Below are 53,744 nucleotides of genomic sequence, written 5' to 3'. Positions count from 1 at the left end.
CGTAGCCCGGGCTTCAGCCCGGGAGCTGTTCCTGGGCCCCGGACTGAAGCCCGGGCTACCGACGCCCCGGCGCTGCACCCGCGCAGCCGTGCCGAACGCCGTTGGTGGATGGAAAGAGCGCCATCCACCCAACAACCGGGTTCCCGGACTGAAGTCCGGGCTACCAGTGCCCCGACGCTGTACCCCCGTAGGGTGGATCGCGCTTCATCGATCCACCGTTGGCGCGATGCCGGGCGCAATTGGCAAATGCACGGAACTTCCACCCCGCAGCCCGGGAGCTGCTCGGGTCCCCGGACTGAAGTCCGGGCTACCGGCGCCCCGGCGCTGCACCCTCGATGCGCTGCGGATTACACCGTACAAGCGTCCGAAGCCTCGGCGTGATGCGCTTCGTGGCCTCAGCGCATCCTACGAACCGGTGGCGCCCATCGCGTCCTGGCACATGATGGCCGGCGAGCGCCGGAGGGTGGATCGCGCTTCATCGATCCACCACCGAAGTGGCGCCGAGCGCCATTGGTGGAGGGAAAGAGCGCCATCCAACCTACAACCGGGTCCCCGGACTGAAGTCCGGGCTACCGATGGCCTGGCGCGCACCCCCAGGTGGGGCCATTCCCCTTTTCATCCCGGGCCATGGCCCGTTCGACGACGCTGCCCCGGCAGCCACAAGGAGTAGGCAATGAACGAGAAGGCGTTTTTCTGGCAGGTGCAGAACGGCCAGCTACCGGCCCCCAAGGCCGCCGCGACCCTGGGCATCCGGATTCTTGCGGTGGATGGCGAGGCCGGCACCATCGAGGTTTCGTTCGAGGCCGTGGAGGCCTTCACCAACCCGGTGGGCAACGTACAGGGCGGGTTTCTCGCCGCCATGCTGGACGACACCATGGGCCCGGCCCTGGCCTCGACCCTGGGGGAGGGGGAGTTCGCCCCCACGCTGAACCTCAACGTCAGCTTCCACCGGCCCGCCCGGGTCGGCACGCTGCTCGGCCGGGGGCGTGTGGAGCGGCGCGGCGGCCAGGTGTGCTTCCTCTCCGCCGAGCTGGAGCAGGCCGGCAAGGTGGTGGCCACGGCAACCGCCACGGCGTTGGTGAGCCGGGTATGACGCCGCGTAGCCCGGGCTTCAGCCCGGGAGCTGTTCGTGTCCCCGCACTGAAGTCCGGGCTACCAGTGCCCCGGCGTTGCACCCGCGCAGCCGTGTTGGACGCCGTTGGTGGATGGAAAGAGCGCCATCCACCCTACAACCGGGCTACTGGAGCTGGCATGCCCATGTCGCGGGTATCTGACCGTTGTAACCGTCGTCTTGTTGAGCGGCTCGTTGAGATTTAATGTAGCCAGATCGGCTACGAATGAAGCTAAAAAGGCTACAACATGAACCTTCTGGATACGCTTTTCGGCCTGCAACGCCAGCGCGTGCTGAGCTGGCTGCTGCTGCACCCCGAGCAGGCCCTGCATGTGCGCGAGCTGGCGCGCATCACCGATACCCACCCCGGCTCCCTGCACCGGGAGCTGGCACGTTTGGCTGAGGCAGGCCTTTTGCTGCGTTCACAGCAAGGCAACCAGGTGCTTTACCAGGCCAATCGGCAGTGCCCGGTGTTCGAGGAGTTGGCCGGGCTGTTCCGCAAGACGTCGGGTGTTGTCGATGTACTGCGGGCAGCCTTGGCGCCTCTGTCTGCCTCTATCGAGTACGCCTTCGTGTTCGGCTCCGTGGCCCGAGGCGAGGAGCAGGCCCACAGTGATGTGGATGTGATGGTGATAGGCTCGGCGGGCTTCGTCGACCTGGTGCGGGCGTTGAACCCTTGCCAGGAGCAGCTAGGTCGTGAGGTGAACCCGGTGCTGTACGGGGTGCAGGAGTTCCAGCGCAAGCTGGCCGAAGGTGAGCCCTTCATCCGCGAGCTGGTGAGTCGGCCGCGGCTGTTCATACAGGGAGTAGAAGATGACTTTGGAGAATTTGCTGGCCTTGCAGCGTCTGCAGCAAGTAACCCCTGACAAGGCTGCCATTGCTCGGCTGGTCGCCGCCGCCAGCCGCAATCTGGCCGATGCCCAGTTGCAGGCCCTGAGTGCCGACAACCGTTTCGATGCCGCCTACAAGTGCCTGCTGCAATGCGCCATGGTGGGGTTGCAGGCTAACGGTTACCGCACTTCCACCAGCCAGCCGGGCCATCACCAGACCGCTCTGCAGGCGCTGCCCAAGAGCATGGGCATCGAGCCTGAGCGTTTGATGGTGCTCGACACCTTGCGGCGCAAACGCAATCTCAGTGACTACGACGGTGAGCCGGTCTCCGAGGCGATGCTGGCCACCTGCCTGGAAGAGGCCCACAGCTTGCTAGAGCACACCCTGGGCTGGCTACGCGAACACCATCCCGAGCTGGTCGATTGAGGTCGCGGGGTGTTCTCGCATCAGGCTTTGACTCATTGGTGATGCGGGCCGTGCTGGCACTTTGTATGCTTGCGCGGTTCGTTCCCTCTCTCCCTCGGCCACCCGCTGAATGGGTTGGCGAGTCATCAAGGACGTTGAAATGAAGGCATCGGAAGCGCGTTTTCTCGATCTCCTCAAGCAAGCCCCGCAGTTCGTCATCCCCATCTACCAGCGCACCTACTCCTGGACGGAGAAGGAATGCGAGCAACTGTGGAATGACATCCTGCGGGCCGGGCGTGACGAGGAGGTGAGTGCGCATTTCGTGGGCTCGGTGGTGTACGTGGAGAAGGGCCTGTCGAGCCTGACCAGCGTGGAGCCCTACCTGGTGATCGACGGCCAGCAGCGCCTGACCACGGTGACCCTGCTGCTCACGGCTCTGGCCCACCACCTGGCGGGCCTGGACGAGGCGGAGCAGGAGCCGCTGGACGGCTTCTCCCCCGAAAAGCTGCGGGCCTATTACCTGGAGAACCCGCTGGAGCGCGGCGAGCGGCGCTACAAGCTGGTGCTGTCGCAAACCGACAAGGCCTCGCTGATCGCCCTGGTGGCCGGCAAGGAACAGCCTGCGGAGCATTCCCTGCGGGTGTACGAGAACTACCGCTTCTTCGAGCGCTGCATCGCCGAGCAGCATGAGGACCTGGCCGCCCTGTGCCGGGGGCTGGCCAAGCTGGTGCTGGTGGACATCGCGCTGAATCGCTCGCAGGACAACCCGCAGCTGATCTTCGAAAGCATGAACTCCACCGGCCGCAAGCTGAGCCAGGCCGACCTGATCCGCAACTTCATCCTCATGGGGCTGGAAACCGAGCTGCAGAGCCGTCTGTACGAGGACTACTGGCGGCCGATGGAAGTGGCCTTCGGGCAGGAGGCCTACGGGCTCTATTTCGATGCCTTCATGCGCCACTACCTGACACTCAAGACCGGCGAGATTCCGCGCCAGGACGAGGTCTACGAGGCCTTCCGCAGCCACAGCCGCAAGCCGAAGGTCGCCCAGCTCGGGGTGGAGGCGCAGGTGCGCGAGGTGCGTGACTACGCGCGCTACTTCTGCGCCATGGCGCTGAATGCCGAGCCCGACCCGGAGCTGGCCCAGGCCTTCCATGACCTGCGGGAGCTGAAGGTGGAGGTGGCCTATCCCTTCCTGCTGGAGCTGTACCACGACTACGCCACGGGCCAACTGAGCCATGCGGACCTGCTGGCGGCGGTGCGCCTGGTGGAGTCCTACGTGTTCCGCCGCACGGTCTGCGCCATCCCCACCAACTCGATGAACAAGACCTTCGCCACCTTTGGCCGAGCGCTGAAGAAGGACCGCTACCTGGAGAGCATCCAGGCGCACTTCCTGGGCTTGCCGTCGTACCGCCGCTTCCCCTCGGACGAGGAATTCCGCCGGGCGCTGCCGGAGCGCGACCTGTACAACATCCGGGTGCGCAGCTACTGGTTGCGGCGCTTCGAGAACTTCCAGCGCAAGGAGCGGGTGGTGGTGGACGAGTACACCATCGAGCACATCATGCCGCAGAACCCGGCACTCTCCGCCGAGTGGCGCGAGGCCCTGGGGGCCAACTGGGAGGAGGTGCACGGCTACTGGCTGCACACCCTCGGCAACCTGACCCTGACCGGCTACAACGCCGAGTACAGCGACCACCCGTTCCAGGCCAAGCGCGACATGCCAGGCGGCTTCCGCGAGAGCCCGCTGCGCCTGAACGCTGGCCTGGGCAGCGTGGAGCAGTGGAACGAGGCGGCCATCCAGGCACGCGCGGCGCAACTTGCCGAGCGGGCCTTGCAGGTGTGGACGGCGCCGCACCTGGAGGCGCAGGTGCTGGCGGCCTACCAGGAGCCGTCGGAGGAGACGGGCTACGGGCTCAAGGACCATCCCTACCTTCAGGTGGAGCCGGGTGCGTCGCTGTTCGAGGCCTTCCGCAAGGCGGTCAAGGCGCTCGATCCCTGTGTCAGCGAGCAATTTCTGAAGCTGTACGTGGCTTTCAAGGCCGAGACCAATTTCGTCGACGTGGTGCCCCAGGCCGGGCGCCTGCGCCTGTCGCTGAACATGCCCTTCGCCGACATCAACGACCCGCGCGGGCTGTGCCGCGATGTGACCGGGTTGGGGCGCTGGGGCAATGGCGATGTATCCGTGGGGCTGGAGTCGTTGAATGACCTGCCGTACATCCTCGGGCTGGTGCGTCAGTCCCTGGAGCGGCAACTGGGCAGTGGGACGGACGCATGAGCAACTTCGATTTCCTCAAGGCCGAATGGCCGGCCCTGCACGCCGAGGCGCTGAAAGCCGAGGCAGGGGTACTGGCCGACCCGCGTTCGGCGTGCTTCTACGCGCGGCGCACGCTGGAGCTGATGGTGGCCTGGTTGTTCCAGGCCGACCGCAGCCTGCGCCCGCCGTACAAGAGTGACCTGTCGGCCTTCCTCTTCGAGCCCAGCTTCAAGGCTCTGGTGGGGCCGATGCTCCACGCGAAGATGGAGATCATCCGCAAGCGCGGCAACGATGCGGTGCACAGCACGCGGCAGGTGCGCCAGCAGGATGCCCAGGCAGTGCTGAGCGAGCTGTTCCATGTCACCTACTGGCTGGGCCGCACCTACGCCCGCCATGCCAGCAGCAAGCCGGATGCGGCGCTGCGCTTCGACCCCAACCTGCTGCCGCCACCCCCGGCCCAGGCCGTGGCCCGCAGCCTGGCGCAACTGAAGACGCTGGAGCAGGACGCCGCCCAGCGTGACGCCGAGCTGGCCGTGGCCCGCGAGCAGAATGCGGCGCTGGATGAGGAGGTGCGCCGCCTGCGTGCCGAGGTGGAGGCAGCCAAGGCCGCCAACACCCAGGTGGCGGACACCCACGATTACAACGAGGCGCAGACCCGCGACCTGTTCATCGACCAGTTGCTGCACGAGGCCGGCTGGACGCTGGAGGCCGAGCGCGACCGGGAGTTCCCGGTAGAGGGCATGCCCAACGCCAGTGGCCAGGGCTCGGTGGACTACGTGCTGTGGGGCGACGATGGCCTGCCGCTGGCGCTGATCGAGGCCAAGCGCACCCAGAAAGACCCCTACGACGGCCAACGCCAGGCGGAGCTCTACGCCAACTGCCTGGAGGCGCGTTACGGCCGCCGCCCGCTGATCTACTTCACCAACGGCTACGAGCACTGGCTGTGGGATGACCGCCTCTATCCCGCGCGGCTGGTGCAGGGCTTCCACAAGAAGGCAGAGCTGGAGCTGATGCAGCAGCGCCATGCCAGCCGCCGCCCATTGGGCGAGGCGAGCATCGACCCGGCCATCGTCGAACGTCATTACCAGGTGCGCGCCATCCGCCGCATCGGCGAGACCTTCGAGCGTGACCGCCAGCGCAAGGCCCTGGTGGTGATGGCCACCGGCGCCGGCAAGACCCGCACGGTGATCGCGCTGTGCGACCTGCTGATGCGTTGCAACTGGGCCAAGCGGATTCTCTTCCTCGCCGACCGGGTGGCGCTGGTGAACCAGGCCGCCAATGCATTCAAGACCTTCCTGCCCTCGGCATCGCCGGTGAACCTGGTGACGGAGAAGGGCGGCGAGGGGCGGGTGTACGTGTCCACCTACCCGACGATGATGGGGCTGATCGACGAGAAGCAGGCGGGCCAGCGGCGCTTCGGCGTGGGTCACTTCGACCTGATCGTGATCGACGAGGCGCACCGCTCGGTGTACCAGAAGTACCGGGCGATCTTTTCCTACTTCGATGCTCTGCTGGTGGGGCTGACGGCGACACCCAAGGACGAGATCGACCGCAACACCTACAGCCTGTTCAACCTGGAAAGCGGTGTCCCCACCGATGCCTACACCCTGGAAGACGCCATCGCCGAGGGCTATCTGGTGCGCCCGCGAGCCGTTTCCGTGCCGCTGAAGTTCCAGCGCGAGGGCATTCGCTATGACGACCTCAGCGAAGACGAGAAGGACCAGTGGGATGAGTTGGACTGGGGTGATGAGGACGCGGCGCCCAAGGAGGTAGGCGCCGAGGCGGTGAACCGCTGGCTGTTCAACACCGACACCGTGGACAAGATGCTGGAAACCCTGATGACGCGCGGCCACAAGGTGGCCGGAGGCGAGCGCATCGGCAAGACCATCATCTTCGCCAAGAACGACGATCACGCGACCTTCATCGCCAAGCGCTTCGACGCCAACTACCCGGACAAGGCCGGTCACTTCGCGCGGATGGTGACCTACAAGGCCCCCTATGCGCAGACGCTGATCGATGACTTCTCGATCAAGGACAAGGCGCCGCACATCGCCATCTCCGTGGACATGCTGGACACCGGCATCGACGTGCCGGAAGTGGTCAACCTGGTGTTCTTCAAGGTGGTGCGCTCCAAGGCCAAGTTCTGGCAGATGGTGGGGCGCGGCACGCGGCTGTGCACGGACCTGTTCGGGCCGGGGCAGGACAAGGAAGATTTCTTCATCTTCGATTTCTGCCAGAACTTCGAATTCTTCAACGAGAACCCGGAGCCGGCCGAGGGCTCGCTGACCGAGCCCCTGAGCCAGCGTCTGTTCAAGGCCCGGCTGGCGATGCTGGCCGCGCTGGATCGGCGCCGCGCGCAGGCGGGCGTCCGCGAGCCTGCGGGCGCCTATGAAACGAGCTACAGCGATGATGAGCTGCGCGAGGACATCGCCCTGATGCTGCACGAGCGCGTTGCGGCCATGACGCTGGATAACTTCCTGGTACGGCCCAAGCGGCGCTGGGTGGAAACCTACGCCCAGGTGGGCATCTGGAACGACCTGGGGCCCGCGCAGTTGCAGGAGTTGGCGGAGCACCTCTCCGGGTTGCCTTGCACCCTGGCGGAGGAGGACGAGGAGGCCAAGCGTTTCGACCTGCTGATCCTGCGTTTGCAGCTCTGCATCCTCAACGCCGAGCCGGGTTTCGCCCGTTACTCCGAGGCCGTGCAGGAGCTGGCTCAGGCGCTGCTGGAGAAATGTGCGCAGGTGCCGGCCATCGGCGCCCATGCGTTGCTGATCGAGGCCGTGGCGGGACAGGAATGGTGGGAGGACGTGACCGTTTCCATGCTGGAGCAGGCCCGGCGCAAGCTGCGCGGGCTGATCAGGCTGCTGGAGCCGGGACGTGGCCGCACGGTTTACACGAACTTTGCCGATGAGCTGGGCCGGGTCGAGGAAGTGGCGATGCCGACCATGATCAATCCGGCCAGCTTCGAACGCTTCCGTGAGAAGGTGCGGGCCTTCCTGCGCCAGCACCAGGATCACCTCTCTCTGCAGAAACTGAGGCGCAACCAGCCACTGACCGCCCTCGATCTGCAGGCCCTTGAGCAGATGCTGGTGGACAGCGGTGCGGCGGCAGGCGAGATCAACCTGGCCAAGGAGCACGCTCACGGCCTGGGCCTGTTCGTGCGCTCCCTGGTGGGCCTGGACCGTGAGGCCGCGACCGAGGCGCTGGCGGCCTTCCTCGTCGGCAAGACGCTCAGTGCCAACCAGATCGAGTTCGTCGACCTGGTGGTGCAGCACCTCACCGAGTTCGGGGTGATGGAGCCCTACCGCCTGTACGAGTCGCCCTTCACCGACCTGACCCCGGCAGGGCCGGATGGCTTGTTCAGCACCGAGCAGGTCGATGAGCTGTTGGGCGTGCTGGAGCGGGTGAAGTCCTCAGCGATGGTGGCGTAGCGGCGTGATGCTACGACCGAACCGGTAGAACCGGTGGCACCCGTAGGATGGGCTGAGCTGTGCGAAGCCCATCGCGTTCTGGCACGCGATTGCCGGCGAGCACCGTGGGTGGATCATGCTTCACCGATCCACCATTCGCGGCCATGCCGAGCGTCATTGGTGGATGGAAAAAGCGCCATCCACCCTACGCGGTGACTCCCCTCGATGTGCTCTGGATGACGCCGTGCAAGCGCATGAAGCCCCGGCGTGATGCGCTTCGTGCCTCAGCGCATCCTACGAACCGAACCGGTAGAACCGGTGGCACTCGTAGGATGGGCTGAGCTGTGCGAAGCCCATCGCACCCTGGCACACGATTACCGCCGAGCGCCGTAGGTGGATCGCGCTTCACCGATCCACCATTCGTGGCCATGCCGAACACCATGGGTGGATGGAAAGAGCGCCATACACCCAATGCGATGCTCACCCTCGATACGTTGTGGATGACGCCGTGCAAGTGCCTGAACCCCCGGCGTGATGCGCTTCGTGCCTCAGCGCATCCTACGGACCGGTGGGCCTATCGCGGCCTGGTACGTGATTGACGGCGAGCGCCTCCGCCACCCTGCACTAGCGTTCGCGCATGGCTTCGGAGCGGGCCTTGAGGACGGGTTTGAGGAGGTAGTCGAGCACGCTTTTCTCGCCGGTGATGATGTCCACGGTGGCGACCATGCCGGGGATGATCAGCAGCGGTTTGGCGTCGCTGCCGAGGTGGCTTTTGTCGGTGCGGACCTGGATCAGGTAGAAGCTGTTGCCCTTGTCGTCGGTGATGGTGTCGGCGCCGATCAGTTCCAGCTTGGCCTTGAGCCCGCCGTAGATGGTGTAGTCGTACGCGCTGAACTTCACCATGGCCTTCTGCCCGGGGTGGAGGAAGGCGACGTCCTGCGGGCGGATGCGCGCTTCGATCAGCAGGTTGTCCTCCAGCGGCACCACTTCCACCATGTCGCTGCCCGGCTGGACCACGCCGCCGATGGTGTTGACCTTGAGCTGCTTGACGATGCCGTGCACCGGCGAGAGCACGGTGGTGCGCGAGACGCGGTCGTCGATGGCGCGGCCGGTGGAGGTGATCTTCTGCAGCTCGGTGCGGGCTTCGTTGAGTTCCTTGAAGGCGTCGGAACGGAACGACAGCTGGCTCTCCTCCATCTTCCGTTCGATCTCCTTCACCGCTGCCTCGGCCCGGGGGATGGCCAGGTTGGTGCCGTTCAGCTCGCCGCGCATCTCCACCGCGCTGCGCCGCAGGCGGAGGATCTCCACCTCGGAAATGGCGCCGGTGCCCACCAGCGGCTGGGACATGTTCAGCTCCTGCTGCAGCAGCGCCAGGCTGGAGGCGTACTGCTGGGACTTGGAGCGGAACTCGGCCAGTTCCTGCTCCTTCTGCCGCAGCTGTTCCTTGAGGATGTGCTGCTCGCTTTCCAGCCGCTGCAGGCGCGTGCGGTTCAGCGCGCGTTCGTCCTCGGCCAGCTGCGGCGCGCCCTTGGCGATTTCGTCGGGCACCTCGAAGGGGCGGCCCTCGGCCTCGGCGGCCAGGCGTTCGACCCGCGCCATCAGCGCCAGGCGGTCGGCCTCGGTCTCGCCCTTGTTGGAGAGGAAGCGGGTGTCGTCCAGGCGCAGCAGCACATCGCCCTTGTTCACCACCTGGCCCTCGCGGACGAAGATCTCCGAGACGATGCCGCCCTCCAGGTTCTGGATCACCTGCACCTTGCTGGAGGGGATGGCCTTGCCTTCCCCGGTGGTGACTTCCTCCAGCACGGCGAGCTTGGCCCACACCAGGGCGACGATCAGCAGGCTGCAGGCCACCCACACGGTGATGCGGGTGCCGGTGGGGGAGTCTTCGAGGATGGCGCCGTCCACCTCGGGCATGAACTCGGTGTCGGCACGGGCCGGGGCGCGGCCGCCGAAGTACTGGGCGGGGGTTTGAGCGTTGGCCATGGAGCCCTCCTAGACAGCCGCCGGGCCGACACGGCCCTTGCGCAAGGCATCGATGACGGCCTCTTTCGGCCCGTCGGCGACGATGTGCCCGGCGTCCAGCACCACCAGGCGTTCCACCAGGCTGAGCATGGAGGCGCGGTGGGTGATGAGCACCACCGTCTTGCCCTGGGCCCAGGCGTGCAGGCGGTTGCGCAGCAGGTCTTCGCTGGTGTTGTCCATGGCGCTGGTGGGCTCGTCCAGCAGCAGGATGGGCGGGTCCAGCAGCAGCGCGCGGGCCAGCAGCACGGCCTGGCGCTGGCCGCCGGAAAGCAGCTGGCCGCGCTCGCCCACCGGGCGGTCGAAGCCCTGGGGGTGTTGCCGGGCCAGTTCGGTGACGCCGGTCAGCTCGGCCACCTCCAGCATCCGCGCGTCGTTCACGTAGCGGGCGCCGAGGGTGAGGTTGTCGCGCAGGCTGCCGGAGATCAGCGGCATGTCATGGGTGACGAAGCCGATCTGGTGGCGCAGGTCGGCCACGTCCAGCTGGCGCAGGTCGATGCCGTCCAGCAGCACCTGGCCTTCCTCGGGGCTGTAGAAGTTCATCAGCAGCCGCGCCAGGGTGCTCTTGCCCGAGCCGCTGCGGCCGATGATGCCGACCCGCTCGCCGGCGGCCATGCGCAGGCTGACGTTGTGCAGCGCCGGGGCGTTCTGCTCGGGGTAGCGGAAGCTCACCCCGCGCACGTCGATGGCGCCGCGGATGTGGGTGCGTTCCAGCGGCTGCTGGGTGTTCTCCCGCTCCTGGGGCAGGCCCATCAGCGAGTCGGTGCTCTTCATCGTCAGCTGGGCCTGCTGGTAGCGGGTGATGAGCCCGGCGATCTGCCCGAGCGGCCCGAGCACGCGGCCGTTGAGCATGTAGCTGGCCACCAGGGCGCCGACGCTGAGGTTGCCGCCGATGATGCTGTAGACCCCGGCGACGATCATCGCCAACCCGGCGAACTGCTGCAGGAACAGGGTGCCGTTGGTGACCAGCGCGGAGAGGAAGCGGGCGTGGCTGTCCAGGCGGGTGAGGGCGCCGTGGGTGCGCTCCCAGCGGTGCTGGCGCTCGCTCTCGGCGCCGCAGGCCTTGAGGGTTTCCAGGCCGGAGAGGGTTTCGATCAGCAGTGCCTGGCGTTCCGCGCCCAGGGCCAGGCTGCGCTGCACGGTGTCGCGCAGGCGGGCCTGGATGATCCAGGCGAAGATCGCGGTGATGGGGAAGGCGAGGATCGGGATCACCACCAGCCAGCCGCCGAGCAGCCCGATCACCACCAGCATGAGGACGGAGAAGGGCAGGTCGATGAGGCTGGTGAGGGTGACGGCGGTGAGGAATTCCCGCAGGCCCTGGAAGTCATGGATGCTCTGGGCGAAGCCGCCGATGGTGGCCGGCTTGGCCTTCATCGACATGCCGGTGATGCGCTCGAAGAGGGTGGCCGAGAGCACCACATCGGTCTTCTTCCCGGCGGTGTCCAGCAGGTGCGCCCGCAGCACCCGCAGCAGCAGGTCGAAGCCGGTGCCGATGAGCAGGCCGATGGTCAGCACCCAGAGGGTGGAGGTGGCCTGGTTGGGCACCACGCGGTCGTAGGTCTGCATCACGAACAGCGGCACCAGCATGCCCAACAGGTTGATCAGCAGACTGGCGAGCACCGCGTCGGTGTAGAGCCAGCGCGACAGCCGCAAGGTGTCGCGGAACCAGGACTTGACCCGGGGCATCAGCGGCTTGCGGGTCTCCTCCAGCTCGTGGCGGGGGCGGGCGAACAGCGCCTGGCCGCTGTACTCGGCGGCCAGGGCCTCGCGGTCGATCCATTGCTGACCACCGTCGGACTCGCTGGGCAGGATCAGCGCGCGACCATCCTTGCCCCACTGGTGCAGCACCGCGCTGCGGCCGTTGCGCAGCAGCAGCAGCACCGGCAGGTTGAGCGGCGAGATGGCGTGCAGCTCGCGGCGCAGCAGGCGGCTCTGCAACCCGGCCCGGGCGGCTGCACGGGGCAGCAGCTCCGGGGTCAGGCGCTGTTCGGCCAGCGGCAGGCCGGCGGTGAGGCTGCCCCGGCTGGCGGGGCTCTCGTGCAGCCTGCAGAGGATCAGCAGGCCGTCGAGCAAGGGGTCATCGTGGCTCTGCCGCGGGTCGACTGCGGGGCCCGCCAGTTCCATGGTGGTCATCGACTGCTCCCGATCCGGGTTACTTCAGGTCCGGCAGGTGGGCCTCGCTCTTCACCTCGGTGGCGGCCACGGCTTCGGCCGGTACCACCACCCGCTGGCGCTGCAGCAGGCTGCCCATGGCCGCGAACACGCGGTACATGGCGAACTCCTCGGTGTAGCGGACTTCGACGTAGCGGCGGTTGGCGGTGAACAGCTCGTTGTCGCTGTCCAGCAGGTCCAGCAGGGTGCGCTGGCCGAGGCCGAACTGCTGCTGGTACGCCTCGCGCACGCGCTGGGTGTAGTCGGCGTATTCACGCGCCTTGGGGGTTTGCAGGCGGGCGTTCTCCATGGCGTTCCAGGCCAGGGCGAGGTTCTCGTTGAGGGTGCGCAGGGCGTTGTTGCGGATGTCCATCGACTGGTTGATGGAGTGGGCGGCGGCCTGCAGGCGGGCCTTGTCGCGCATGCCGTTGAACAGGTTGTAGTTCATCACCACGGCGGCGCGCCAACCCTTCACGTGGCCCTCGTCACCCTGCACGTCGTTGTCGGCGTTGGTGGCCAGCTCGCCGTCGAAGCGCGGGTAGAACGGCGACTTGGCCGACTCGTACTGGCTCTCGGCGGCCTGCACGTCGGCCTGGGCGGATTTCAGGTAGGGGTTGTTCTCCATCATGGTCTGGCGGGCCGCCAGCAGGTCGGCAGGCATCTCGCCACGGACGCTGGAGGGGGCTTCCAGTTCGTCCGCCGGGCGGCCGACGGCGCTGAAGAAGTTGGCCTCGGCATCGGCCAGGTTCACTTCCTCGGTGTAGAGGTTGTTCTCGGCCAGGGCCAGGCGGGCGGCGGACTGGTCGGAGTCGGCGGTGCTGCCCACGCCGCGCTGGCTGCGCAGGTTGATCTGGTCACCGACGCGCTGGTGCGACTGCAGGTTGTTGCGGGCCAGGGCCACCATTTCACGGCGCTTGAGCACTTCCAGGTACACCTCGATGGTGCGCAGCGCCAGGCTCTCGGCGGTGGCCAGGGTGTAGTAGGCGCGGGAGTTCACCACCGATTGGGTACGGCCCACCTCGTTGGGGGTGTTGAAGCCGTCGAACAGCATCTGCCGCAGGCGCAGCTCGGCGTTGCTGTAGTTGAGGGTCTCGGTGTTGTGGTTGCCCTGGGCGCGGGTGCTGGGGTTGTCGGTCATCTGCCGGCCGTAGCCGGCGATCAGGTCGACGGTCGGCAGGTAGCCGCCCTTGGCCACCTTCACCTGCTCGTCGGCGACCAGCCGGGCGTTGGAGGCGGCGCGCAGTTCGGGGTGGGTGTCGAGGGTGCTCTGAATCGCATCCGTGAGATTCATCGCCTGGACCTGGGTGCTGGCGAAGGCCAGCAACATGGCGCTCCAGAGTGGGGTGAGTGCTCGCATGAGGGGTGTCTCCTTGTCCGATGCTTCTTGCTGCTTTCTTCTGGGTCGCCATTTTTTTGGCGAAATTGCCTGTTCAACCGTTTCAGGCTTGTAACATCAGAGCTAAGAACAACTTTTGACGGAGCTAAGAAATTTTTTTCACAACGGATATGCCGAAAAAATCTTATGCAGGTGCGGCAAACCGGCACATCTTGTTTTCCTGTCAGCCGCGGAATTCGGGCCTTTCAGGCATTCGCGGTCTGGTTTCAGGTGGTCAGTTGCGCGATTCGAGCCCTGGGGAGACGCGGTTTTTGCTGGAGCAGTTCGACACGGAAAATAAGTGACGTTTTTCTGTCGCGAATTTTTTGACCAAAAAATTGTCGCCCCGCCCCACGCATTTTTTCCCCCTTGAGCACCGCTCCTACGCAGCGCTGGCCCTATTCGAGAAGGGTTGTCGGCAGTGGTCGGCAGATGTGCGCTGGAGGAAGGATTCATGGCTACGGTAATCGGTGTCGTCAGGCAGGTCGTAGGCGAGGTGTTCGCGGTAGCAGGCGATGGAACGCGCCGGCCGTTGGTGGAAGGGGACCGGGTGTTTGCCGGTGAACAACTGGTTACCGGCGCCGAAGGCGCGGTGGCCATCAACCTGGCCAGCGGCGGCGAGCTGACCCTGGGGCGCGACAGCAGCACCACCCTGAGTACCCAGATGCTCAGTGCTGGAGGCGACAACGCGGCGCCGGTCGATCCCACTGCCGACGCCCAGCCGCAGCCCCCGAGCCAGCAGGAGCTGACCGACGTCGAGCAGCTGCAGGCCGCCATCGAGGCCGGCGTGGACCCGACCCTGGCCGCCGAGGCCACCGCAGCCGGCCCGGGCGCTGGCGGTGCCGGTGGCGCGGGCGGTGTGGGCGGCGGCCACTCCTTCGTGCTGCTGTCGGAAACCGGCGGTGCGGTGGACCCGACCATCGGCTTCCCCACCGGGCCGATCGACTTCACCCCGCTGTTCCCCGAGGGCGACATCCCCCCGCTGCCGGCCGATTCCACCCCCTCGCTGACGGTGGTGTTCCTCGACCAGTCCGGCACCGTGGTGACCGGCCCCGGCGTGGTGGATGAAGAGGCCCTCAACGGCGGCGAAGGCGGGGGCGGCAAGGCCGGCAGCAATGCCGGCAGCACTGCCGAGAGCACCTCCGGCAGCCTGGTGATCACCTCGCCAGACGGCATCGACCGCGTCGAGGTGCTGGACGTCAACGGCAACTGGATCAACGTCACCGGCGGCGGCACCGTGCAGGGCGCCTTTGGCGTGCTGGTGTTCGATGGCGCCGGCAATTGGACCTACACCCTCACCGACAACAGCCTCGACCACGGCAACCCCAACGCCACCGGCGCCGACGACCAGATCTTCGACAACTTCAGCGTGCGGGTCTTCGACCTGGACGGCGACGTGTCGCCCACCGTGCCCCTGACCGTGGCCATCAACGACGACGGCCCCACGGCCGGGCTGCAATTCAACCAGGAAGGCGGCTTCGTGGTGCTGGACGAGACCGCCGGCCTGCAGCCGGACAGCCAGGAAGTGCCCGGCCCGCTGGCGGTGTTCGCCTCGGTGGCCAATGCCTCTGCTGACATGCTGGCCTTCGCCCAGGGCAGTGGCCCGGTCGTCGTGGGGGCCTTTGACACGGGGGCTGACGAAGCCGGCTCCTCCGCGGTGTTTTCCCTGGCCCTGGGCGAGGGTGGTGGCGAAGGCGAGGGCGGCAGCGGCCTATTCACCACCGCCGGCAGCCCCATCACCCTGGCCCTGGAGAACGGCCTGGTGGTGGGCCGTGATGGCAGCGGCAATGCGGTGTTCGCCATCGCCATCGACCCGGATTCCGGGCAGCTCAGCGTGGTGCAGTACGAATCCCTGCGCCACCCCGACAGCGGCAGTGATGACGAGGGCCTGAACCTGTCCGGCCTGGTGCGGGCGGTGTTCACCGTCACCGACGGCGACGGCGACAAGGCCACCGCCAGTGCCGACATCGGCAGTGCCATCCGCTTCGAGGACGACGGTCCCACCGCAGTGATCCGCGTGACCGAGGGCGGCAGCGTGACCCTCGATGAAAGCGCCGGCCTGCAGAACGGCACGGCCACGCCCGGTGTCCCCGGCGATGCCGGCAACCAGGACACCAGCGACCCGGCCGTGGCCGCCCTGTTCAGCGGCGTGGCCAATGCCGGCAGCGACCTCGCCAGCCCCGGCTATGCCCAGAGCAACGGCCCGGTGGTGGATGTTTCCGGCAGCAGCACCGGCGAGGACGAGGAGGGCGCCACCACGGTGCTGAGCCTGTCCATCGTCGGCGGTGACGGCGCCGATTCCGGCCTGACCACCACCGACGGGCGCGCCATCGTCCTCAGCCTGGAAGGCGGGCTGGTGGTCGGGCGTATCGTCGGCGGCAGCTTCGACGGCCAGGCCGCGTTCGCCGTGGCCATCGGCCAGGACGGCACCCTCCAGGTCGCCCAGTACGTGTCGCTGTTCCACCCGGACACCAGCAGCGGCGATGACAGCGTCAGCCTCGCCGGCAAGATCAACGCCGTGGTCACCATCACCGATGGCGATGGTGACGTGGCCGTCGACCAGGTCGGCGTCGGCGGAGCCGTGCGCTTCGAGGACGACGCCCCCACCGCCAGTATCCAACTGGTGGAAGGCCGCAGCGTGACCCACGACGAAAGCCCCGAACTGCAGAACGGCACCACCACCCCGACCCCGGCTGGCGATGCCGACGACAACGACGTGGGCGGCAAGGCGGTCGCTTCGCTGTTCGACAGCGTGGCCAACGCCGGCACCGACCTGCTCGGCTTCGCCCAGAGCGAAGGCCCGCTGGTGAGCACCGCCGGCAGCAGCTTCGGCGAGGACCAGGAGGACGCCACCCTGGAACTCAGCCTGGCCATCACCGGTGGCAACGGCACCGATTCGGGCCTGACCACCACCGACGGCCAGGTGATCCGCCTGTACGTGGAGAACGGCCTGATCGTCGGCCGTGTCGAAGGCATCGACGGCCCCGGCCAGGCGGCCTTCGCCATCGTCCTCGGGGCCGATGGCACGGTGAGCGTGGCCCAGTACATGTCCCTGCATCACCCCGACACCGGCAGCGCTGACGAGTCGGTGGACCTGGCCGGCCTGATCAAGGCCGTGGTCACCGTGACCGATGGCGACGGCGACGTGGCCCGGAGCGAAGTGGACATCGGCGGTGCCGTGCGCTTCGAGGACGACGCGCCCAGCGCGGCCATCCAGGTCGTGGAAGGCCGCGTGGTGATCCACGACGAAACCCCCGGCCTGCAGAACGCCAGTGCCACCCCCGGCATCCCCGGCGATGCAGCCAACCATGACACCAGCAACCCGGCCGTCGCGGCGCTGTTCGCCAGCGTGGTCAACGCCGGTACCGGCCTGGCGGCGGGCTATGCCCAGAGCACCGGCGCGGTGGTGGACACCTCATCCAGCAACGTTGGCCAGGACCAGGAAGGCGCCACCACGGTGCTCAGCCTGTCCGTGCAGGACAGCGATTCGGGCCTGAAGGCCCTCGACGGCTCGTCCATCCTGCTCAGCGTCGAGAACGGCCTGGTGGTCGGCCGCGTATCCGGTGGCGCCCTCGATGGGCAAGCCGCGTTCGCCGTGGCCATCGGCCAGGACGGCACCCTCAGCGTGGCCCAGTACCTGCCGCTGCAGCACCTGGACGGCAGCAACGCCGACGACGCCCTGAGTCTCACCGGCAAGATCAACGCCGTGGTCACCGTGACCGATGGTGACGGCGACGTGTCCGTGGCCTCCACCGGCATCGGCGATGCCGTGCGCTTCGAGGATGACGGCCCCACCGCCAGCGACGTGCGTGCCGAAACCGTGCTGGACGACGAAGGCCTGGCCGGTGGCATCAACGGCGGCCCCGGCGATGCTGCCGGCGCCGACACCAGCACCAGCGGCAGCCTCGGCTACGACGGCGGCGCCGACGGCGTGAAGAGCGTGGAACTCACCGGCCCCAGCAGCCTGGGCAGCGAGAGCGTCACCTCCACCTGGGATGCCAGCACCAACACCCTGACCATCAGCTCCGCCCGGGGCGCGCTGATGACCGTGGTGCTCACCGACCCGGCCACCGGCGCCTACACGGTCAACCTGCTGCAACCGTTGATGCACCCGCAGGGCGGCACCGAGGACAACATCACCCTCAACGTCGGCTACAAGGTCACCGACGGTGACGGCGACAGCGCCAACGGCTCCCTCGCCGTGGTGATCAACGACGACTCGCCCAGCGTGCAGGCCAGCGAGCTGGACCTGAATTCCTCGGTGACCTTCCTCGGCACCAATGCCGGCTACTCCAACACCTACGGCTACTACATCAAGGGCGATGACGGCACGCCCCAGGGCGGCAAGATCATCTGGGCCAACGTGCACGACCAGAGCGTGGGCGACCAGGCCAGCCTCGATGGCCTGGACCCGGCCCACACCGGCTTCTTCATCATCCCCGACGGCGCCGCCAACGGCGGCCTGAGCAATGGCGCGGAGGTCACCTTCCAACTGGTGGGTGGCAAGTGGCAGGCCTTCATCGGCAGCACCCCGCTGGTGGGGGCCGACGGCGCCAACGTGCTGTTCAGCGACGCCGCCCTGAACCCCGGCGGTTCCCACCTGCAGGACACCGGCAGCGCCGGCAACCAGAACTGGGAGGACAAGACCGCCACCTCCGACTATGACTACAACGACGTCAGCGCCAACGTCACCTGGGGCTCGGCGATCCAGTTGCAGGTGGACGAATCCAACTTCGCCCAGGACGCCACCGCCAACTTCAGCGGAGTGTTCAACGTGCAACCCGGCGCCGACGGCGTGGGCAGCCAGACCTACAGCCTGAGCGTGCAGAACGCCAACTCCGGCCTGGTGGACACCGCCACCGGCGAGGCGGTGCTGCTGAGCCTCAACGGCTCGGTGATCGAAGGCCGTACCGCCGGCACCGGCGAGCTGGTGTTCACCCTCAGCGTGAACGCGGCCGGCACCGTCACCCTCGACCAGCAGCGCGCCGTGGTGCACCCCACCAGCGACGCCGACGAGGCCAAGTACCTGGGCGCCGGGCGTGTCAGCCTGACCCTCACCGTGGTGGACAAGGACGGCGACAGCGCCAGCGGCGCGGTGGACATCGGCAAGGTCATCAGCTTCAAGGACGATGGCCCGAGCATCAGCGCCGGCCAGGCCGGCGTCGCCAGCCTGGAGGTGGACGAAACCAGCCTCGGCATCGACGCCACCACCGATTTCAGCGGCGCCTTCACCAGCAGCTACGGCGCCGACGGTGCCGGCAGCATTGCCTACAGCCTGGCGGTGAGCGCCAACGGTGCCTCCAGCGGCCTGAAGGACAGCGCCACCGGCAGCGACATCAAGGTCTACCTGGAAGGCAACCAGGTGGTCGGGCGCGTGGGCGGCAGCGGCGGCGCCGTGGCCTTCACCCTGACCGTGGACAGCAGCGGCAAGGTCACCCTCGACCAGAAACTGGCCATCCAGCACAGCCCGGACGCCGGGCCGGACCAGGCCACCGGCCTGTCGGCAGCGGACCTGGTGAAACTGGTGGCCACCATCACCGACAAGGACGGTGACAGCAGCAGCGCCAGCCTCAACCTGGGTAATGCCATCAGCTTCCGCGATGACGCACCGGCTATTCGCGCGGTCTCCATCCCGGCGGACATCCTCCAGGTGGACGAAACCAACCTGGCCGGCGACGCCACCACCGACTTCAGTGGCGCCTTCATCCGCAACTACGGTGCCGACGGCCCCGGCACCACCTCCTACGCCTTGCAGGTCAGCGCCGACGGGGCCAGCAGCGGGCTGAAGGACACCGCCACCGGCAGCGACATCAAGGTCTACCTGGAAAGCGGCCAGGTGATTGGCCGCGTGGGTGGCCCTTCGGGCGCCATCGCCTTCACCGTCAGCGTGGACAGCAGCGGCAAGGTCACCCTCGACCAGCGCATCGCCCTGCAGCACAGCCCGGACAGCGGGCCGGACCAGGAGGTGAGCCTGGGCAGCGTCGACCTGGTGAAACTGGTGGCGACCATCACCGACAAGGACGGCGACTCCAGCAGTGCCAGCCTGAACCTGGGCGACGCCATCAGCTTCAAGGACGACGCGCCCGGCATCCGCGCGGTGGAGATCCCCTCGGACATCCTCCAGGTGGACGAGACCAACCTGGCCGGCGATGCCACCGCTGATTTCAGCGGCGCGTTCATCCGCAACTACGGCGCCGATGGCCCCGGCACCACCACCTATGCCCTGCAGGTCAGTGCCGATGGCGCCTCCAGCGGGCTGAAGGACACCGCCACCGGCAGCGACATCAAGGTCTACCTGGAAGGTGGCGAAGTGGTCGGCCGCGTGGGCGGCCCCTCGGGCGCCATCGCCTTCACCGTCAGTGTGGACAGCAGCGGCAAGGTCACGCTCGATCAGCGCATCGCCCTGCAACACAGCCCGGACAGCGGGCCGGACCAGGAAGTGAGCCTGGGCAGCGTGGACCTGGTGAAACTGGTGGCCACCATCACCGACAAGGACGGCGACAGCAGCAGCGCGACCCTCAACCTGGGCAACGCCATCAGCTTCAAGGACGACGCGCCGACCATCAGCTCCGGCCAGGCCGGCGTCGCCAGCCTGGAGGTGGATGAAACCAACCTGGCCATCGACGCCACCACCGACTACAGCGGCGCCTTCACCGGCAGCTACGGCGCCGACGGCGCGGGCAGCATCGCCTACAGCCTGGCCATCAGCGCCAGCGGCGCCAGCAGCGGGCTGAAGGACACCGCCAGCGGCAGCGACATCAAGCTCTACCTGGAAGGCGGGCAAGTAGTGGGCCGCGTGGGCGGCAGCGGCGGGGCAGTGGCCTTCACCGTAACCGTGGACAGCAGCGGCAAGGTCACCCTCGACCAGAAACTGGCCATCCAGCACAGCCCGGACGCCGGGCCGGACCAGGCCACCGGCCTGTCGGCAGCGGACCTGGTGAAACTGGTGGCCACCATCACCGACAAGGACGGTGACAGCAGCAGCGCCAGCCTCAACCTGGGTAATGCCATCAGCTTCCGCGATGACGCACCGGCTATTCGCGCGGTCTCCATCCCGGCGGACATCCTCCAGGTGGACGAGACCAACCTAGCCGGCGACGCCACCACCGACTTCAGTGGCGCCTTCATCCGCAACTACGGTGCCGACGGCCCCGGTACCACCACCTATGCCCTGCAGGTCAGCGCCGACGGTGCTTCCAGCGGACTGAAGGACACGGCCACCGGCAGCGACATCAAGGTCTACCTGGAGAGCGGCCAGGTGATTGGCCGCGTGGGTGGCCCCTCGGGCGCCATCGCCTTCACCGTCAGTGTCGACAGTACGGGCAAGGTCACCCTCGACCAGCGCATCGCCCTGCAGCACAGCCCGGACAGCGGGCCGGACCAGGAGGTGAGCCTGGGCAGCGTGGACCTGGTGAAACTGGTGGCCACCATCACCGACAAGGATGGCGACAGCAGCAGCGCGAGCCTCAACCTGGGCAACGCCATCAGCTTCAAGGACGACGCGCCGAGCATCAACGCCGGCCAGGCCGTGGCCGACAGCCTGCAGGTGGACGAAACCACCCTGGCCACCGACGCCACCACCGACTTCAGTGGTGCCTTCACCGGCAACTACGGGGCCGATGGCGCCGGCAGCATCGCCTACAGCCTGGCCGTGAGCGCCGAGGGTGCCAGCAGCGGGCTGAAGGACACCGCCAGTGGCAGTGACATCAAGCTTTACCTGGAGGGCGGCCAGGTGGTCGGCCGTGTGGGCGGCAGTGGCGGGGCCGTGGCCTTTACCCTGACCGTGGACAGCAGCGGCAAGGTGACCCTCGACCAGAGGCTGGCGATCCAGCACAGCCCGGACAGCGGCCCGGACCAGGAAGTCAGCCTGGCCGGTGCGGACCTGGTGAAACTGATAGCGACCATCACCGACAAGGACGGTGACAGCAGCAGCGCCAGCCTCAACCTGGGCCATGCCATCAGCTTCAAGGACGACGCGCCGAGCATCAGCGCCGGCCAGGCCGGCACGGGCAGCCTGCAGGTGGATGAAACCAACCTGACCGTCGACGCCACCACCGATTTCAGTGGCGCCTTCAGCGGCAACTACGGTGCCGACGGCGCGGGCAGCATCGCCTACAGCCTGGCCATCAGCGCCAGCGGTGCCAGCAGCGGGCTGAAGGACACCGCCAGCGGGACGGACATCAAGCTCTATTTGGAAGGCGGCCAGGTGGTGGGCCGTGTGGGCGGCAGCGGCGGGGCGGTGGCCTTCACTGTCACCGTCGACAACGCCGGCAAGGTCACCCTGGACCAGCGCATCGCCATCCAGCACAGCCCGGACGCCGGGCCGGACCAGGCCACCGGCCTTTCAGCGGCGGATCTGGTGAAACTGGTGGCGACCATTACCGACAAGGACGGCGACAGCAGCAGCGCCACCCTCAACCTGGGCAACGCCATCAGCTTCAAGGACGATGCGCCCACCATCAGCGCCGGCCAGGCCGGCGTCGCCAGCCTGCAGGTGGATGAAACCAACCTGGCCGTCGACGCCACCACTGATTTCAGTGGCGCCTTCAGCGGCAACTACGGTGCCGACGGCGCGGGCAGCATCGCCTACAGCCTGGCCATCAGCGCCAGCGGTGCCAGCAGCGGGCTGAAGGACACCGCCAGCGGCAGCGACATCAAGCTCTACCTGGAAGGTGGGCAGGTGGTCGGCCGCGTCGGAGGCAGCGGTGGGGCGGTGGCCTTCACCGTCACGGTTGACAGCACGGGCAAAGTCACCCTCGACCAGCGCATCGCCATCCAGCACACCCCCAACACCGGGCCGGACCAGGCCACCGGCCTGTCAGCGGCGGATCTGGTGAAACTGGTGGCGACGATCACCGACAAGGACGGTGACAGCAGCAGCGCCAGCCTCAACCTGGGCAACGCCATCAGCTTCAAGGACGATGCGCCGAGCATCAACGCTGGCCAGGCCGGCGTCGCCAGCCTGCAGGTGGATGAAACCAACCTGACCGTCGACGCCACCACTGATTTCAGTGGCGCCTTCTCCGGCAACTACGGTGCCGATGGTGCCGGCAGCCTCGCCTACAGCCTGGCCATCAGCGCCAGCGGTGCCAGCAGCGGCCTGAAGGACAGCGCCAGCGGCGGCGACATCAAGCTCTACCTGGAAAGCGGTCAGGTGGTCGGCCGCGTGGGCGGCAGCGGCGGGGCAGTGGCCTTCACCGTGACCGTGGACAGCGTCGGCAAGGTCACCCTCGACCAGAAACTGGCCCTCCTGCACACCCCGGACAGCGGGCCAGACCAGGCCACCGGCCTGTCGGCGGCGGACCTGGTGAAACTGGTGGCCACCATCACCGACAAGGACGGCGATTCCACCAGCACCAGCCTCAACCTGGGCAATGCCATCAGCTTCAAGGATGACGCGCCCACCGCCGGCAACATCGACGTGAAGCTGGACGACGATACCCTGGCCAACGGCAACCCCGGTGGCGTGGGCGACGACGTGGATGCGCAGAGCACCAGCGGCACGGTGGCCCACAGCTTCGGCGCCGACGGCGCGGGCTCGATCACCTGGCTCACCAGCGGTGCGCCCAGCGGTTTCACCTACGAGACCTCGGGCAGCAACCTGCTGGTCAAGCAGGGCGCCACCACGGTGCTGACCGTCACCCTCAACAGCACCAGCGGCGCCTACCAGGTGGTGCAGAACGCGCCCATCCGCCACCCGGACGGGCAGGACGAGAACAACGTCCAGTTCCAGCTGACCTACAAGGTCACCGACAAGGACGGCGACAGCGCCAACGGCACCCTGAGCCTGAGCGTGGACGACGACACCCCGGTGGCACGCAACGACGTGGCCACGGTGGCCGAGTCCAACGCGCCGGACATCAACATGGTGTTCGTGCTGGACTTCAGTGGCAGCATCGACAACACCGAGCTGAACCAGATGCTGGATGCCGTGAAAGCCGCCGCCCAGGCGCTGTTCCAGGGCACCCCGGGTGATGTGCAGATGCAGGTGGTGGCCTTCTCCTCCACCGCCCAGGCCTATGCACCGGTCACCTCCTATGCGGCTTTCGAGTCGCTGGTCAACTCGCTCAACCCGCTGGATGGCGGCACCCGGCCGTTCGACGGTGGCACCGACTTCACCGATGCCATCAAGGCCACCATCGCCAACTACGTGCCGCAGGCGGGGTGGAGCAACCAGGTGGTGTTCGTCAGCGATGGCAACCCCAACGAGCAGACCGGCACGGGCGGCAACGCCCTGGCCGATGCGACGTCCACCGCCTGGGCGCAGTTCATCGCCAACAACGGCCTCAACGTCACCACCGTGGGCGTGGGTAACGGCATCGACGATAGCAAGCTGCAGAACGTCGACCTCGACGGCAGCGGTTCGCCGATCCGCGTCGGCACCTTCGACCAGTTGGTGGATGCGCTGCTGACCGGCGTCAGTGCCGGCCAGGTGAGCGGCAACGTGCTCAAGGGCTCCGATGGCGTGGCCGGCACCGCCGACGACGACAGCTTCGGCGCCGACGGCAAGGGCGGCATCAACTCGGTGACCGTGAGCGGCGTGACCTACACCTGGAACGGCAGTGATGCTACCGCCCAGCTGTCGGTGAACACCGCCCTGGGCGGCAAGCTGCAGTTCAACTTCAAGACCGGCGACTGGAGCTACACCGCGCCCTCGGGCTTGACCGGCAATGTTTCGGAAGTGGTCGGCTACAGCATCAGCGACGCTGACAAGGACGGCACCAACGGCCAACTGACCATCAACGTGACGGCCACCAACGATGCCCCGGTGGCGGTGAACGACACCTTCACCACCGCCGAGGACAGCCCGCTGACCATCACCGCCGACGGCCTGTTCGGCAGCGACGGCACCGGGCCGGTGAACGACCGCGACAGCGACTCTGGCAGCTTCACCGCCATCAAGGTGACCCAGCTGGCGAGCAACGGCGTGCTCACCCTCAACGGTGTGGCGGTGACGCTGAACCAGGTGATCTCGCTGTCCGACATCAACGCCAACAAGCTGGTGTTCGTGCCCGACGGCAACGAGAACGGTGCGCCCTACGCCACCTTCAAGTACCAGGTGAGCGATGGCACCACCTTCAGCAACGCGGCCACGGTGACCATCAACGTGACGGCGGTGAACGATGCGCCGGTGGCCGTGGATGACAACCTCACCACTGCCGAGGACACCTCACTGACCATCACCACCACGGCCCTGTTCGGCTCGGACGGCACCGGCCCGCTGAACGACAGCGACGTGGATTCGGCCAGTTTCACCACCATCCGCATCACCCAGCTGGCCAGCGACGGCGTGCTGAAGCTCAACGGCGTAGCGGTGACCCTGAACCAGGTGATCAGCCTGGCGGACATCACCGCCGGCAAGCTGGTGTTCGTGCCGGACAGCAACGAAAACGGCTCGCCCTATGCCACCTTCCAGTACCAGGTGAGCGACGGCAGCCTGTACAGCAACGCCGCCACGGTGACCATCGCCGTGACCCCGGTGAACGATGCGCCGGTGGCGGTGAACGACACCTTCAGCACCAACGAGGACACGGCGGTGACCATCACCAGCGCTGGCCTGTTCGGCAGCGATGGCACCGGCCCGGTGAACGACAGCGACATCGACTCGGGCAGCTTCACCGCCATCCGCATCACCCAGCTGGCCAGCGACGGTGTACTGAAGCTCAACGGCGTGGCAGTGACCCTGAACCAGGTGATCAGCGCGGCGGACATCGATGCCGGCAAGCTGGTGTTCGTGCCCGATGGCAACGAGAACGGCACGCCCTACGCGACCTTCCAGTACCAGGCCAGCGATGGCAGCGCCTACAGCAACGTGGCCACGGTGACCATCAATGTGGCGGCGGTGAACGATGCGCCGGTGGCGGTCAACGACACCTTCAGCACCACTGAAGACAACGCCGTGACCATCACCAGTGCCGGGCTGTTCGGCAGTGACGGCACCGGCCCGCTGAACGACAGCGACGTCGATTCCGGCAGCTTCGCCAACATCAAGGTGACCCAGCTGGCCACCGACGGCGTGCTGAAGCTCGATGGCGTGGCGGTGACCCTGAACCAGGTGATCACCATCGCCGACATCGCCGCCGGCAAGCTGGTGTTCGTGCCCGATGGCAACGAGAACGGCGCGCCCTATGCCACCTTCCAGTACCAGGTGAGCGACGGCAGCCTCTACAGCAACACTGCCACCGTGACCATCAATGTGGCGGCGGTGAACGACGCCCCCGTGCTGGACCTGGACGCCAACAACAGCAGCGGCGCCACCGGGGCCGACTACCGCACCACCTTCACCGAAGGCCAGCCGGCGGTGGCCATCGCCGACCTGGACAGTCAGATCACCGACGTCGACGGCAGTACCATCGCCTCGGCCAAGGTGGTGCTGACCAACGCCCAGGCGGGCGATGTGCTCAGTGCCACCGGCATGCCGGCCGGCATTACGGCGGTGGTGGACACCAGCGTGGCCGGCAAGATCACTGTCACCCTCACCGGCGTGGCCAGCCAGGCCACCTACGAGACGGCGCTGGAGGCGATCCGCTTCTCCAACACCAGCAACACGCCGAGCACCACCCCGCGTGACGTGACGGTGACGGTGAGCGACGGCGCCACCGACTCCAACACCGCCCACACCACCATCAACGTGGTGGCCGTGGACAACGGGCCGGACGCGAAGGACGACGTGGCCAGCGTGGTGGAAGGGCACGGCCAGGACTTCAACGTGGTCTTCGTGCTGGACTTCAGCGGCAGCATCGACAACACCGAGCTGAACCAGATGCTCAGTGCGGTGCGCCAGGCCGGCAGCGAGCTGTTCGACGGCACCAGCGGGCATGTGCAACTGCAGATCGTGGCCTTCTCCTCGACGGCCACCTCCTATGCGCCGGTCACCAGCGTGGAGGCGTTCTCGGCGCTGATCGCCAGCCTCAACCCCGCCGAGGGCGGTACCCGGCCGTTCGCCGACGGCACCGACTTCACCGCGGGCATCCAGGAAACCATGGGCGTGTACCAGCCGATTGCCGGCTGGAGCAACCAGGTGGTGTTCATCAGTGACGGCAACCCCAACGAGCAGACCGGCAGCGGTGGCAACTCGCTGACCGATGCCACGTCGACGGCCTGGAACAATTTCGTCGACAACAACGGCATCAACGTCACCACGGTGGGTATCGGCGACGGCATCAACACCGCGCGCCTGCAGGACGTCGACCTCGACGGCCAGGGCTCGCCGCTGAGCGTCTCCGGCTTCGGCCAACTGGTGGATGCGCTGCTGGGGCAGGTGGTTGGCGGCGATGTGACCGGCAACGTGCTCAAGGGCTCCGATGGCGTGGCCGGCACCGCCGACGACGACAGCTACGGGCCGGACGGTGCGGGCTACATCAAGTCCATCACCATCGGCAGCATCACCTACACCTGGAACGGCAGCAGCACCATCACCCCGAGCAGCGGTTCGCCCATCAGCGGCAACCAGCTCACCGGGATCGACACGCCGCTGCACGGCAAGCTGACCTTCAACTTCGCCACCGGGGCCTGGAGCTACGTGGCGCCGGAGGGACTCACCGCCAACGTCACCGAGCAGTTCAGCTACACCCTGGTGGACAGTGACGGCACCCCGGACAGCGCCAACCTGACCATCAACGTGATCGACGCCAACAGCCCGCCGGCCGGTGCCGACGCCACCCTGAGCCTGCTGGAGGACACCAGCCATGTGCTGACGGCGGCCAACTTCGGCTTCTCCGACAGCGAGGGCAACAGCCTGGCGGCGGTGAAGATCACCACGCTGCCCACGGCCGGCACGCTGCTGCTCAACGGCAGCGCCATCAGCGCCGGGACCTTCGTCTCGGCCGCCGACCTGGCAGCCGGCAAGCTGGTGTTCAGCCCGGCGGCCAACGCCAATGGCAACGGCTATGCGAAGTTCACCTTCCAGGTGCAGGACAACGGTGGGACGGCCAACGGCGGGGTCAACCTGGACCCGAACCCGAACACCATCACCTTCAACGTCACCCCGGTGAACGATGCGCCGACCGCCGACATCAGCCGGCTTACCTACAGCATCGGTGAGAAGAGCAGCCTGACCCTCAGCGGCACCGGCATGAGCGTGGGTGACGTGGACGGCGGCAGCGACCTGCGCACCGTGACCCTGGCGGTGGCCCAGGGCGCGCTGACCGTCTCGGCGGGCAACAGCGGGGTGACCAACATCACCGGCAACGGCACGTCGCAGGTGACCTTCCGCGGCACCCTGACCCAGCTGAACAACCTGCTGGGGGGCATCGATACCGGGCCGGGCTCGGCGGGGAGCATTTCCTTCCTGGCCAGCACCAACACGGCGGCTGCGGTGGCGCTGATGCTGATGATCAACGACGCCGGCGCCATAGGAGGTGGCGCGCTGACGGCGGTGGACACGGCGACCATCAACGTCACCCTGGTGAACGATGCACCGACGCTGACCGGCGATTCGCTGATCACCAACGTGGCCTCGGGGGTCACGGTGCCGGTGCCGGAATGGGCACTGCTGTACAACGACACCGACCCGGACACCAGCACCTTGCACATCAGTACCGTGGGCAGTGCCAGCGGCATGACCGCGACCTTGGCGGCCGGGGTGGTTAGCGTCACCGACACCGGCACGCTGGGGGGCTCCTTCAGCTACATCGCCGAGTCGACGGCTGCCTCGGTCAGCCTGACCCGTGACACCGACGGGATCCTCGATGGCAACAGCAGCGACAACCTGCTGGTGGACGGCCTGGCGGGTGGGCACACCCTCAACGGCAACGGTGGCAACGACGTGCTGCTGGGCAACGACGGCGACGACACCCTCAACGGCGGGGCCGGCAACGACCTGCTGGTGGGCGGTTCCGGCAATGACTACCTGGACGGCGGCAGTGGCACCGACACCGCCGGCTACCAGGACGCCACGGCCGGGGTCAACGTCAGCCTGGGCATCACCGGGCAGCAAAACACCGGCGGGGCAGGGCTGGACACCCTGGTGAACATGGAGAACCTGACGGGCTCGAACTTCAACGACACCCTCACTGGCAACAGCGGGGCCAACGTGCTCAGCGGGCTGGCCGGCAACGACACGCTGATCGGCGCGGGTGGCAACGACACCCTCACCGGCGGCGACGGCGCCGATACCTTCAAGTGGCTGCTGGGCGACACCGGTACCACCCACATCACCGACTTCACCAAGGGTGTGGATGCGCTGGACCTGTCGCAGCTGCTGACCGGGGAACAGGCCAACCTGGGTAGCCTGAGCCAGTACCTGACCTTCAGCTTCGGCACCAACACCACCATCACGGTGGACAGCAACGGCAGTGGTAGCGGTACGGGCGGGCCGACCATCGTGCTCGATGGCATCAACCTGCAGGCAGCCTACGGCGCAGCCGATGCGGCGGGGGTGATCAGCGGGATGCTGGGTGACGGCACGCTGAAGACCGATACGGTCTGATGCGGAGCAGGGCCCGCCTCCTTTTGGGGGCGGGCCTTTTCACGTGTGGATGGGCCGCGCGCGGGGCGGTGGCTGTTCCTTCCTGGGCTACAGAGGGTGAAGTCGATGGTCTACGTACAACGAGACGAGCGGGGCCGGGTGCTGCGGGTGGAACACGAGGCCTTCCCGGGGATGACCCACCGGGTGCCGGAAGCCGACCCGGAGGTGCGCAGCTGGCTGGCGAGCCGCTCGCTGCACGAGCACCTGCTGTCGCTGCAGCATTCGGACCTGGAGCTGGTGCGGGTCATCGAGGACCTGGTGAACGTGCTGGTGGACCGTGGGGTGATGCGCTTCACCGACCTGCCCGAGGCCGCGCGCAACAAGCTGCAGCACCGGGCCAACACCCGGGCGCAGGTGGAGGGGTTGTCGGGGCTGGTGCCGGATGATGGGGCACTGCCGTATTGAGGGCAGGAACGGTCTATTCCTGCCGCTGCTCCCCGCTGAAGCGCAGGGTGGCCCGGCAGCGCCGGCAGAAGTAGCGGCGCCCTCGGCCGACCAGGGCGTGGCGCTGGGGCGAGAAGGGGAATTCGCCGTCGGGGCAGGCGCAGAGGTAGATGAAGCGGTTCACCGTGCGGCGCTGCACTTCGTAGCTGTGGCAGCGGTTGGGCGGCAGTTCGTAGACGCCGCGCATGATCAGCTGCCATTCCTCGCCATGGGGCTGGATGCGCGGGCCGAACAGTTGATGGGCGACCAGGTGGGCGACTTCGTGGGCGACGGTCTGGCGCAGGAAGTCCTCGCGGTTCTCCCGGTACAGCTGCAGGTTGAAGCGCAGGCGGTTTTCGGTCAGGTGGGCGACGCCGGCCTTCTGGCCGCGCAGCTTGAAGCTGACCTCGGGGCGGGTGAACGGGCGTTGGAAGAAGGCTTCTGCCTGCTGGTAGCAGGCTTCGACGCGGGCGTGTAACAGCTCGGGCATAAGGGGCACTCCAGAGTGCGGCGATTATGTCCAAAGCGGTGGACGCCCGCTGCGTTCTCCTGCCGAGTGGTGCGACCGGGTCAGCGGTATTCCGGGGTCAGGTAGAGGTGCCAGTGGAGGATCACCGAGACCAGCACGTTCACCAGCACCAGCAGCCCGACGCCCCAGATCGAGGAGGCGTAGAGGAAGGCCTGCTCACGGTTCAGGCGCATGAACACCGGGGTGCCCAGGTAGAGCAGGACGCTGGCATAGGCGCCGGCCAGGCCCAGGACCAGCACGGCCAGCCAGCGGGTGGGGTAGAGCGCGGCGAGCCCGGCGATGAACAGCGGGGTGGCGGTGTAGGCGACGAAGCCGACGCATTCGTTGAAGCCGGGGCGGGTTTCGAAGGCTCGCGCCATCCAGCGCACGAAGGCGCCCATCAGCAGGGTGCCGAGCACGGCGGCCAGGTACAGGCCGGCGCACAGCTCCAGGGCGCTGGCGGTGTCGAGGCGCACCACTTCGTCCTCGGCCAGGCTCCAGCCGACCACGGTGGTGCCGATGTAGAGGCTGATGGCGGGGATGAGGGCGAGCAGCAGCAGGTGCCCGAGGTAGTGCAGCGGGTTGCGGGTCTCCTGGGCGCGGATGTCCTGCCAGGCTTGCTCGGGGCGGGTGAAGAGGGTGAGCAGGTGCGGGGCCATGTCCGTCTCCTTCTGTTCCGGTGGTCGGGCGCGGGCCCGGTCTCGAAGGGTTGGAGGACGGCGGCGGGGGAGGTTTCAACTTTTCCGGCGAATGGTACGGCGCACAGCAAAGGGCCACCCCGTGGGGTGGCCCGGTTCACGGCAAGACGGTCAGCGTATGTAGACGGGGCCGACGCCCATGCCCCAGAGGATGACGGAGGTGGCGATCATGGCCACCAGCACCACCAGGCCCACCGCCAGCACGGAGCTGGAGAAGAGGAAGCCTTCGTCCTGCGGGATGTTCATGAAGGTCGGTATGCCCACGTAGAGCAGGTACACCGTGTAGCAGATGGCGGCGGTGCCGATGACCATGCCCAGCCACAGGTGCGGGTAGAGCGCGGCCAGGCCACCGATGAACAGCGGGGTGGCGGTGTAGGCAGCGAAGACGATGCACTCGGTCAGGCTCGGCGAGGCGTCGTAGGTGCGCGCCATCCAGTGGATGAAGGCGCCCATGACGGCGACGCCGGCGAGCATGGCCAGGTAGGACAGCACCGTCATCTGCAGGGCGCTGGATGGTGTGAGTAGCACGGGATCGCCCTTGCCGATCACCCAGCCGACCTGGGTGGTACCGATGTAGGCGGAGATCGCGGGTATGGCAGCGAGGATCAGGATGTGGGTGAGGTACATGTGGCTGATGCTTTCTTCTTCGCCACGAATGTCCTGCCATTCCTGATCGGGATGGGTGAAGAGCCCCCAGACGTGATGGATCATGCTGAACACCTCCTCTCTTTTATGAGACCGCCCCCTGTTCGGGGCGCGGGGTGCGGGCCTGCCGGTGGGCTTGGCCTGCGACCTTGTGTCGCAGTATAGGGCAGGCTGGAGGCCGCGCAGCTCGGGGCTTTAGAGCAAATCGCGCTTAACCCTCAGTGGTAATAGCGTTGCAATATTTCCATCGCCTTGTTGATCGACTGCAGGCGGCTGGTGCTGCCGCCCCGGTCGGGGTGGTGCAGGCTGACCAGCTGGCGGTAGCGGCGGCGGATCACGGCGAGGTCCAGCGGGGCCTCGGTGTCCAGCTCGAACAGCTCCAGGGCGGCGCGCTTCTCTTCGCCGCCCTGCATGCGCGTCCAGAAGCTGGCCAGCAGGCGGTCGACGTCGCGCTCGGTGGTGTCGCGCAGCTGGTTCATGTCCAGGTAGTAGGCGCGCAGCGGGTCGGGCGCCTCCAGGGCGGCCTCGCCGGCCTGGTAGGGCAGCAGCTGGATGTGCAGGGCGCCGATGGCCAGCCAGCCGCTGCGTTCGGCCAGCAGGCGGTCGCGCAGACGATAGAGGGCGTTGAACAGCAGGAAGTGGGTGCGGAACAGCACCAGGTGGTCGTTCAGGCCGAGCTGGGGGATGTGGGTGCTGTGGCCGGCCTTGAGGCGCTTGATCAGCTCGAACTCGCCGAGGCCGTCGGGGGCGGCGCGCAGCAGGTCGAGCACCTGGTCGGCGAGGTCCTGGGTGGGGTCGAGGTCGTGATTCATCGGGCGAGCCTAGCAGGTTGTGCTGCACGGGGAATGCGACGCGGGCCGCAGGTGGTCGCCCGGGCTCTGGAGGGGCTGGGGCGGCGCGTGCTTTGTGCGTAAAATGGCCAGCTTTTCGCATCGCACCCGGACTCCAGAGCACCATGGGCACCCTTTCGGTCAACCAGAACAAGCTGCAGAAACGCATCCGTCGCCAGGCCGGCGAGGCCATCGCCGACTTCAACATGATCGAGGACGGCGACAAGGTGATGGTCTGCCTGTCCGGCGGCAAGGACAGCTACACCATGCTGGACGTGCTGCTGTACCTGCAGAAGGTCGCGCCGATCAAGTTCGAGATCGTCGCCGTGAACATGGACCAGAAACAGCCGGGCTTCCCCGAGCACGTGCTGCCGCAGTACCTGGAGTCCATCGGCGTGCCGTACCACATCATCGAGAAGGACACCTACTCGGTGGTGAAGGAGAAGATCCCGGAGGGCAAGACCACCTGCTCGCTGTGCTCGCGCCTGCGCCGGGGCACTCTTTATACGTACGCCGACGAGATCGGGGCGACCAAGATGGCGCTGGGGCACCACCGCGACGACATCCTGGAGACCTTCTTCCTCAACATGTTCTACGGCGGCACGCTTAAGGCGATGCCGCCGAAGCTGCTGGCCGACGACGGGCGCAACGTGGTGATCCGCCCGCTGGCGTACTGCAACGAGGCGGACATCGAGGCGTACTCGCGGCTGAAGGAGTTCCCGATCATCCCGTGCAACCTGTGCGGCTCCCAGGAGAACCTGCAGCGCCAGGTGGTGAAGGAGATGCTCAACGAGTGGGAGCGCAAATCGCCGGGCCGTACCGAGATCATGTTCCGCGCCCTGCAGAACGTGGTGCCGTCGCAGCTGGCGGACCGCAACCTGTTCGACTTCGTCAACCTGCGCATCGACGAGACCGCCACGCCCCGTACCCTCGACCTGGTGAACCTCTGACGGAGCGCCTGCATGCGTGACTACCGCTGGCTGCACGAGTACTGCCTGAACCGCTTCGGCTCCGCCGAGGCGCTGGAGGCGCGCCTGCCGCAGCCCCGCTCCGACGGGGAGCTGCGCTCGATCCCCGATGACCGCTACCTGTCGCTGCTGGCGCTGCGGGTGTTCCGTGCCGGGCTCAAGCACAGCCTGGTGGATGCCAAGTGGCCGGCCTTCGAAGAGGTGTTCTTCGGCTTCGACCCGCAGAAGGTGGTGCTGATGAGCGCCGAGCACCTGGAGCGGCTGATGCAGGACACCCGGCTGATCCGCCACCTGGGCAAGCTCAAGAGCGTGCCGCGCAACGCCCAGTTCGTGCTGGACGTGGTGCGGGAGAAGGGCAGCTTCGGGGCGCTGATCGCCGACTGGCCGGTGACCGATGTGGTCGGCCTGTGGAAGTACCTGGCCAAGCACGGCAACCAGCTGGGCGGGCTGTCGGCGCCGCGCTTCCTGCGGATGGCCGGCAAGGACACCTTCATCCCCACCGATGACATGGTGGCGGCGCTGAAGGCCCAGGGCGTGATCGACAAGGCGCCTACCAGCCAGAAAGACCTGGCCCTGGTGCAGGCAGCGTTCAACCGCTGGCACGAGGAAAGCGGCCGACCGCTGTGCCAGCTCTCGGTGATGCTGGCGCATACCGTCAACCATTGATCAAGGCCGCAAGGCCAGGGAGTGCAGCCGATGGACCTGAGCAGCCGAATCCGCCGCGTCGCCGAGGCCTTGTCGCGGGCCGAGCGCATCCTGGTGATCACGGGGGCGGGCCTTTCGGCGGACTCCGGCCTGCCGACCTACCGCGGGCTGGGCGGGCTCTACAACGGCGTGACGGAGGAGGGCATCCCGATCGAGGAGGCCATCTCCGGGCCGATGCTGCAGCGCGACCCGGCGCTGTGCTGGAAGTACCTCGCCCTGCTGGGGCGCGCCTGCCTGGCGGCCCGCCCCAACGGAGGGCACCGGGCCATCGCCCGCTTGCAGGCGCTCAAGCCCCAGTGCTGGGTGCTGACCCAGAACATTGACGGCTATCACCGCCAGGCGGGCTCGCCGGCGGAGCGGCTGATCGAGATCCACGGCGAGATGGCGCCGCTGTTCTGCCAGTCCTGCGGCCGGGAGAGCGACCACGTGTCGCAGTACCTGGAACGGGAATTGCCTCCCCGTTGCGACGGGTGCGGTGGTATCCTCCGCCCCCCTGTCGTGCTGTTCGGCGAAATGTTGCCGGAACACGCCATCGACACCCTCTACGCGCAACTGCGCCAGGGCTTCGATGCGGTGCTTGCAGTGGGCACCACGGCTGGCTTCCCGTACATTTCCGAGCCCGTCCTGCGCACTCGCCAGCAGGGCGGCTTCACGGCGGAGATCAATCCCGCCGTCACCGATCTCTCCCCCGTCGTCGATGTTCATCTCAAGGGTCGCGCCTTAGATGTTCTGGAAGAACTCCTGAGTCACATTTCGATCGATTAAATTTGCAAATCAGATCGATAGAGGGCATAGTCGCGCCTTCATTTAAAAATTCGACACGGTCGTGCCCATGCTCAAGCGCTTCGCACCCCTCGTGCCCCTCGCATTCGCTATTTTGTTGACCGCCTGCGCCGGTGTTTCGCCCAAACCGCAATCGGTCGCCATCCAGGAACCCCAGGTCGAAGAACCTACCGACCAGGAACTGGCTGATTTCACCGACGACAAGCCCTACGAGCTGCCGTCGCTGGCTGATGGCCTTCTGGAACGTGGCTTCGAACTGATCGGCACGCCCTACCGCTTCGGTGGCCGTTCCGAGAAGACCGGTTTCGATTGCAGCGGTTTCGTCGGCTTCCTGTTCAAGGAAGAGGCGGGCATCCAGCTGCCGCGCTCCACGCGCGAAATGATCAACCTCGACGCCCCGCTGGTTTCCCGCAATGAGCTGAAGCCCGGTGACATCGTCTTTTTCAACAACCGTGGCCGTGGTCGCGTCAGCCACGCCGGCATCTACATCGGCGACGACCAGTTCATCCACTCCTCCAGCCACCGCAGCGGCGGTGTGCGGGTCGACAGCCTGGATGACCGCTACTGGAGCGCCAGCTACATGGAAGCCAAGCGCGTACTCGCCCAGGCTTCCCCGCAGCCGACCCACCCGCTGCACCGCTGATCGATCGGCTTCACCTGACGGCCCGGACATTGTCCGGGCCGTTTCGTTTGTGGCATCCGTTGCCGGTCGTCGCTGGGGCCGCGCTGAAAGATGGCTTTTTGCTTGCATTATTCGAACTGGATCAGCACATTAGCGTGCAAACCTCAAGTCGGGACTGACTTGCCATGCGCGCCTTCCTCCGTTTTTCCCTCATCGCCCTGGCTGCCACCCTCGCTGCCTGTTCCGGCCACGCCCCGACTCCCGAGCCCGTCTACACCCCGCCCGTCTTCAGCAATGCCCAGAGTTCGCCCGAGGCCGAGGACGTGCTGTTCCGTGCGCTGGGCCTGGTGGGCACGCCCTACCGCTACGGCGGCAACACCCCCGACAGCGGGTTCGATTGCAGCGGCCTGATCGGCTACGTGTACCGCGACGCCGCTGGCATCCAGCTGCCGCGCTCGACCCGCGAGCTGATCGCCATGCGGGCGCCCGACGTCGGGCAGGATGCATTGCAGAGCGGTGACCTGGTGTTCTTCGCCACCAATGGCGGCAGCCAGGTCAGCCATGCCGGCATCTACGTCGGCGAGGGGCGCTTCGTCCATGCGCCGTCGAGCGGCGGAACGGTGCGCCTGGACAGCCTGTCCAATCGCTACTGGCAGAAGAGCTACCTGAATGCCAAGCGCGTGCTGGCGGAGCCGAGGCTGGCCCGCACTCCCTGACGGCTTACCTGCGGTCCCGCCATGACCAACCGAACCCTGGCCCTCGACGACGCCCTCCACCGTTACCTCCTCGATGTCAGCCTGCGCGAGTCGCCCCTGCTGGAGCGCCTGCGTGCCGAAACGGCTGCCCTGCCGACGGCCAACTGGCAGATCGCCCCGGAGCAGGGGCAGTTCATGGCATTGCTGGTGCGCCTCATGGGCGCGCGGCGAGTTCTCGAGGTCGGCACCTACACCGGCTACAGCGCCCTGGTGATGGCTGAGGCGCTGCCTGAGGACGGTCGGGTGGTCTGCCTGGACCGGGCGGGGGATTACCACGCCATTGCCCGGCGCTACTGGCACGAAGCCGGCGTCGAGGCGCGCATCCAGCTGCGCACAGGCGAAGCCCTGGCCTGCCTGGAGGCGCTTGAGCGGGAGGGGGGCGAGGCGTTCGACCTCGTCTTCATCGATGCCGACAAGGCCAACTACCCGCGCTACCTGGAGCATGCCTTGCGCCTGGTGCGTCGCGGCGGGCTGGTGCTGTTCGACAACGTGCTGTGGAGCGGCCGTGTGCTGCAGGCCGAGCCCGACAGTGACGACACCCGTGGCATCCAGGCGCTCAACCGTGCCTTGAAGGCGGATCCGCGGGTGGAGCTCAGCCTGCTGCCCTTGGGTGATGGCCTGACCCTGTGCCGCAAGCGCTGAGCCATGGCCGACGTCATCCGCCTGCCACCCCAGCCCGAAGCCTGTGAGCTCTGCGGGCGCGCCACGCTGCTGACCCGCCACCACCTCATTCCCAAGGCGCTCCACGACAAGCCCTACGTGCGCAAGCGCTTCGACCGCAGCGAGCGCATCACCGCCACACTCTGGGTCTGCCGGCCCTGCCACAACCAGATCCACCGGCTGTTCACCGAGAAGGAGCTGGCGCTCACCTACAACACCCGCGAGGCGCTGATGGCCCACGCGGACCTGCGCACTTTCGTCGATTGGCTGGCCACCAAGCCGCCGGGGTTCTCGCCGCGTCACTGACGCCGTTTTTCGGCCTGACCGAAGCGGGCACAATGGTGCTTTTGACCGAGGTGCCCGGAATGCCGCCGATCCCCGCCGAACTGACCCGCCGCCTTGCCCGCAGCCAGCGCCTGGTGATCTTCACCGGGGCCGGGGTGTCTGCGGAAAGCGGGATCCCCACCTTCCGTGAGGCTCAGACCGGGCTCTGGGCACGCTACAACCCCGAGCAACTGGCCAGCCCCGACGGGTTCCGGGCGGGCCCGCAACTGGTCTGGGACTGGTACGCCTGGCGCCGGCAGCGCTGCCTGGAGGCGCAGCCCAACCCCGCGCACCGGGCCATCGCCGCCCTGCAGCAGCGCCTGCCGGGAACCGAGCTGATCACCCAGAACGTCGATGGCCTGCATGCACGGGCCGGCAGCACGGGGTTGCTGGAATTGCACGGCAACATCCACCAGCTGCACTGCTTCCGCTGCGGAGCCAAGGGCGGCGAATGGCCGGAGGAGGCGGGGCCGGTGCCGCATTGCGCGTGCGGCGGGCTGTTGCGCCCCTCGGTGGTGTGGTTCGGCGAGAACCTGCCGGCGCCCGTGCTGGCCAAGGCGGTGCAGGCCAGCGAGGCGGCCGACCTGTTCCTCAGCATCGGCACCTCCAGCCTGGTCTACCCGGCGGCGGAGCTGCCCTACCTGGCTCGGCACCAGGGTGCCTACCTGGTGGAGGTCAACCCGCAGCCGACACCCCTCAGCGCCCACGCCGACCTGTGCCTGCACGGCCCGGCAGGCGAGGTGCTGCCGGCCCTGCTGGCGAGCCTCGATCAGCTGGAGTAGGGAGGGATGCGCCGCTGCGGCCATGCCACAGCGGCGCGAGAGGGTCAGGCGTAGTTCTGCGGAGCCAGCTTGCGTTCGACCAGCTCGATGAGGATGTGCACCACCTTGATGTGCAGCTCCTGCACGCGGTCGGCGAAGTCGCCGCCCGGCGCGCAGACGCACACGTCCGCCAGGGCTTCCAGTTGCGAGCCGGGCTTGCCGGTCAGGGCGATGACCTTCACGCCCAGCGCCTTGGCGGCTTCGGCGGCCTTGATCACGTTCGGGCTGCGGCCGCTGGTGCTGAAGGCCAGCAGCACGTCGCCTTCGCGGCCGTGGGACTCGATGTAGCGGGAGAAGATGTGGTCGTAGCCGAAGTCATTGGCGACGCAGCTGATGTGGCTGGCGTCGCTGATGGAGATGGCAGCGATCCCCGGGCGGTTCTTGCGGTAGCGCCCGGTCAGCTCCTCGGCGAAGTGCATGGCGTCGCACATCGAGCCACCGTTGCCGCAGGAGAACGCCTTGCCCTTGTTCTCGAAGCTGGCGACCAGCAGGTCGGCGGCCCGTTCGATGTTGCGCAGGGTCGCCTCGTTGTCGATGAAGGCGTCCAGGGCGCGCCTGGCTTCCTCCAGGCTGTTGCGGATGTGGCTCAGCATGGTGAACTCCCTTCAGGGCAGATCGTGGCTGGAGTAGAACGCGGACAGCACCTTCACCAGGTGCGCCAGGTCATGGCTGCCGGCCAGTTCGCGGATGGAGTGCATGGCGAAGGTGGGCAGGCCGATGTCCACGGTGCGCACGCCCAGCTGGCTGGCGGTGATCGGGCCGATGGTGGAGCCGCAACCCATGTCGCTGCGGGTGACGAAGCTCTGCACCGGCACTTCGTTCTCCAGGCACAGGTGGCGGAAGAACCCGGCGGTCTCGCTGTTGGTGGCGTAGCGCTGGTTGCTGTTGATCTTGATCACCGGGCCGGCGTTGAGCTTGGGCCCGTGGTTGCCGTCGTGCTTGTCGGCGTAGTTGGGGTGCACGCCGTGGGCGTTGTCGGCGGAGACCAGCAGCGAGCGCTGGATCACCCGGGCGAAGGTGTCGCCTTCGGGCAGCAGGCGGCGCAGCACCTGCTCCAGGAAGGGGCCGTCGGCGCCGCAGGCGGAGCAGGAGCCCACTTCCTCGTGGTCGGTGCAGACCAGCACGCAGCTTTCGTCGCCCTCGGCGGCCAGCAAAGCCTGCAGGCCGGCGTAGCAGGAGAGCAGGTTGTCCAGGCGGGCGCCGGCGATGAAGTCACCGCCCAGGCCGATCACGGCGGCGTCCTGGGTGTCGTAGAAGCTCAGCTCGTAGTCGAGCACGGCATCGGCGGTGACGCCGTGTTCCAGGGTCAGCTGTTCGGCCAGCAGGTCACGGAATTCGCGGGTCTCGCCGGTGGCCAGCTGGGCCAGGATCGGCGGCAGCTCGGTCTGCGGGTTGATCGCCCAGCCCTGGTTGGCCTCGCGGTTGAGGTGGATGGCCAGGTTGGGGATGACGGCGATGGGGGCCTGGAAGTCCACCAGCTGGCTTTCCACGCGCCCGGCGGAGCGGTAGGTGACGCGGCCGGCGATGGACAGGTCGCGGTCGAACCAGGGCGCCAGCAGGGCGCCGCCGTAGACTTCCACGCCCAGTTGCCAGAAGCCCTGGCGGTGCAGTTCGGGGTTGGGCTTGATGCGCAGGCAGGGGCTGTCGGTGTGGGCGCCGACCAGGCGCAGGCCGCCCTCGAGGGGCGCGCGCTTGCCGAGGCGTACGGCGACCAGCGAGGAGTCGTTGCGGGTCACGTAGTAGCGACCACCGGCTTCGGCACGCCAGGCTTCGCGCTCATCCAGATGCACGTAGCCGGCGGCTTCCAGGCGCTTGGCCAGGCTGCGGGTGGCATGGAAAGGGGTAGGCGAGGCCTTGAGGAAATCGATCAGGCCCTGGTTCAACTCTTCGCGCATAAAACACTCCAGGCGGCAGTGGGCCGGAGTTTATCCCATCAGGCTCGGGGTTTAGCAGGCGAAGGGCGATGAATTTTGGCCAGCGGGGCGATAGTCACGGGCGCCGTGCGATCAGGCCGTACAGGTGCCAGTGCTTGGTGCGGCCTCGGGCAGTGGTGCCGTCGCGGTCGATTTCCTCCAGGTGCAGCACCTCCCAGCCGGCCAGCAGGGCGTCCAGCTGCGTGCGGGTGAAGGTGCAGACCTCGGGGCTGGCCCAGTCGTCGCGCTCGCCCAGCAGGTTGCCGCAGAACAGCCCGCCACCGGCCAGTGCCCGCTCGATGCGGTGCCACAGGCCGGTGAAGTGCGCCGGGGCGCAGAAGGGCAGGGCGAAGGCGCTGTTCACCAGGTGGGCGGCGGGCAGCTCGGTGTGTTCGAAGGGTTCGCAACGGGTTTGCAGGCGAGGCGCCCAGGCGGGATCGAGCTGGGCCTGGAGGCGCTCCAGGGCTTCGGCGGCCTTGTCCACCGCCAGCACCTGCCAGCCCCGGCGCAGCAGCTCCAGGCTGTCGCGCCCGGCGCCGCAGCCCAGGTCGATGGCCAGGCCATCGGTGCTGCCGAGGAGTTCCAGGGCCTTGAGCAGTTCGGGCCAGGGCGGTGCCCCCTGGGTGCGGTCGTAGTAGAGGCGGTCGGCCATTGCTCAGAACGGCGCGGGGCACTCGAAGCGCAGGCGTTCGCCGCTCACCGGGTGGGTGAAGGCGAGCATGCTGGCGTGCAGGCACAGGCGTTCGTGGGCGGCCAGGGCTTCGTCGTGGGCGTACAGGCGGTCCCCCAGCAGCGGGTGGCCGATGGCGAGCATATGCACGCGCAGCTGGTGGGAGCGGCCGGTCACCGGGGTCAGCTCGACGCGGCAGTGGTTGCCGCAGCGTTCCAGCACGCGCCAGAAGGTCAGGGCGTGGCGGCCCTGCTCGTGGTCCACCACGTGGCGTGGCTTGGTCGGCGGGTCGTAGCGCAGGGGCAGTTCGATGCGCCCGCTGTCCTGCTCCGGCTGGCCCCAGCACAGGGCGGTGTAGGCCTTCTCGGTCTCGCGGTCATGGAACTGGCGAGACAGCTCGCGGTGGCTGTCCGGGTCGCGGGCCAGCAGGATGATGCCCGAGGTCTCCCAGTCCAGCCGGTGCACGATCAGCGCCTCCGGGTAGCCGTTCTGCTGCAGGCGGGTGATCAGGCAGTCCTTGTTGTCCTCGGCACGGCCGGGGACGGACAGCAGCAGCGTCGGTTTGTTGATGACCAGGAAGGCCGGGTCCTGGTGGAGTATCTGGATCTGCGAGAGGGGCATCTGGGGTACCGGAAATGACGACGGCGGCCGAGGCCGCCGTCCTTGTTCACCCGCCGATCAACGATCGGGGAGGGTGATGTTCAGCTCGAGGATGGAGCAGTTGCCCTGGTCCTCCAGCATGACCTGGACCTGGTCCTGGTCGATGTTGACGTATTTGCGGATCACCTCCACGAGCTCCTTCTGCAGGGCCGGCAGGTAGTCCGGCTGGCTGCGTTGGCCACGCTCGTGGGCCACGATGATCTGAAGTCGTTCTTTAGCGATCGAAGCGCTGCTCTGCTTCTTCCGCTCGCGAAAGAAGTCAAGAATGTTCATTCACGGCCTCCAAAAAGGCGTTGCAGGAATCCTTTCTTCTGCACATCGAGGAAGCGGTGAGGCAGTTCCTTTCCGAGCAGGCGGTCGACGGCATCGCTGTACGCCTGACCGGCGTCGCTCTGATCGTCGAGGATGACCGGAATGCCCTGGTTGGATGCCTTGAGCACCGCCTGGGATTCCGGGATGACGCCCAGCAGGCGGATGGCGAGGATTTCCTCGACGTCCTCCACGCCCAGCATTTCGCCCTTGGTGACGCGTTCAGGGTCGTAACGGGTGAGCAGCAGGCGCTCCTTGATCGGCTCCTCGCCCTTCTCGGCGCGGCGGGACTTGCTGGCCAGCAGGCCGAGCATGCGATCGGAGTCGCGCACCGAGGAGACTTCGGGGTTGGTCACCACGATGGCCTCGTCGGCGTAGTACATGGCCAGGTGGGCGCCCTTCTCGATGCCGGCGGGGGAGTCGCAGACCACGTATTCGAAGCTCTGTGCCAGCTCTTCGATGACCTTGCCGACGCCTTCGATGGTCAGGGCGTCCTTGTCACGGGTCTGGCTGGCGGCCAGGACGTAGAGGTTGTCGAGGCGCTTGTCCTTGATCAGGGCCTGGGTGAGGGAGGCTTCGCCGTTGATGACGTTGACGAAGTCGTACACCACGCGGCGCTCGCAACCCATGATCAGGTCCAGGTTACGCAGGCCGACGTCGAAGTCGACGATGACGGTTTTGTGGCCGCGCAGTGCGAGGCCGGTGCCGATGGCGGCGCTGGTGGTGGTTTTGCCGACGCCACCCTTGCCGGACGTGACAACGAGGATCTTGGCCAAGGTGATTCACCCCAAAGAAGATAGAAATGGCGGGTAGCCTGCAGGCCCGGGATCGGCCGTCCTGGCGCCCGTTCAGGTCCCTTAAAATCGCGGCAGTATCCGTTAAAGGCGGGTGATGTTCAACACATCCCCCGACAGGCTGACCTGCACGGAATGGCCCCATGACGGATCGCGGCGCAGGTCCTCCGCGACCTTGTACTGGCCGGCCACCGAAACCAGTTCGGCGGCTAGTTGCTGGCAGAAGATCCGCGCCTGGGTATTGCCCTTGATGCCGGCCAGGGCGCGGCCTCGCATCGGGCCGTACACATGGATGTTGCCATCGGCCAGAAGTTCCGCACCCGGGCTCACCGGGGCGAGCACCACCAGGTCGCCACCGGGGGCGTAGACCTGCTGGCCGCCGCGCACCGGCGTGGTCACCAGCTTGGTGGGGCGGACCACCGGCTCCGGCGGCTTCTCGGGGGCTTTCTCTTCCTTTTTCACGGCGCCGGGCTCAACCGGGTCGATGGGGCGCTCGCGGGCGCCGGAGGGCGGCAGCACCGGCAGGTCCAGGGCATTGGCGGCCGCGACGTCCTGCTCGCGGCTGGCACGGATGGCCAGGGTGCGCAGGCCGTGGCGACGGCAGATTTCCATCAGCGCCGGCAGGTCCAGCTCGCCTTCGCCCTCGGGTAGCTTGTCCAGGGCCATGACCAGGGGCGTGTTCTGGAAGAAGTTGGGGGCCTGGGCGACCTTGTCCGCGAGCTGGCGATCCAGCCGTTCGAGGTCGTTGTGCGCCAGCTCCATCACGGTGATGGCGAGCATGCTGCCCTTGAGTTGGAACACGGGATCTTGGTCGAGGAGGTCAGCTTGGCTCATGGTCGTTCTGCGGGGTTCGGTGGGCAGGACTTATAGCGATATCGACCCGCCGTCGCAACCCGGATTCCGTGCCGGGGAGGCCGAGTGGCGGGCAATTCTGTAGAATGCCGGCCCTTGTCGATCTGCTTCGGAATCCTGATGGAACGTCCCCGTTTCCGTGCCGCCTTCCTGCACCCGCGTTTCTGGCCGCTGTGGCTGGGCCTGGGGCTGCTCTGGCTGCTCACCCAACTGCCTTACCCGGTGCTGGTGCGCCTCGGGCGCGTGCTCGGGGGCTGGATGGGGCGGCTGGCCGGCTCGCGTCGGCGCATCGTCCGGCGCAACCTCGAGCTGTGCTTCCCGGCCATGACGGCGGAGGCCCGTGAGCGCTTGCTGCGGGAGAACTTCGCCTCCACCGGCATCGCCTTCTTCGAGATGGCCATGAGCTGGTGGTGGCCGGCCGCGCGCCTGCGTCGCCTGGCCCACATCGAAGGCCTGGAGCACCTGCAGCAGGCCCAGGCCGAAGGGCAGGGCGTGATCCTCATGGCCCTGCACTTCACCACCCTGGAGATCGGCGCGGCGCTGCTCGGCCAGGTGCACACCATCGACGGCATGTACCGCGAGCACAAGAACCCGCTGTTCGACTACATCCAGCGCCGGGGCCGCGAGCGCCACAACCTGGACGCCACCGCCATCGAGCGCGAGGACGTGCGTGCCATGCTCAAGGTGCTGCGTGCCGGCCGCGCCATCTGGTACGCGCCGGACCAGGACTACGGTGCCAAGCAGAGCCTGTTCGTGCCGCTGTTCGGCATCACCGCCGCCACCGTCACCGCCACCACCAAGTTCGCCCGCCTGGGCCGTGCCAAGGTGCTGCCCTTCACCCAGGAGCGACTGGCCGATGGCTCGGGCTACCGCCTGGTGGTGCACCCGCCGCTGGCGGACTTCCCCGGCGAGAGCGAAGAGGCGGACTGCATCCGCATCAACCAGTGGATCGAGCAGGAGGTCAGCCGCCTGCCCGAGCAGTACCTGTGGGCGCACCGGCGCTTCAAGAGCCGGCCCGAGGGCGAGCCCAAGCTCTATTAGCGCTGGCCTACACTTGCGAGAAAAACAGCGGACGCCGCCATGACTTCGACCCCCGCCGCCACACCCGTCACAGGCCTGATCCTTTCCGGGGGTGGCGCCCGGGCGGCCTACCAGGTGGGGGTACTGGCCGCCATCGCCGACCTGCTGCCGGATTCGGCGCGCAACCCTTTCCCGGTGATCGTCGGCACCTCCGCCGGCGCCATCAATGCTGTGGGCCTGGCCTGCGGTGCCCTGCACTTCAGCGAGGCGATCCGTCGCCTGACCGCCGTCTGGCAGGGCTTCGAGACGCACCAGGTGTACCGCAGCGACTGGCCCGGGGTGATGCGCCAGAGCCTGCGCTTCCTCGGCCACAGCCTGCTGGGCATGAACCGCCACTCGCCGGTGGCGCTGCTGGACAACGCGCCGCTGCGCACCCTGCTGGAGCGCGAGCTGGATTTCTCCGGCATTGCCGCCGCCATCCGCATGCGCCAGCTGCGTGCCGTGGCGGTGACCGCCTTCGGCTACGAGACCGGCCAGGCCGTGACCTTCTATCAAGGCCGCGCCACCATCGATCCCTGGTTCCGCCACCGCCGTGGCGGTGTGCCGACCCGGCTGAGCGTCGAGCACCTGATGGCCAGCGCCGCGATCCCGCTGATCTTCCCGCCGGTCAAGCTGCACCGCGAGTACTACGGCGACGGCGCGGTGCGCCAGTCGGCACCCATCAGCCCGGCGCTGCACCTGGGCGCCAGCCGGGTGCTGGTGGTAGGGGTGAGTGGCAACCCCAGTGAGGACGCCCGCGACAACGGCATGGCCCGCATTGGCACCGGCAACCCGCCGAGCCTCGCGCAGATCGGCGGGCACATGCTCAACAGCACCTTCATCGACAACCTGGAAAGCGACATCGAGCTGCTGGAGCGGATCAACCAGCTCAGCCGGCTGATCCCCGACGAGGCCCACCGGCGCAACCTGGGGATGAAGCCGGTGGAGGTGCTGGTGGTGTCGCCCAGCCGGCCGCTGGATGAAATCGCCGCGCGCCATCGGCGCGAGCTGCCCCGTGCCATCCGCACCTTCCTGCGCGGACCGGGCGCCACCAAGGCCAGTGGTGCCGGCGTGATCAGCTACCTGCTGTTCGAGGCCGGCTACTGCAACGAGCTGATCGAGCTGGGCTACCAGGACGCCATGGCACAGAAGCTGGAGCTGCTGGCATTCCTCGGTCTGTCCGAGGAAGCCACGCTGCCCGAACCGGCCTAGCCGGCCAGGCGGCCGTCGCGGTAGTCGCGCAGCGCCTGTTCGATCTCCTCCCGGCTGTTCATCACGAAGGGCCCGTACTGCACGATGGGCTCGCCCAGCGGGCGGCCCGCCAGCAGCAGCACCTTCGCGCCCTCGCTGCTCGCCAGCTCGACTGCACCCTGTTCCGAAAGACGCGCCAGGCGCCCCTTGCCGACCGGGTTGCCGTTCACATGCAGCGCACCTTCGTACACGTACAGCAGCACCCGCAGGCCATCGGCCAGGCGCGGCGCCACCCGGCTGCCGGCGGGCAGGTGGAGGTCGAAGAGGTGGGGTTCGGTGTGCGGGCGCAGCACCGCACCGTCCTGTTGCACCTGGCCATCGTCGAAGCGACCGGCGATCACCCGTGCCTCGACCCCGCCGGCCGTGCGCAGGTGCGGAATCTCGGCCGGGGCGAAGTCGCGGTAGCCGGGGTCGCCGAGCTTGTCCCTGGCCGGCAGGTTGAGCCAGATCTGGAAGCCGCGCATGACGCCCTCCTGCTGCTCCGGCATCTCGCTGTGGATGATGCCGCGGGCGGCCGTCATCCACTGCACGCCGCCGTTCTCCAGCAGGCCGACGTTGCCCAGGTGGTCCTCATGGCGCATGCGCCCCTCAAGCATGTAGGTGATGGTCTCGAAGCCCCGGTGCGGGTGGGCGGGGAAGCCGGCGACGTAGTCGTCCGGGTTGGCCGAGCCGAACTCGTCGAGCATCAGGAAGGGATCGAAGCGCGGGATGCCCTGCTCGGCGAAGACGCGGATCAGGTTGACCCCGGCGCCGTCGGAAGCGGACTGGCCGGGGCGTTGCTCAAGAAGCTGGCGATAGGTGCTCATGGGAGCCTCCCTGGATGACGGACGGGGCGATCCTAATCCAGGGAATTGAATGAATGGTGCGTGATTTTGCGTGGTTTCAATCGAAGTACTGGATGAGTGGCCGATGAGCCCCCCACCCGGCTCCCGGGCGGGGAGGGCGCATCACTCGGCGATCTGCAGCTTGCGCGACTCGGTGTAGACGTAGCGGATCTTCTCGTACTCGAACGGCGAGTTGAGCTGGCCGTAGCGGAAGCTGGTGGTGTAGCGCTTGTCGACGATGCGCAGCGCGGTGATTTCCGGGTGGTCGCTGCTCACCTCCGCCACGTTGAGGAAGTTGATCTGGTTCTCTGCGGCGAAATCCACCACCAGGCCGGTGGTGTCGCGCAGGTTCGACGGCCCCAGCAGCGGCAGCATCAGGTAGGGGCCGGCGCCGACGCCGTAGAAGCCCAGGGTCTGGCCGAAGTCCTCGCTCTGCTTGGGCAGGCCCATCAGGGTGGCCGGGTCCCACAGGCCGACCACACCGATGGTGGTGTTGATCAGCAGGCGCCCGGTGACCTCCATGGAGCGCTGGCCCTTGAACTGCAGCAGGCTGTTTACCAGGTTGGGCACGTCGCCGAGGTTGCTGAAGAAGTTGCTCACGCCGCTGCGCACGAAGCGCGGCGTGACGTAGGTGTAGCCACGCACCACGGGCAGGAACACCCACTGATCGAAGCGGTAGTTGAAGTGGTAGACGCGGCGGTTCCAGGACTCCAGCGGGTCGTAGACCTCCAGGGCATCGAAGGTCGAGCGCTCGAATTCGCGCTGGTCCAGGCCGGGGTTGAACGTCAGCTGGCGCAGCGGCTGGGTGAAGCCGTCCGGGTCGGCAACGGGTTTGGCCGGGGTGTCGGCGAATGCCGGCAGGCTGGCCATCAGCAGGGCGGGCAGGAGTGCGTACTTAGCCACGGAAGAACTCCAGCATGGCGTCGCTGTTGACGCGGTAGTTGAGGTTGCCGCAGTGCCCGCCATGGGGGTAGACGGTCAGACGGTCGCCGAAGGTGCGGCGCAGGAAGCCCAGGTCACCGGTGCCGAGGATCACGTCGTCGGCGTTGTGCATCACCGCGATCTTGCTGCTGCTTTTGAGGTAGTCCTCCAGGGCGTAGAGGCTCACCTGGTCGATCAGCTGGGTCAGGCTGCCGCCGTCGAAGCGCGCGCGCCAGAAGGGGATCAGCTGCTCGGTGATGTAGCAGTCGAAGTCACACAGCAGTGCGCCCTTGAAGTAGGGCGTCAGGCTCGTGCCTTCGGTGATGGGCATCTTCACCGGGGTGATCAGCCCGCGGCGGTTGATCAGGTCCGAGGTGAAGGCGATGTCCGAGGCGGAGAAGCGGAACGAGGTGCCGATCAGCATCGCCATCTGTTCGTTGGAGAGCTTCTGCTTGGACTGCTGGAAGTCGTAGAGCATCGCGTCGTTGATGTCGACGTAGCCGCGCTGCTGGAAGTAGCGGGTCAGCTTGCCCAGCACCACTTCATAGAAGTTGGTGTTGGTGTCGATGCCCTTCACCCGTGTCTGCACCAGACGGTCCAGGTTGCTGATGGAGGTGTAGAGGTTCACCGGCGGGTTGAGCAGCAGCACGCGCTTGAAGTTGAAGCTGCGCCGGGTCTCGTCCAGGTGGCTGACGAAGGCCGCCTCCAGGGCGCCCAGGCTGTAGCCGGTGAGGTAGAAGTCGGTGACCGGCAGGCGCGGGTGCTGCGCGCGCACGGCCTGCATCACCCGGTACAGGTCGTCGGCGTCCTCGGTGGACAGGCCGGGGGTGGCGAAGCGCGAGGCGGCGGCCATGAAGTCGTAGCTGCTCGGCGAGGACAGCTGCACCACGTGGAAGCCGGCGCCGTAGAACAGCTTCTTCAGGTACTCCGCCAGAGTGCTGGAGTAGTGCGCACCGGTGCCGGCGATGATGAACACCAGCGGCGCCGCGTGGTCCTGCTTGGCCAGGCGGTAGCCCAGGGTGCGCACCGGCCAGAAGTTGTCCGGCAGCTGGAACTCCCGCTCGGGGCGCAGCTTCAGCGAGTAGTCGGCCTGGTCGATGTCCTCGTCGTCCGGCAGCTCGGGACGCAGCTCGGGCGGCGTGGTGGCGATGGTCGCCTCGAACGGGTTGGTCAGCGGGTAGCCGTAGCTGGCCGCGTCGATGTCGGCCGCCCACAGCGGGGCACAGAAAAGCAGGCCGCCAAGCAGGGCGGCGATACGGCGGGTCAGGGCCATGTGGGTCGTTCTCGTGGCTGGAGCGTGAGGGCCGAGTGAAGTACGCAGGCTATGACAAGCGCAACCGCAGCAAAGTGCCGCAGTGAGTGGCAATCTGCCTGCCCCCGGTCAGGCTGGCAAGAACAAAGCCGTGGGCGGCTCAGTCCAGGCGCTCGATGCGCTCCAGCCAGACCAGTTCGCAGGCACCGTTGCCGGTGTCCTCGCGGGTCAGCGAGCTGACCCAGGTGAAGCCGTCGTCGCCGTCCACCCTGACCAGTTGCCCGCTGATGCGGATGCGCTGGCCGGGCGCCACGTCCGCCAGGTCCCGGGCCACCTGCGCCGTGGCCGGGATCATGTGCATGTTGGCGCTGTGGGTCTCGATCTCCCGCCGGGGAATGGGGAAGCGCTCGGTGGACCAGTGGTACCAGCGGTTGCCCTGGGTGATGCGGATCTGCGCCAGCACCGCCGGATCGGCCATCGGCCCCCAGCCCAGGGCCAGGTCGGTGGGGGAGAGGCGGGCGCCGGCGTCGAAGCGGTAGTCCTCGCGGCCGAGGATGCGCGCCTCCAGCTGGAAGGGCTGCAGCGGGGTGATGCGGTCCTTGCCCACGCGCAGCTCCCCGGAGGCGCTGTTGGCCGGCGGTGCGTGCGGGGTGGGGCGGGCCATGGTGTAGAGCATCCAGGCTAGGGCCAGCGCCGCGCAGAGGTAGACGAAGCGGGACAGGTTCATGGGGCGCAGTGTAGTGGCTGCACGGCAAGGCGGAACCCGGCGCCTGGCCCCTCGTCACAATTGTGCGAAGCACCTTGCATAAGGCTTGCGGCGGTTTATCCTTGGCGCCGCTTTTCATCCACCGGAGAGAACCATGTCCCGCCGTTTCCCCCTCATTGCCCTGCTGGTGCTGTTCGCCCTCTGGTTGGCCGGCAGCTACGGGTTGCGCTATGCGCTGATGGAGGATGCCCAGTGGGTCGGGCTCTGCGTGGAAGACGCCCAGCGCTGGGAATGCCAGCTGCGTGCCGGCCTGGGCCTGCTGATCCACCACCGGGTGATCGCCCTGGGTGCCCTGGGCCTGGCGCTGGTGGCCTTCTTCCTGCCTGGCCGCGCCGGCTGGCGCCTGGGTGTGCTGGGCATGCTGGTGGCCCTGCCGGCCATGGTGCTGTACAGCGCCAGCATCGGCGTGTTCGCCGTGGTGATCGCGGCCCTGCGGCTGGTACGTCGTTCGGGGGCAACGCCCGCTACGGTCTGATGGCCCATGTCACTGGAAAGGGATGCCGAGGCATCCCTTTTTTATTGACGCCGTTCTGTACGCACTCACGCCGGCTCCGCTATTTTTTCCCGATCAACCAGGGAGAGACGCATGTTCGAATCTGCGGAAATCGGCCATTCCATCGACAAGGACACCTACGAGAAAGGTGTGCTGGAGCTTCGCGAGGCGCTGCTGGAGGCGCAGTTCGAGCTGAAGCAGCAGGCACGCTTCCCGGTGGTCATCCTGATCAACGGCATCGAGGGGGCCGGCAAGGGCGAGACGGTCAAGCTGCTCAACGAGTGGATGGACCCGCGCCTGATCCATGTCGAGAGCTTCCTCACCCCCACCGACGAGGAGCTGGCGCGGCCGCCGCAGTGGCGTTTCTGGCGCAAGCTGCCGCCCAAGGGGCAGATCGGCATCTTCTTCGGCAACTGGTACAGCCAGATGCTCCACGCCCGGGTGGAGGGCGACATCAAGGACGCCCGCTTCGACCAGGCCATCGACGGTGCCGAGCGCTTCGAGCGGATGCTCTGCGACGAGGGCGCGCTGATCTTCAAGTTCTGGTTCCACCTGTCCAAGAAGCAGCTCAAGCAGCGCCTCAAGACCCTGGAAAGCGACCCCCAGCGCAGCTGGCAGCTCAACCCGCTGGACTGGAAGCAGAGCGAGACCTACGACCGTTTCGTGCGCTTCGGCGAGCGCATGCTGCGCCGCACCAGTCGCGACTATGCGCCCTGGTACGTGATCGAGGGCATCGACGAGCACTACCGCAGCCTCAGCGTCGGCCGCATCCTGCTGGAGGGCCTGCAGGCGGCGCTCAAGCGCAAGGATCGGCAGCAACCGCAACCCCATGCCGCACCGCTGACCTCCAGCCTGGACAACCGCAGCCTGCTGGACGCCCTCGACCTCGGCCTGTCCCTGGACAAGGACGAATACCGCGAGCAACTGGCTGCCGAGCAGGCGCGCCTGGCCAAGCTGATGTGGGACAAGCGCTTCCGCAGCCATGCGCTGATGGCGGTGTTCGAGGGCAACGACGCCGCCGGCAAGGGCGGGGCGATCCGCCGCGTCACCGGCGCCCTCGACCCGCGCCAGTACCGCACCGTGCCCATTGCCGCCCCCACCGAGGAGGAGCGCGCGCAGCCCTACCTGTGGCGTTTCTGGCGGCACGTGCCGCCGCGCCGGCAGTTCACCATCTTCGACCGCTCCTGGTACGGCCGGGTGTTGGTGGAGCGGGTCGAGGGGTTCTGCAGCCAGGCCGACTGGCTGCGGGCCTACAGCGAGATCAACGACTTCGAGGAGCAACTGCACGACCACGGCATCGTGGTGGTGAAATTCTGGCTGGCCATCGACAAGGACGAGCAGATGAAGCGCTTCAAGGAGCGCGAGCAGACCTCGTTCAAGCGCTACAAGATCACCGAGGAAGACTGGCGCAACCGCGACAAGTGGGACCAGTACGTCAGCGCGGTGGGCGACATGGTGGACCGCACCAGCACCGAGATCGCGCCCTGGACCCTGGTGGAGGCCAACGACAAGCGCTACGCCCGGGTGAAGGTGCTGCGCACCATCAACGACGCCCTGGAGGCCGCCTTCCGCAAGTCCTGAACCATGGGCGCGCATACGCCGGGTGAATGATCGTCGCGGGCGAGGATAGTCGGCATCTATCCTCGCCCCATCGTCAATGGACACCCGTCCTCCAACCGACAAGAAAGAGGTGCCTCATGCGTGAAGTGGTGATAGTCGACAGCGTCCGGACCGGCCTGGCCAAGTCCTTCCGCGGCAAGTTCAACATGACCCGGCCCGACGACATGGCCGCCCACTGCGTGAACGCGCTGCTGGCACGCAACGACCTGGACCCGGCGCTGGTGGACGACTGCGTGGTCGGGGCCGGCTCCAACGAAGGCGCCCAGGGCCACAACATCGGCCGTAACGTGGCCGTGCTGTCCGGCCTGGGCATCGGCGTCGCCGGCATGACCCTGAACCGCTACTGCTCCTCCGGCCTGCAGGCCATCGCCATCGCCGCCAACCAGATCGCCTCCGGCTGCAGCGACGTGATGGTGGCTGGCGGCGTGGAGTCCATCACCCTGACGCTGAAAAGCATCAACCAGGACAACTTCGTCAACCCGCGCCTGAAGCTGGAACACCCCGGCATCTACTACCCCATGGGCCAGACCGCCGAGATCGTCGCGCGCCGCTACAACGTCAGCCGCGAGGTCCAGGACCTCTACGCCCTGCAGAGCCAGCAGCGCACCGCCCGCGCCCAGGCCGACGGCCTGTTCGCCGACGAGATCGTGCCGATGAACGTCAAGTACGCGGTGGAGGACAAGGCCACCGGCGAGAAGCAGATTCTCGACGGCGTGGTCGACCGCGACGACTGCAACCGCGCCGACACCACCCTGGAGGGCCTGAACAGCCTCAAGCCGGTGTTCTCCGAAGACGGCAGCGTCACCGCCGGCAACTCCTCCCAGCTTTCCGACGGCGCCTCCATGACCCTGCTGATGAGCCTGGACAAGGCCATCGAGCTGGGCCTCAAGCCCCGTGCCTTCTTCCGTGGCTTCACCGTGGCCGGCTGCGAGCCGGACGAAATGGGCATCGGCCCGGTGTTCTCGGTGCCCAAGCTGCTCAAGGCCCGTGGCCTGAGCGTCGACGACATCGACCTGTGGGAACTGAACGAGGCCTTCGCCTCCCAGTGCGTCTACGCCCGTGATCGCCTGGGCATCGACAACGAGAAGTACAACGTCAACGGCGGCTCCATCTCCATCGGCCACCCCTTCGGCATGACCGGCTCGCGCCAGGTCGGCCACCTGGTGCGCGAGCTGCAGCGTCGCGGCAAGCGCTACGGCATCGTCACCATGTGCGTGGGCGGCGGCATGGGCGCCACCGGGCTGTTCGAAGCGGTCCGCTGAGTTCCGGCGGCCCATATGCGCAAAACCCGCTGGAGGGGACTCCAGCGGGTTTCGTCGTTTCAGGGCGGCAGGTCCGTCAGGCGCGGCTGGCGATCATCTCCTTGGCCTGGACCATGCGGCGGATGTAGGAGGTGATCTCCCGCTCGGCATCGGCCCGGGTGAAGTAGGGGCCTTCCAGGGTGCCTTCGCGGGTGGCGAAGAAGTACTGGCCGTTTACCGAGCTGATCCGGTCGCTGCGGTAGTGGGTGCCGGGACCGGCGTCTTCAGTGCGTTGGCCGTACATGCGGGCTCTCCGAAAGCGGCGTACAGATGCCTGGAGTCTAATGCGCCGCCGCTGCGCTGCACGGGCCGGCGATGGACGGTTGTGATCACAGGTGCGGATGGTCGACCGGTACAGTTGTCCGGCAGCCTGGCGGGCGGGTGTAGCTGTCCTGCCGGCCGGGCCCGCCCTAGAATGGCGCACCCGCCGTCCTGCGGGCCCTGCCCTGAGGTTTCCCATGCATGTTTCATCCGGCCGCTGGTTTCTCGGCCTGGTTCTCGCCCTCGTCACTGCGGTGCTCTGGGGCATCCTGCCCATCAAGCTGAAGGAAGTGCTGAAGGTGATGGACCCGGTCACCGTGACCTGGTACCGCCTGGTGGTTTCCGGCTCCCTGCTGTTCCTCTACCTGGCGGCCACGCGCCGCCTGCCGACGTTCCGACCGCTGGGGCGTAAGGGCGGCTGGCTGGTGGCGCTGGCCATCGGCGGCCTGCTGGGCAACTACGTGCTCTACCTGATGGGCCTGCGCATGCTGACGCCGGGCACCACGCAGCTGGTGATCCAGGTGGCGCCGATCCTGCTGTTGCTGGGCAGCCTGTTCGTCTTCAAGGAGCGCTTCAGCCTCGGCCAGGCCCTGGGCCTGCTGGTGCTGGTGAGCGGCTTCGGGCTGTTCTTCAACCAGCGCCTGGAGGAGTTGTTCACCTCCCTGGGCAGCTACACCACCGGTGTGCTGATCGTCCTCGGCGCGGCCTTCGTCTGGACCTTCTACGGGCTGGCGCAGAAGCAGTTGCTGACGGTGTGGAATTCCATGCAGGTGATGATGGTGATCTACCTCGGTTGCGCCCTGCTGCTGACCCCCTGGGTCTCGCCGCTGGAGGCGCTGCAACTGAGCCCGCTGCAGGGCTGGCTGCTGCTGGCCTGCTGCCTGAACACCCTGGTGGCCTACGGCGCCTTCGCCGAGGCCCTGGCCCATTGGGAGGCCTCCCGGGTCAGCGCGACGCTGGCCATCACCCCGCTGGTGACCTTCGCCTCGGTGGCGGTCGCTGCCAGCCTGTGGCCGGACCACGTCCACCCCGAG

At 67.3% G+C, this 53,744-nt stretch carries 40 protein-coding genes (1 of these 40 running past the window's edge); 21 read left to right on the top strand and 19 right to left on the bottom strand.

Features of this window, described 5'->3' with window-relative positions; genetic code table 11:
• Nucleotides 1–673: 673 nt before the first annotated feature.
• The 5 genes from SZ55_RS23685 to SZ55_RS23665 all read left to right on the top strand — a co-directional run bounded on the left by SZ55_RS23685 (nt 674) and on the right by SZ55_RS23665 (nt 8,029).
• Entirely contained in the window at nt 674–1,093 is a 420-nt protein-coding gene (locus tag SZ55_RS23685; RefSeq protein WP_044412609.1) for a PaaI family thioesterase, read from the top strand.
• Nucleotides 1,094–1,359: 266 nt separating this feature from the next.
• Nucleotides 1,360–1,977, top strand: a complete 618-nt coding sequence (locus SZ55_RS23680) for a MarR family transcriptional regulator (RefSeq protein WP_044412606.1) — start codon at nt 1,360–1,362, stop codon at nt 1,975–1,977.
• A complete protein-coding gene (locus SZ55_RS23675; RefSeq protein WP_044412603.1) occupies nt 1,925–2,368 on the top strand; it encodes a DNA-binding protein in 444 nt (147 codons plus the stop codon). Before SZ55_RS23680 ends, SZ55_RS23675 begins: the two co-directional genes overlap by 53 nt.
• Nucleotides 2,369–2,507: 139 nt before the next feature.
• Complete coding sequence (locus SZ55_RS23670) at nt 2,508–4,619, top strand: GmrSD restriction endonuclease domain-containing protein (protein ID WP_044412599.1); 2,112 nt, start codon at nt 2,508–2,510, stop codon at nt 4,617–4,619.
• Nucleotides 4,616–8,029: a DEAD/DEAH box helicase family protein gene (locus SZ55_RS23665; protein WP_044412596.1), complete on the top strand. Its 3,414-nt coding sequence runs from the start codon at nt 4,616–4,618 to the stop codon at nt 8,027–8,029. Before SZ55_RS23670 ends, SZ55_RS23665 begins: the two co-directional genes overlap by 4 nt.
• A 603-nt stretch (nt 8,030–8,632) precedes the next feature.
• On the opposite strand, the gene SZ55_RS23660 is transcribed toward SZ55_RS23665, so the two are convergent.
• From SZ55_RS23660 to SZ55_RS23650, 3 genes are read right to left on the bottom strand one after another with little or no spacing between them, the layout of a single operon-like run.
• On the bottom strand, nt 8,633–9,991 hold the full coding sequence (locus SZ55_RS23660) for an HlyD family type I secretion periplasmic adaptor subunit (RefSeq protein WP_044412594.1): 1,359 nt from the start codon (nt 9,989–9,991) through the stop codon (nt 8,633–8,635).
• 9 nt (nt 9,992–10,000) lie between these two features.
• Nucleotides 10,001–12,160 (bottom strand): type I secretion system permease/ATPase, encoded by a 2,160-nt coding sequence (locus SZ55_RS23655; protein WP_044412592.1) that lies wholly within the window; start codon nt 12,158–12,160, stop codon nt 10,001–10,003.
• A 19-nt stretch (nt 12,161–12,179) separates the two neighbouring features.
• Nucleotides 12,180–13,535 (bottom strand): TolC family outer membrane protein, encoded by a 1,356-nt coding sequence (locus SZ55_RS23650; RefSeq protein ID WP_044412590.1) that lies wholly within the window; start codon nt 13,533–13,535, stop codon nt 12,180–12,182.
• Nucleotides 13,536–14,007: 472 nt separating this feature from the next.
• On the opposite strand from SZ55_RS23650, the gene SZ55_RS27735 reads away from it, so the two are divergent.
• Entirely contained in the window at nt 14,008–28,983 is a 14,976-nt protein-coding gene (locus tag SZ55_RS27735) for a retention module-containing protein (protein ID WP_160298855.1), read from the top strand.
• A 105-nt stretch (nt 28,984–29,088) separates the two neighbouring features.
• A complete protein-coding gene (locus SZ55_RS23640) occupies nt 29,089–29,427 on the top strand; it encodes a hypothetical protein (protein ID WP_044412584.1) in 339 nt (112 codons plus the stop codon).
• Nucleotides 29,428–29,440: 13 nt separating this feature from the next.
• On the opposite strand, the gene SZ55_RS23635 is transcribed toward SZ55_RS23640, so the two are convergent.
• From SZ55_RS23635 to SZ55_RS23620, 4 genes are all read right to left on the bottom strand, one after another.
• Complete coding sequence (locus SZ55_RS23635) at nt 29,441–29,935, bottom strand: SprT family zinc-dependent metalloprotease (protein WP_044412581.1); 495 nt, start codon at nt 29,933–29,935, stop codon at nt 29,441–29,443.
• Nucleotides 29,936–30,015: 80 nt separating this feature from the next.
• Nucleotides 30,016–30,612, bottom strand: a complete 597-nt coding sequence (locus SZ55_RS23630) for a Yip1 family protein (protein WP_044412579.1) — start codon at nt 30,610–30,612, stop codon at nt 30,016–30,018.
• A 150-nt stretch (nt 30,613–30,762) separates the two neighbouring features.
• Nucleotides 30,763–31,362 (bottom strand): Yip1 family protein, encoded by a 600-nt coding sequence (locus SZ55_RS23625; protein WP_044412634.1) that lies wholly within the window; start codon nt 31,360–31,362, stop codon nt 30,763–30,765.
• Between the two features lie 152 nt (nt 31,363–31,514).
• Entirely contained in the window at nt 31,515–32,108 is a 594-nt protein-coding gene (locus SZ55_RS23620) for a DNA-J related domain-containing protein (protein ID WP_044412576.1), read from the bottom strand.
• A gap of 143 nt (nt 32,109–32,251) precedes the next feature.
• Here SZ55_RS23620 and ttcA point away from each other — a divergent pair, with 143 nt between their 5' ends.
• The 8 genes from ttcA (at nt 32,252) to SZ55_RS23580 (ending at nt 37,725) form a co-directional block, all read left to right on the top strand.
• Nucleotides 32,252–33,076, top strand: a complete 825-nt coding sequence (gene ttcA / locus SZ55_RS23615; protein ID WP_044412573.1) for a tRNA 2-thiocytidine(32) synthetase TtcA — start codon at nt 32,252–32,254, stop codon at nt 33,074–33,076.
• 12 nt (nt 33,077–33,088) lie between these two features.
• Nucleotides 33,089–33,760: a DNA-3-methyladenine glycosylase I gene (locus SZ55_RS23610; protein ID WP_044412570.1), complete on the top strand. Its 672-nt coding sequence runs from the start codon at nt 33,089–33,091 to the stop codon at nt 33,758–33,760.
• A 30-nt stretch (nt 33,761–33,790) separates the two neighbouring features.
• Nucleotides 33,791–34,564, top strand: coding sequence for an NAD-dependent deacylase (locus SZ55_RS23605; RefSeq protein ID WP_044412566.1), 774 nt, complete (start codon nt 33,791–33,793; stop codon nt 34,562–34,564).
• Nucleotides 34,565–34,631: 67 nt separating this feature from the next.
• Nucleotides 34,632–35,225 carry a C40 family peptidase gene (locus SZ55_RS23600; protein ID WP_044412563.1) on the top strand — a complete coding sequence of 198 codons (594 nt, stop codon included), beginning with the start codon at nt 34,632–34,634 and terminating at the stop codon, nt 35,223–35,225.
• 164 nt (nt 35,226–35,389) lie between these two features.
• Nucleotides 35,390–35,920 carry a C40 family peptidase gene (locus SZ55_RS23595; protein WP_044412560.1) on the top strand — a complete coding sequence of 177 codons (531 nt, stop codon included), beginning with the start codon at nt 35,390–35,392 and terminating at the stop codon, nt 35,918–35,920.
• A gap of 21 nt (nt 35,921–35,941) precedes the next feature.
• The gene (locus tag SZ55_RS23590; RefSeq protein WP_044412557.1) at nt 35,942–36,601 is read left to right on the top strand and encodes an O-methyltransferase; all 660 of its coding nucleotides are present in this window, start codon (nt 35,942–35,944) and stop codon (nt 36,599–36,601) included.
• A gap of 3 nt (nt 36,602–36,604) precedes the next feature.
• Complete coding sequence (locus SZ55_RS23585) at nt 36,605–36,925, top strand: hypothetical protein (protein ID WP_044412554.1); 321 nt, start codon at nt 36,605–36,607, stop codon at nt 36,923–36,925.
• Nucleotides 36,926–36,984: 59 nt separating this feature from the next.
• Nucleotides 36,985–37,725: an SIR2 family NAD-dependent protein deacylase gene (locus SZ55_RS23580; protein ID WP_044412553.1), complete on the top strand. Its 741-nt coding sequence runs from the start codon at nt 36,985–36,987 to the stop codon at nt 37,723–37,725.
• 44 nt (nt 37,726–37,769) lie between these two features.
• On the opposite strand, the gene lpcA is transcribed toward SZ55_RS23580, so the two are convergent.
• The 7 genes from lpcA to minC all read right to left on the bottom strand — a co-directional run bounded on the left by lpcA (nt 37,770) and on the right by minC (nt 42,944).
• Complete coding sequence (gene lpcA, locus SZ55_RS23575; RefSeq protein WP_044412550.1) at nt 37,770–38,357, bottom strand: D-sedoheptulose 7-phosphate isomerase; 588 nt, start codon at nt 38,355–38,357, stop codon at nt 37,770–37,772.
• Between the two features lie 12 nt (nt 38,358–38,369).
• Nucleotides 38,370–39,659, bottom strand: a complete 1,290-nt coding sequence (locus SZ55_RS23570) for a M18 family aminopeptidase (protein WP_044412548.1) — start codon at nt 39,657–39,659, stop codon at nt 38,370–38,372.
• A 94-nt stretch (nt 39,660–39,753) separates the two neighbouring features.
• Complete coding sequence (locus SZ55_RS23565) at nt 39,754–40,329, bottom strand: class I SAM-dependent methyltransferase (protein ID WP_044412547.1); 576 nt, start codon at nt 40,327–40,329, stop codon at nt 39,754–39,756.
• A gap of 3 nt (nt 40,330–40,332) precedes the next feature.
• Nucleotides 40,333–40,968, bottom strand: coding sequence for an RluA family pseudouridine synthase (locus SZ55_RS23560; RefSeq protein WP_044412544.1), 636 nt, complete (start codon nt 40,966–40,968; stop codon nt 40,333–40,335).
• Nucleotides 40,969–41,025: 57 nt separating this feature from the next.
• Nucleotides 41,026–41,280 carry a cell division topological specificity factor MinE gene (minE, locus tag SZ55_RS23555; RefSeq protein ID WP_044412541.1) on the bottom strand — a complete coding sequence of 85 codons (255 nt, stop codon included), beginning with the start codon at nt 41,278–41,280 and terminating at the stop codon, nt 41,026–41,028.
• On the bottom strand, nt 41,277–42,092 hold the full coding sequence (minD, locus tag SZ55_RS23550; protein WP_044412538.1) for a septum site-determining protein MinD: 816 nt from the start codon (nt 42,090–42,092) through the stop codon (nt 41,277–41,279). The genes minE and minD overlap by 4 nt, the downstream gene beginning before the upstream one ends.
• A gap of 102 nt (nt 42,093–42,194) precedes the next feature.
• Nucleotides 42,195–42,944 carry a septum site-determining protein MinC gene (gene minC / locus SZ55_RS23545; protein ID WP_044412535.1) on the bottom strand — a complete coding sequence of 250 codons (750 nt, stop codon included), beginning with the start codon at nt 42,942–42,944 and terminating at the stop codon, nt 42,195–42,197.
• Nucleotides 42,945–43,082: 138 nt separating this feature from the next.
• On the opposite strand from minC, the gene SZ55_RS23540 reads away from it, so the two are divergent.
• Both SZ55_RS23540 and SZ55_RS23535 read left to right on the top strand, forming a co-directional pair.
• Complete coding sequence (locus SZ55_RS23540) at nt 43,083–44,003, top strand: lipid A biosynthesis lauroyl acyltransferase (protein ID WP_044412532.1); 921 nt, start codon at nt 43,083–43,085, stop codon at nt 44,001–44,003.
• A gap of 39 nt (nt 44,004–44,042) precedes the next feature.
• Nucleotides 44,043–45,233 carry a patatin-like phospholipase family protein gene (locus SZ55_RS23535; RefSeq protein WP_044412530.1) on the top strand — a complete coding sequence of 397 codons (1,191 nt, stop codon included), beginning with the start codon at nt 44,043–44,045 and terminating at the stop codon, nt 45,231–45,233.
• Here the strand turns inward: SZ55_RS23535 and SZ55_RS23530 are convergent.
• The 4 genes from SZ55_RS23530 to SZ55_RS23515 form a co-directional block, all read right to left on the bottom strand.
• Nucleotides 45,230–46,078, bottom strand: a complete 849-nt coding sequence (locus SZ55_RS23530; protein WP_044412527.1) for a pirin family protein — start codon at nt 46,076–46,078, stop codon at nt 45,230–45,232. The two genes, SZ55_RS23535 and SZ55_RS23530, sit on opposite strands and share 4 nt — an antisense overlap.
• 141 nt (nt 46,079–46,219) lie before the next feature.
• Nucleotides 46,220–46,966 (bottom strand): MlaA family lipoprotein, encoded by a 747-nt coding sequence (locus SZ55_RS23525; protein ID WP_162484943.1) that lies wholly within the window; start codon nt 46,964–46,966, stop codon nt 46,220–46,222.
• Between the two features lie 25 nt (nt 46,967–46,991).
• The gene (locus tag SZ55_RS23520; protein ID WP_044412521.1) at nt 46,992–48,290 is read right to left on the bottom strand and encodes a serine/threonine protein kinase; all 1,299 of its coding nucleotides are present in this window, start codon (nt 48,288–48,290) and stop codon (nt 46,992–46,994) included.
• Nucleotides 48,291–48,429: 139 nt separating this feature from the next.
• Complete coding sequence (locus SZ55_RS23515; RefSeq protein WP_052807652.1) at nt 48,430–48,996, bottom strand: hypothetical protein; 567 nt, start codon at nt 48,994–48,996, stop codon at nt 48,430–48,432.
• Between the two features lie 133 nt (nt 48,997–49,129).
• Here SZ55_RS23515 and SZ55_RS23510 point away from each other — a divergent pair, with 133 nt between their 5' ends.
• From SZ55_RS23510 to SZ55_RS23500, 3 genes are all read left to right on the top strand, one after another.
• Entirely contained in the window at nt 49,130–49,510 is a 381-nt protein-coding gene (locus SZ55_RS23510) for a hypothetical protein (RefSeq protein ID WP_044412518.1), read from the top strand.
• 111 nt (nt 49,511–49,621) lie between these two features.
• On the top strand, nt 49,622–51,109 hold the full coding sequence (gene pap, locus SZ55_RS23505) for a polyphosphate:AMP phosphotransferase (RefSeq protein WP_044412516.1): 1,488 nt from the start codon (nt 49,622–49,624) through the stop codon (nt 51,107–51,109).
• Nucleotides 51,110–51,225: 116 nt separating this feature from the next.
• Nucleotides 51,226–52,410 (top strand): thiolase family protein, encoded by a 1,185-nt coding sequence (locus SZ55_RS23500; protein ID WP_044412513.1) that lies wholly within the window; start codon nt 51,226–51,228, stop codon nt 52,408–52,410.
• A gap of 76 nt (nt 52,411–52,486) precedes the next feature.
• Here the strand turns inward: SZ55_RS23500 and SZ55_RS23495 are convergent, their stop codons facing one another.
• Complete coding sequence (locus tag SZ55_RS23495) at nt 52,487–52,693, bottom strand: DUF6316 family protein (RefSeq protein WP_044412510.1); 207 nt, start codon at nt 52,691–52,693, stop codon at nt 52,487–52,489.
• A gap of 214 nt (nt 52,694–52,907) precedes the next feature.
• On the opposite strand from SZ55_RS23495, the gene SZ55_RS23490 reads away from it, so the two are divergent.
• Nucleotides 52,908–53,744, top strand: the 5' portion of a protein-coding gene (locus tag SZ55_RS23490) for a DMT family transporter (RefSeq protein ID WP_044412507.1). It continues 117 nt past the right edge of the window; only the first 837 of its 954 coding nucleotides appear in the window; it begins with the start codon at nt 52,908–52,910; the stop codon falls past the right edge of the window.

The organism is Pseudomonas sp. FeS53a (assembly GCF_000931385.1).
GTDB classification, from domain to species: domain Bacteria; phylum Pseudomonadota; class Gammaproteobacteria; order Pseudomonadales; family Pseudomonadaceae; genus Metapseudomonas; species Metapseudomonas otitidis.
Note: the sequence above shows the minus strand (reverse complement) of the source record. Positions and strands in the feature narration are given on the sequence as shown.

What these genes read in the sequence shown, in the direction of transcription:
- SZ55_RS23670 (WP_044412599.1), top strand. Translation starts at nt 2,508, where the DNA reads ATGAAGGCATCGGAAGCGCGTTTTCTCGATCTCCTCAAGCAAGCCCCG.
- SZ55_RS23675 (WP_044412603.1), top strand. Translation starts at nt 1,925, where the DNA reads ATGACTTTGGAGAATTTGCTGGCCTTGCAGCGTCTGCAGCAAGTAACC.
- SZ55_RS23565 (WP_044412547.1), bottom strand. Translation starts at nt 40,329, where the DNA reads ATGGCCGACCGCCTCTACTACGACCGCACCCAGGGGGCACCGCCCTGG.
- SZ55_RS23605 (WP_044412566.1), top strand. Translation starts at nt 33,791, where the DNA reads ATGGACCTGAGCAGCCGAATCCGCCGCGTCGCCGAGGCCTTGTCGCGG.
- SZ55_RS23530 (WP_044412527.1), bottom strand. Translation starts at nt 46,078, where the DNA reads ATGAGCACCTATCGCCAGCTTCTTGAGCAACGCCCCGGCCAGTCCGCT.
- SZ55_RS23640 (WP_044412584.1), top strand. Translation starts at nt 29,089, where the DNA reads ATGGTCTACGTACAACGAGACGAGCGGGGCCGGGTGCTGCGGGTGGAA.
- SZ55_RS23665 (WP_044412596.1), top strand. Translation starts at nt 4,616, where the DNA reads ATGAGCAACTTCGATTTCCTCAAGGCCGAATGGCCGGCCCTGCACGCC.
- SZ55_RS27735 (WP_160298855.1), top strand. Translation starts at nt 14,008, where the DNA reads ATGGCTACGGTAATCGGTGTCGTCAGGCAGGTCGTAGGCGAGGTGTTC.
- minE (WP_044412541.1), bottom strand. Translation starts at nt 41,280, where the DNA reads ATGAACATTCTTGACTTCTTTCGCGAGCGGAAGAAGCAGAGCAGCGCT.
- SZ55_RS23570 (WP_044412548.1), bottom strand. Translation starts at nt 39,659, where the DNA reads ATGCGCGAAGAGTTGAACCAGGGCCTGATCGATTTCCTCAAGGCCTCG.
- SZ55_RS23590 (WP_044412557.1), top strand. Translation starts at nt 35,942, where the DNA reads ATGACCAACCGAACCCTGGCCCTCGACGACGCCCTCCACCGTTACCTC.
- minC (WP_044412535.1), bottom strand. Translation starts at nt 42,944, where the DNA reads ATGAGCCAAGCTGACCTCCTCGACCAAGATCCCGTGTTCCAACTCAAG.
- SZ55_RS23540 (WP_044412532.1), top strand. Translation starts at nt 43,083, where the DNA reads ATGGAACGTCCCCGTTTCCGTGCCGCCTTCCTGCACCCGCGTTTCTGG.
- SZ55_RS23610 (WP_044412570.1), top strand. Translation starts at nt 33,089, where the DNA reads ATGCGTGACTACCGCTGGCTGCACGAGTACTGCCTGAACCGCTTCGGC.
- SZ55_RS23595 (WP_044412560.1), top strand. Translation starts at nt 35,390, where the DNA reads ATGCGCGCCTTCCTCCGTTTTTCCCTCATCGCCCTGGCTGCCACCCTC.
- SZ55_RS23680 (WP_044412606.1), top strand. Translation starts at nt 1,360, where the DNA reads ATGAACCTTCTGGATACGCTTTTCGGCCTGCAACGCCAGCGCGTGCTG.
- SZ55_RS23520 (WP_044412521.1), bottom strand. Translation starts at nt 48,290, where the DNA reads ATGGCCCTGACCCGCCGTATCGCCGCCCTGCTTGGCGGCCTGCTTTTC.
- SZ55_RS23500 (WP_044412513.1), top strand. Translation starts at nt 51,226, where the DNA reads ATGCGTGAAGTGGTGATAGTCGACAGCGTCCGGACCGGCCTGGCCAAG.
- SZ55_RS23630 (WP_044412579.1), bottom strand. Translation starts at nt 30,612, where the DNA reads ATGGCCCCGCACCTGCTCACCCTCTTCACCCGCCCCGAGCAAGCCTGG.
- SZ55_RS23585 (WP_044412554.1), top strand. Translation starts at nt 36,605, where the DNA reads ATGGCCGACGTCATCCGCCTGCCACCCCAGCCCGAAGCCTGTGAGCTC.
- SZ55_RS23600 (WP_044412563.1), top strand. Translation starts at nt 34,632, where the DNA reads ATGCTCAAGCGCTTCGCACCCCTCGTGCCCCTCGCATTCGCTATTTTG.
- SZ55_RS23495 (WP_044412510.1), bottom strand. Translation starts at nt 52,693, where the DNA reads ATGTACGGCCAACGCACTGAAGACGCCGGTCCCGGCACCCACTACCGC.
- SZ55_RS23510 (WP_044412518.1), top strand. Translation starts at nt 49,130, where the DNA reads ATGTCCCGCCGTTTCCCCCTCATTGCCCTGCTGGTGCTGTTCGCCCTC.
- SZ55_RS23685 (WP_044412609.1), top strand. Translation starts at nt 674, where the DNA reads ATGAACGAGAAGGCGTTTTTCTGGCAGGTGCAGAACGGCCAGCTACCG.
- SZ55_RS23535 (WP_044412530.1), top strand. Translation starts at nt 44,043, where the DNA reads ATGACTTCGACCCCCGCCGCCACACCCGTCACAGGCCTGATCCTTTCC.
- SZ55_RS23655 (WP_044412592.1), bottom strand. Translation starts at nt 12,160, where the DNA reads ATGACCACCATGGAACTGGCGGGCCCCGCAGTCGACCCGCGGCAGAGC.
- SZ55_RS23560 (WP_044412544.1), bottom strand. Translation starts at nt 40,968, where the DNA reads ATGCCCCTCTCGCAGATCCAGATACTCCACCAGGACCCGGCCTTCCTG.
- SZ55_RS23620 (WP_044412576.1), bottom strand. Translation starts at nt 32,108, where the DNA reads ATGAATCACGACCTCGACCCCACCCAGGACCTCGCCGACCAGGTGCTC.
- lpcA (WP_044412550.1), bottom strand. Translation starts at nt 38,357, where the DNA reads ATGCTGAGCCACATCCGCAACAGCCTGGAGGAAGCCAGGCGCGCCCTG.
- SZ55_RS23625 (WP_044412634.1), bottom strand. Translation starts at nt 31,362, where the DNA reads ATGATCCATCACGTCTGGGGGCTCTTCACCCATCCCGATCAGGAATGG.
- SZ55_RS23580 (WP_044412553.1), top strand. Translation starts at nt 36,985, where the DNA reads ATGCCGCCGATCCCCGCCGAACTGACCCGCCGCCTTGCCCGCAGCCAG.
- SZ55_RS23635 (WP_044412581.1), bottom strand. Translation starts at nt 29,935, where the DNA reads ATGCCCGAGCTGTTACACGCCCGCGTCGAAGCCTGCTACCAGCAGGCA.
- SZ55_RS23660 (WP_044412594.1), bottom strand. Translation starts at nt 9,991, where the DNA reads ATGGCCAACGCTCAAACCCCCGCCCAGTACTTCGGCGGCCGCGCCCCG.
- SZ55_RS23650 (WP_044412590.1), bottom strand. Translation starts at nt 13,535, where the DNA reads ATGCGAGCACTCACCCCACTCTGGAGCGCCATGTTGCTGGCCTTCGCC.
- pap (WP_044412516.1), top strand. Translation starts at nt 49,622, where the DNA reads ATGTTCGAATCTGCGGAAATCGGCCATTCCATCGACAAGGACACCTAC.
- SZ55_RS23515 (WP_052807652.1), bottom strand. Translation starts at nt 48,996, where the DNA reads ATGAACCTGTCCCGCTTCGTCTACCTCTGCGCGGCGCTGGCCCTAGCC.
- SZ55_RS23525 (WP_162484943.1), bottom strand. Translation starts at nt 46,966, where the DNA reads ATGGCCAGCCTGCCGGCATTCGCCGACACCCCGGCCAAACCCGTTGCC.
- ttcA (WP_044412573.1), top strand. Translation starts at nt 32,252, where the DNA reads ATGGGCACCCTTTCGGTCAACCAGAACAAGCTGCAGAAACGCATCCGT.